The sequence below is a fragment of the Klebsiella sp. JN_Kp121 genome, from assembly GCF_040062145.1.
Classification (GTDB): Bacteria; Pseudomonadota; Gammaproteobacteria; order Enterobacterales; family Enterobacteriaceae; genus Klebsiella; species Klebsiella aerogenes.
The window spans coordinates 171,115-227,294 of the sequence record NZ_JBEAHX010000005.1 but is presented as its reverse complement, the minus strand read 5'-3'; the positions used below and the strand labels follow the sequence as shown (position 1 = coordinate 227,294).

Below are 56,180 nucleotides of genomic sequence, written 5' to 3'. Positions count from 1 at the left end.
TTAACGCAGCGTGCTGGCCGACCCGAAATAGCCGCTGTCAAAAATGTGACAACGTCACTATTTTGCGTGAGCGCCTGTCGATATCCACTATCTATAGCCGCTTCCGGGCACAATAAAAATGCGGTTCCCAGCTGAACGCCCGACGCGCCGAGCTGCATCAGGCTGACTATCGCCGCCCCATGCATAATGCCGCCGGCGGCGACAATGGGTAAATCGACAGCCTGCTTTAGAGCCTGAAGCAGAGTGAAGGTGCTCATTTGACGATCGTCGCCGTGTGGGTCAAAAATCCCCCGATGGCCACCGGCCTCATACCCTTGCGCAATAACGACATCAATACCCGCTTGCACAATTAATCGCGCTTCGTCGACGCAGGTGGCGGACGCCATCGTCACCGTTCCCTGTTGCTGGAAGCGGCGAATAACCTCTGACGACGGCACGCCAAAATGAAAACTCACCACCGCCGGCTTCTGTTCAAGCAGCATATCGAGCATGGATTGATGTTGATGGAAGGTCTGATAAATCTCGTTAAGCTGTTTCGGCGGCGTGCCGTGATAACGGGCAAACGCCGGAGCCAACCGCGCCAGCCACTGCGCTTCCTGAACGGCATCGCGGCGCGACGGCGTATGACAGAAAAGGTTGACGTTAAAGGGACGATCGGTGAGCTGCCGGGTTTGTTCAATAAGCGCCTGCGCCTGCGTAACCGTCGACGCGCCGAGCCCCAGCGAACCCAATCCTCCGGCGTTGCTTACCGCTGCAGCCAGGGACGGCGTCGACACCCCTGCCATCGGCGCCTGAATAATCGGATAACGAATATTAAGTAATCGCGGTAAATGCTGATTCATTGGCGATCCTGTGCAATTTGCGATGTGAGGCATTAACCATCTCTTTTTAAGATGTTAAGATCAACAATATTGTCATATTGAGAAGAAAAATATGAACCACACCACATTACTGATCTTTAAACTGGTGGCCGAAACCCAAAGCGTCACTCAGGCGGCGAAACAACTTGGTCGCGCGCAATCCAATATCACCACGCGCATTCAGCAGCTAGAAGAGGAGCTGGAGGCCGAGCTTTTCGTGCGCGGAAACAAGAAGATGCTGCTTTCTCCCGCCGGGCAAAACTTCCTCAGCTACGCGCGGCGAATTTTAAGCCTTGCCGAAGAAGCCAAACTGGCGCTGCACCCTGCACGGCCCGCGGGAACGTTAAAGCTCGGCGCGATGGAAGCCTGTGCCGCCAGCCGCCTGCCGGCCATATTGCCTTTGTTTCAGCAACGCTGCCCGGACGCCGACCTGACATTGCGTACCATGCCCACCCGTCAGCTGACTGAACTGGTCGAAAACGCAACGCTGGACTGCGCGCTGGTTTCACTGCCGGCCGGTCCAGACGGCAGCCTTCAATGCCCACAGACGCTTGAATATCTACCGCTTTTCATCGAACAGCTGGTCCTGATCTCCCCTGTTGATGGGCGCGACTACCGCTTTGCCGCCTTCCCGGCAGGATGTACCTACCGCCAGCGCGGCATCGAATATCTGCAGCAGACGGGAGCACACGTGGACATCGTCGATGTCAGCTCCTATCACGCGATGATGGCCAACGTCGCCACCGGTCGCTACGTCTGTTTGCTCCCGGAAAGCGTTCTGGCCCTGCTCACCCTACCCGCAGGCTGCCAGACGCAATACGTCACCCAGGCCGCCACCCAGCTTATCTGGCGCCGCGGGTATGTATCGCCGATTCTCGACGCCCTGCGCCAGTTATTGCTGGCGCCGGCCGCAGGCAACCAGCCCGGCGGCTCCCAGCAACACGCCGCTGGCCGTCAATAGTGAAGGGTTAAACGATCCCGTCAGGCTGTATAACCCATCGGCGACCAGCGGCCCGATTATCTGTCCGACGCCGTAAGTCGCCGTTAGCGCGGCGATCATATTAAATTTTACCGCCTGATTTAGCCGCTTGCCCTCTGACAAGGCAATGGTTACCGTCCCAAGGAAGGTCGCTCCAACCAGCAGCGCGCTCAACAGACAAAAGGTGAATGAGTGGCTCCATGCCGGTAAGGCCACGCCGAAGGCCTGAATAACGAGATTGCTACAAAATGCCCGCTGATAGCCAATTTTCAGCACGAGTTGATGCCAGATAAAACAGGAAGGTACCGCCGCGAGACCAAATACCGCCCACAGGTGCACCGGGTCGATACCCGAGAGCGCGCCGTGCAAAAACAGCGGCAAATAGGTCGCGGTGATGATGTAGCCAAAGCCCGCGAGGCCATAAATCAGCAGCAATTTTACCGCATCGCTCGTGCGCCCATTGTCGCTCGGCATCGTTGTTGCGGGCCCGCTGTTTAACGCCAGCAGCGAATCCGCCGGGCTTAATAATCCGCGCAAGGCGCATAAAAACAGCATCGTCGCCGTGATGGCGCACAGTAGCCAGATTTGCTGACTGCTAAACGCCAGCGCTTTACCGGCGGCAATAAACTCCGCCGACAAAAAGATCCCCATCCCGACACCGGCAAACAGTACCGGCGCGCCGTTATGATGTTTCATATGTTGCAGTAGCCATAACGAGGCGGAGATAAGCGTTACCGCGCTGAGCACCCCGGCCAACCCGCGCAGGATAATGATAGCCAGCGGCGAACGCAGCCAGGCCAGTAGCGCCAGACAAATTAGCGTCAGAATGACCGAGACAATATTCATTCTGCTCGCCTGCTCCGGCTTTGCCTTCGCCAGTAACAATGCCCCCAGCAGGTACCCGGCATAATTAGCGGAGGCGGCCAGATTCCCCTGACGCAGCGTCAGGATCTGATCGCTTAACATCACCGGCAGGATCCCGGTGAAGGCGAAGCGGCCGTAACCCATACCAATCATTAATACCGTCGCCCCTGCCAGCGCTAATAAGAAAGCGTTTATCTCCGGCCTGATTTGTCGCATCTGCGTTACCCCTTGCACAATTTAATCTCAAAAAGAGAATATTATTTAATTTTAATTCTCTTTTTATTATGTATTAGCATGATGCGACGAGCAAGCCGCCGCGCCAGGGCAAAGAGTAAAAGCACCAACCAGAGGATACTTCGGTTAGCGACGAAGGATGGTTGTCAAAAGCGCACGGTCGTTAAACGCCGTACTCGATAATAGGCCGCATTATCTTCAGCGCAGCGCTCAGTTTATCGAGGCTCGGTGACGCCAGCGCCAGACGCAAAGCATGCGGCACATCACGACTGACGCTGTAAGGTTCGGCGGTGGAAATAGCGATATTCATGGTTAGCAGCTGTTTCACGACGCGATCGGCGCGGATCTCCTCGCCCAACGGCAGCCAAAGGAACCAGGCATTTTCATTGCCAATCATTGGTAAGCCAGCCAGCGCCTGACGGGCGATGGCCTGCCGCCGCCGCGTATCTGCGCGCATTATGGTTTCGAGCCGGGCCAGCGTCCCATCCTGGATCCAGCCGCAGACCAGCGCCGTCGTTAAGGCCGGCGTATTCCAGCTGGTGGCGCGGATCGTCCGCTCTATCGCCGGCATTAACGCTTCGCGGCATACCACCATGCCAACCCGTAAACCGGTGGCGATGTTTTTTGAAAAACCGCACACATAGACCGTACGCTCAGGCGCCAGCGACATCAGCGGCGGCGGCGCGTTTTCAATCAACCACGCATAGGCGGCATCCTCAATGATGAACAAATCGAACTGGCGGGCAATATCAACCAGTTGACTACGCTGCGCCAGATTCATTACCCAGCCGAGAGGGTTATGCAGCGTCGGCATGGTGTAAATCGCTTTTACCCGCCGTTTTTCACACAGGCTGCGAAGCATGTCGAGATCCGGCCCTTGTGTTGTGTGCGGGATAGCAACCAGTTCAAGTTGATAGAGCCTGGCGAGAGCGCGAAATCCCGGATAGGTCAATGCATCTGCCGCAACCACATCGCCGGGACGCAGCAGGCCGCCGAGCGTGACCGCCAGCCCATGCTGAGCGCCGTTAACGATAGCGATCTGCCCGGCGCTGGCCGCCATACCCTGTCTGTTAAGATGCTGGGCCACTATTTCCCGTTCGCTCATGCGTCCGGCGTGCGGTTGATAGCGTAACAACGCCTCCAGATCGCCCGCGCCAGACAGTTTTTTTAATGCCTCGCGCAGGAGAACGGTTTGTTCCGGCAACGCCGGAGAGTTGAAATTAAGATCGATCATGTCCGGGGCAATGGCGTGCTGATCGACACCCAGCCCCGGCGGCAAGCTCAGTTCACGCACAAAAGTGCCGCGTCCCGTTTCGCCGCTGACCAGCCCCATTAACGCCAGTTCACGGTAGACCCGCGTCGCGGTAGCCAGCGAAATTCCGTGTTCAACGACCAATTGCCGATGGGTCGGCAGCTGGCAGCCAGCCGCCAGCGCACCGCTGCGGATAGCTGCCGCATAGCGATCAACCAGAGATTTATAGCGGTTTTTCATCGTCATTGTATCCATGACAATTATTTGATTGTCATGGATTGTGCGACCTACTATCGACCCGGTCAACCACATTAACTATCACTACAAAGAGGTCACACGTGCACAACCGTCGCGCTTCCACTTCTATATCCGGTTGGATAAACGGTTTTATCGGCGTCGCTATTTTTAGCGGCTCGCTACCCGCCACCCGCATCGCCGTGCAGGAGTTCGATCCTTTTTTCCTGACTTTCTGCCGTGGGGCGATTGCCGGGGGGCTTGCGCTGGGCCTGATCTGGCTTTTACGCCTGCCGCGCCCGCAAGCGGGACAATGGCGTTCACTGGCGCTGGTTGCCGGCGGCGTGGTCATCGGCTTTCCGCTGCTGACGGCACTGGCGTTGCAGCGGGTGACGTCTGCCCACTCAATTGTTTTTATTGGGTTATTGCCGCTAGCGACGGCGATTTTCGCGGTGATCCGCGGCGGTGAGAGACCGCGCCCTGCCTTTTGGGGATTCTCGCTGCTGGGCAGCGTGCTGGTGGCCAGTTTCGCGCTGGCCGGTAATGTCGGGATCTCCGTCGCGGGCGATCTGCTAATGTTGGCGGCGGTAGTGGTCTGCGGATTGGGTTATGCCGAGGGGGGGCGCCTCACCCGAGAGCTTGGCGGGCTGGCGGTCATCTGTTGGGCGCTGCTCCTCTCCCTGCCCCTGATGTTGATAGCCTGCGGGTTAACGCTTCCCGTCAGCCTCAAGGGTATCAGTGCGTCTGCATGGACGGCGCTGGCCTATGTCTCGTTATTCAGCATGCTGGTAGGCTTTATCTTCTGGTATCGGGGACTGGCAATCGGCGGTATTGCGGCGGTCGGTCAACTCCAGCTATTGCAGCCCTTTTTCGGCCTGGCGCTGGCGGCGCTGCTCCTTCATGAAGCAGTGAGCCCGTTGATGGTTGTCGTCACGCTTGGCATCATTTTCTGCGTGATCGGTTCGAAGCGCTTTGCCCGTTAAAATAGTCGGCAGCCTGATTTGAGGCGAGTTTCTCTCTCAGGCTGTCTTTATCATCAATTAAACTGTGGCGCGACCGAATGGCCGCAGGCGCTGTTAGCGTCAATGGTGTCGTTCATGCAGGTCTGCGAATCAAGGCCCTGACCCGGCGCCATCCCCGAGGATGATGAGGAACCTCCTGAACAGGCGGATACAGCAAAAACAATGAGCAATATAAGTAATTTTTTCATCGCGATGACCTCCGGGAAGCAAATAGGTTGCCGTGCTCCATCCTAAGACTGGCCACTCATCCATTTCCCTTTCAAACTCAGGTATCACTCTAAGAAATAATATGGGCGTTATTTATCATCTGTATAGCTATATTATCGGTCATTTTGCCAATAAATGAACCGAGCGTTGGCATAAAATGCTCGCCCGCTCGCCGGAGCCGCCGCGCTTGCGCTATGCTTAACCTCCCTTTCGTTTTAAACACTTAGCGTTATGACTACTTCTGTCAGCACCACTCAGCTTAACCTGCGAATTATTTCCATCGTTGTCTTCACCTGTATCTGCTATCTCTCCATCGGCCTGCCGCTGGCGGTGCTTCCCGGCTACATCCACTACCAGCTCGGGTACAGTACGCTAATCGCCGGAGTCGTTATCAGCCTGCAGTACATTTCAACGCTAGTAAGCCGCCCGCATGCTGGCCGCTATACCGATATCTGGGGGCCAAAAAAGGTCGTTAGCCTCGGCATCATCTGCTGCATGTTAAGCGGACTCTTCACCCTCGCGGCGGTGATGTTGCAAGCTATACCACTTCTCGCCGTCAGTGCCCTGTTGATTGGCCGGGTTTTCCTCGGCGTGGGAGAAAGCTTTACCGCCACCGGAGCAACGTTATGGGGCATTAAAACCGTTGGCGCGATTCACACCTCGCGGGTGATTTCATGGAATGGCGTCGCGACCTACGTGGCAATGGCCGTCGGCGCGCCGCTGGGGGTGATGCTCAATAGTTATTTTGGCATCAGCGGTTTTGCCGTAGTGGTAGTGCTGGTTGCGCTAATTGGCCTGCTCTTTGCCCGCACCCGCCAGGATGTCAGCGTAACCGCCGGAGTGAGAGCGCCGTTTCATGTGGTAGTGCGCAGGATCTGGCCCTACGGGCTGGGACTGGCGCTGGGTACCGTCGGTTTTGGCGTTATCGCCACCTTTATCACCCTCTATTTTTCGGCTCACCACTGGCAAGGCGCGGCCTTCACCCTCTCTCTCTTCAGCATCGGTTTTATTTGTATACGCCTGATCCTTGGCAACACCATCACCCGCTACGGCGGCGTGCCGGTGTCGCTTGTCTGCTTCGTAGTGGAGTGTCTTGGATTATTGATTATCTGGCAGGCGCCGTCGGCGTGGGTCGCCGGTATTGGCGCATTCCTCACCGGTTCTGGTTTCTCGCTGGTCTTTCCGGCGCTGGGCGTCGAGGCGGTGAAACAGGTAGAAGAACAAAACCAGGGCACGGCGCTGGGTACCTATTCAGCCTTTCTCGATTTGGCGCTGGGTTTGACCGGCCCGGTGGCCGGCTGGGTGGCGGGTTATTATGCGCTCGATACGCTGTACCTACTGGCGGCGGTGGTCGTCGCCATGGCGTTTATCCTGCTGCTTCGGGTTCGTCTGCAACAGACCAGGGCGAACGTATGATGTATGCCGATTAATCATGATACTGGTAACAATTTAATCAATAATTGACGACGCTTTAATATCCGTGCCACCATTCCGCGAGCATCCAGTCCTGGATGCCGGGCGGTACGGGTGCAGTGATAGAGGTCGTCAACAAAACGATCCCCCCGTGACCTGGCTCCATTCGACTCGTCGCCTGCCGCGGCGAGCGGCTTACCCTGGCGGGAAATACCGACATGCATCAAAGTTTCAACCAGCGCGTCCATTTTTACTACTGCATTCTGGTCGCGCTGAAAATCCACGTAAAAACGAAGAAATCGGGCGGAGCGAGAGGAAAAAATAATTTTCTTCTCAAATGGTTACGCAAGGCGCAGGACAACAACATTTTTCATCCGGATATCACCAGCGAAATCGAATGGCTGCGTGGCAAAATCATCCAGGCGGGACACGATACTGACCTTGAGCCGATGCTGGAATTCGTCTATGCCACCGCCCGGCGCGCCGAAATGCTCAAAGATGCCGACTGATCCTTATTAAGCTAGCTGCAAAATATCCCCTGTAGCCGGCGCCTGTGCGCCGGCGAGCCACAGTTTTCCCCAGGCGCCGGTACAGTGGCAGGCCAAAATTTTCTCCACCTGCAGCTGTTGTAAATAACTTCGGACCTGCCAGACCCTGGCGACGGATGCGGCGCGCAGGTGTAGCCCACCGATCAATGCGTGGACCCGCTCGATACCGGTGATATTCTGACAATGCCGCACAATGTTCTCTACGCCACGATGCCCGCAGCCGCAGATGATGACCAGACCGTGGTCAGAAAGATAGATAAGGACGCCTTCATCGACGATATAATCAGGCGTCAACGGCGAGCTGGCTAAAACGCCAAAGGATTGCGGACGGTTTACCACAATCTCGCCGGACCACAACAGACGTTCGCTGATGGCAAACGGCTGCCGGTAGCATTCCATGCGAAAGCGGGAATAGTCGAGCTCAAGCGAGAGTTTTTTGATTTTGCGTACGTGCCGGCCAAGGCTGATAGCGGCATAGCGCGGTTGGGTAAGCTGTGGATGACAAATAATTCGGCTCCCCTCCGGCAGCCAGGGGACGCCACCGCAGTGATCGTAATGGCCGTGTGATAATACCGTCGCGGTCAAGTTATCCAGTTTAATCCCCATCCGCTGCGCATTCTTAAGAAAACTGCCGTCAGGGCCGGTATCAAACAGCACTTTGCTGGTTTCATCCTCAAGGAGCAGGCTAAGTCCTGCTTTGGCTGTCAACGCCGGATCGGCGTGCGCCGCAAGGCGATTTTCCAGTAATACCCTGATGGTTAAGGCCATTATTTCATTCATCCCTGTTATATATGCACGACCAGTGTAACGAAGAAACCCTGCAATCTGTGTGATGAGCGCCGCACCCTTCACTCCGAATAAAGTGACACTGTCACTAAAAAACAGCTTCACAACCGCGCTACGTCCTCTATGCTGATAGACGCGGATCGTTAACTTGAGGTTATCTATGGCAGACTGGAATCCCTCGCTGTATCTGAAATTTGCTGATGAGCGCACCCGACCGGCGGCTGAGTTAACGGCGCGTATTGCGCAACAGCCGGTCAAGCTGGCTGTGGATCTGGGCTGCGGTCCAGGCAACAGCACGGCCTTACTGCGTGCAGCGTGGCCTGAAGCGCGAATTATTGGCGTTGATAATTCCGCCGCCATGCTGGCACAGGCGGCGCAAGCGCTTCCCGATTGTGAGTTTATCACCGCAAATATAGAAGACTGGCAGCCATCTGAGCCCGCAGACGTGATCTATGCGAATGCCTCTTTACAATGGCTCACAGACCATCAAACGCTGTTCCCGCGACTGGCCGGCCAGTTAAGCGATGGCGGCGTTCTGGCGGTTCAGATGCCGGATAACTGGCAAGAGCCCTCTCATACCCTGATGCGTCAGGTCGCTGAAGAGCTGGGATTTCCGGAAAGTGGCCGACAGCCGCTCCCCAGCGTCCAGCTGTATTACGACATGCTGAGCAACAGCGGTTGCGAGGTGGACATCTGGCGCACCACCTATTATCACCCTCTGGAATCGCACCAGGCGATCGTTGACTGGCTGCAGGCAACCGGTCTGCGCCCGTATCTGCAGAATCTTGATGAAGCAGAAAAGAACGTGTTTTTAGAGCGTTATCTGACGCTGTTACAACAACATTATCCGTTACAGTGTAACGGGAAAGTGCTGTTATTGTTCCCGCGACTGTTTATTGTCGCGCGACGCCGGGTTAACGCGTAGTCGCCAGTTCGACATCAACGTTAAGCGCATTCAGCTGATTTACCACACTGCCGCTCAGCCGGTCATCGCTGATGATGACATCAAGCTCGCTCAGCGGCAGGATCAGGTAATTCGCCATTTTTCCATATTTTGATGAGTCGCTTAGCAGGATACATTTTTCACTTACCTTCGCCACGGTCTGTTTCACGATGGCTTTATTTTCGTTGGGCGTCGACAGTCCGCGCAAATTCCATGATGACGCCGAAATAAACGCGACATCGATAAACAGGTTCTCCAGCATTTTTGCCGTCAGGTGGCCAACGGTCGACTGATTCTCACGGCATAAGCGTCCGCCGGTATGGATCAATTCACATTGCCCGCGTTCAATCATCAAATTGGCAATGGCGAAATCATTGGTGATGATCAGCAAGTCCTGACGCTCAACCAGGTTTTCGGCCAGTGCGAGCGTCGTGGTCCCGGCATCCAGATAGACGGTGCTGTTCGCGGGAATATGCTTAAGCGCCGCCAGACCAATAGCCTCCTTTTCCTGGGGAAACATAAGCGTTTTATCGCGATGCGAAGGTTCATTCAGCAGGCGGGTTCGTTGCGGAAGTGCCACACCACCCGATACGCTGGCCAGCACGTTAAGCTGCTCCAGGCGCTGAATATCGCGCCGGATTGTCATATGCGACACGCCCAGCGCCTCGACCAGTTCGACGACGCTGACCACCCCTTTGTCTTTAATGATTTCCAATATCTTCTCTTGTCTCTCCAATGGCAGCATCGATTTCTCCTGATGGTGTCTCGCTATCTCATATTTTCACATTTTATCACATCATCCAGGGCTGTACATCGGATTAACAGGGCCAGTTAATGTGAAAAATAGATAATAAATGTTATTTATTGTGATCGTCGTCGCTGTATTCATCACCTCAATCATTGATATTAACATTTAACAACAGATAATACCGTAAATTAACACTCGCTGTATGAGGGGACAGAATATGAGAGCAGGCATAATTGCCGATGATTTTACCGGCGCGACGGATATCGCCAGTTTTCTGGCTAATAACGGAATAGCGACCAGCCTGTTTAGCGGCGTCCCCGGTGAAGATTACCAGGGCGATGCTCGCGCATTAGTCGTGAGTCTGAAATCACGTTCTGTACCAGCCGAAGAATCTGTGACACGGTCACTTAGTGCGCTGCACTGGTTGCAACAACAGGGGTGCGATCGCTTTTATTTTAAATACTGCTCCACCTTCGATAGCACGAGAAAGGGGAATATCGGCCCGGTAACCGATGCCTTAATGGATTCGCTGGGCGTCGCAACCACGATTATCTCCCCGGCGTTGCCTATTAACGGTCGTACGGTGTATCAGGGACATTTATTCGTAGAAGACCGCCTGCTACAGGAGTCCGGTATGCGCAATCATCCGGTCAATCCCATGGATGATAGCGATCTGCGCCGTTTGATGGAGCGTCAGTCACGCGGCACATGCGCCCTTATCAATGCGCAGATTCTGGAGTCCGGCGAGGCAGCCGTGCGCGACGAGATCCAAACCCTATCCGCCGCGGGCTATCGCTATATCGCGCTGGACGCATTAAACGAGAAACATCTGCAAATTCAGGGGCAAGCGTTGCACGATATGAAGCTGGTTACCGGTGGTTCCGGCTTAGCCGCGGGTCTCGCGCGTTGCTGGGCCAACGCCACGGAGCCTTCCCTTCCCTTTAGCGTCACCACGCCAGCGGCCTGTACGGTAGTATTATCCGGGTCCTGCTCTATGAGAACTCAGTCACAGGTGGAAAAATACCGCCAACTGGCGCCAGCGCTGGCCGTGGACGTGGCAGGTTTGCTTGATAAACGCTGGACGCTTGATGAGTATTGCGGTCAGATCGTTGAATGGCTGCACCAGCAGTCCGACGCGGCCATGGCGCCAATGGTTTACGCCACGACTTCGGTCGCAGAGCTGCACAACATCCAACAGCGCTATGGCGCCGAGCCAAGTCGGTTGATCGTTGAGACGCTGTTTTCTCAATTAGCAAAACAACTTGCGCAGCAAGGCGTGAGCCGGTTCATCGTCGCGGGCGGAGAGACCTCCGGCGCGGTAACGCAAGCGCTTGATATTCGCCATTTCACTATTGGCGCCGCGGTCTCACCCGGCGTTCCATGGATCAAGGCAGATTCCCGGCCGCTTTTCCTGCTGCTCAAATCGGGTAATTTTGGCGATGACAATTTCTTTGCCCGCGCGCAGACCGCGGAGGCTTGCGCATGAACGAGTCATCCTTACGCCAACAGATGGTCTCTATCGCTCGCTCTTTCTTTAATCGCGGCTATGCAACCGGTTCGGCTGGCAATCTTTCCGTCCAGCTTGCTGACGGCACGATTCTGGCCACCCCGACAGGCTCCTGTCTTGGCGAGCTTAACGCCGAAGAATTGTCGCACGTGACTCTGAGCGGTGAATTGCTCTCGGGTTTAAAACCCTCAAAAGAGGTGAGTTTTCATCTCGCGCTGTACCGCAACAATCCGCAGTGTCGCGCCGTCGTCCATCTGCATTGCCATTACCTGACGGCCCTATCCTGCCTGCAGGACCTGGACCCGGCTAATACCCTGCCGGCCTGTACACCGTATGTGGTCATGCGGGTCGGCGAAATACCGCTGGTCCCCTATTTCCGCCCTGGCGATCCGCAGATTGGCCAATGGCTCGGCGAACGCGCCGCGAAGCATAAGGCTTTTTTGCTGGCTAATCATGGCCCGGTGGTGGTGGGCAAATCGCTACGCGATGCCGCCGACAATCTGGAAGAGATGGAAGCGTCCGCCCGCCTGTTCTTCACGTTGAAAAACAGCCCGGTGAACTATCTCGATCATCAACAAATGACTGTGCTTCGAGGAATGCAATAATGTTGAAACTTGCTGCCAATTTATCGATGTTATTCGGCGAAAATCCGCCTCTGGAGCGCTTCTCCCTGGCGGCCAGAGCCGGTTTTAATGCCGTTGAGATGTGGTTCCCTTACGAATATCCCGTAGAGACCGTCGCCCGCGAATTAGAGAAACATCACCTCAAGCTTATCGGCATTAATACTCCGGCAGGCAATACCGCACGCGGCGAATGGGGATTATCGGCTTTACCTGGCCGTGAAGAGGAAGCCCGCAAAGCCATTGATTTAGCCATTCACTATGCTGCGGCTCTGCAGTGCCCGGCGATACATGTTATGGCGGGCGTCACCGAAGGGTTCGATCGGCAGCACTGTGCGGACACGTTTATTGACAACGTACGCTACGCGGCGGATCTGGCCAAACCGCATAACATCACCATTTTGCTTGAAGGTTTATCGCCCGCCACCCGTCCGGGTTATTTATTTTCCAGCCAATATCAGGCGATGGAATATATTCGCCAGGCGGACCGCGACAATATTCGACTGCAGCTTGATATTTTCCATGCCCAGCAGGTCGATGGCAATCTAACGTATTTATTGAAAAACTATAAAGAGTATATCGGCCATATTCAGATTGCGTCGGTACCGGCGCGCCAGGAACCGATTGACGGCGAAGTGGATTATCAATGGATTTTCGCCGTACTCGAGCAGGAAAAATATGATGGTTACGTCGCCGCGGAATATAGTCCTCGCGCCGGAACGCAAGCCGGACTGGATTGGGCGCAAGTCTGGTTAAATAACTAAAACCTACATAATATCAATGCCTCAGTGAGCACCGGTGCGCGCTCATTTTTCGGAGATAGAACTATGTCAAACCACTCTGCGTTGAGCCTGGAGGGCGTTGCGCCTGCCATAAATGAAGAGTTAGTGTGGAAGAAAGTCGTCCGCCGCACGCTGCCCTTATTAATGATTTGCTATATTCTGGCCTATCTTGACCGGATCAACGTCAGTATCGCTAAATTACAAATGTCGAGCGATCTGGCATTTTCCGACACCGTTTACGGTATCGGTGCGGGAATATTTTTCATCGGTTTTTTCTTTTTTGAAATTCCCAGTAATATGATCCTTCATCGCTTTGGCGCCAGACGTTTACTTGGCGGTTTACTTATTTCCTGGGCGCTCATTGCGCCGCTGACGGCATTTGTGCGCACGCCGCTGGAGTTTTATACCGTGCGCTTCTTTTTAGGCGTGGCGGAATCTGGCTTTTATCCCGGGGTAATTCTGTATCTTTCGTTCTGGTTCCCCAGCTATCGCCGCGGGCGGATGTTCGCCCTCTTTGCTACCGCCGTACCGCTTTCCGGGATCCTCGGCGCTCCGCTCTCCGGGTGGATTATGGGCCATTTTCATGAGTACGGCGGTCTCGCTGGCTGGAAGTGGTTGTACATTATTGAAGGCGCGCCATCTCTGCTCATTGGCGTGCTGGTGATATTTCTGCTGACCGACCGCATTGCGCAGGCGAAATGGCTGTCAGATGACGAAAAAGCGTTGCTCGAGGCGCGACTGCGCAGCGATGGCAGCCATAAGACCGAACAGCATGGTTCGATGCTGGCTGTTTTGAAGAATCCGAAGGTGTGGTTACTGACTTTTATCTATTTCTGCCTGATTGCCGGGTTCTATACCGTCAGTTTTTGGATGCCAACGCTGATTCATAACGCCGGTGAAGGCGATGTGCTGAAAGTCGGATTGTTAACCGCTATTCCTTATGCCGCAGCGATAGTCACCATGATTGCCGCTTCGCGCAGCGCCGATAAACGTAGAGAACGTCGCTGGCATCTCGCCGCCATCGCCGTCATGAGCGGCCTGGGGATGATTATTGCGGCGCTGTTCAGCCACGATCTGGTGATTGCGATGATCGGTTTAACAATTGGCGCAGCGGGCGGATTGAGCACCCTACCACTCTTCTGGAGCCTGCCGACGGCCTTTCTTGGCGGCACTTCCGCCGCGGTCGGTATCGCGGTAATCAACTCCTTTGGCAATCTCGCCGGCTTTGTCGCCCCGTGGATTATGGGCCTGCTCACCGATATGACCCATTCGACGCTAACCGGCACCTTAATCATCTCCGCGACGCTGTTTATCGGCGCTGCGGCGATATTCCGTATTCCTGCCCGTATGGTTAACCATTAATAATATTGAGAAAAACACCATGAATAATAAATTAACGATTGCCGTCACCGGCGCCGCCGGATTTCTTGGCTCCCAACTGGTCAAGGCGTTACTCCAGCGTGGCTCATTGACCGGCCCGCAGGGTGAAACGCAGGAAATCGGTAGACTGATCGCTATCGACCGCGTGGCGTTACAGGGGATTGACGATAGTCGTTTACAGGTATTAACCGGCGACATCAGCGATAGCGAATGGTTACGTAGCGCGATTCCCACTCAGGTCGATAGCGTCTTTCATTTAGCCGCCGTCGTTTCAAGCCAGGCGGAACAGGACTTCGAGCTGGGGATGAAAATCAACGTTGATGCCTTCCGCCAACTGCTGGAGCACCTGCGTCAGTTGCCGCAGAGCGTCAAACTGGTGACCACCAGTTCGGTGGCGGTATTCGGCGGCGACTTGCCGGAAAAAGTGAGCGATTCACAAGTATGGTTGCCGCAGAGTTCTTACGGCACGCAAAAAGCCATTTGCGATCTGTTACTGGCGGATTACAGCCGTCGCGGTTGGCTTAATGGCAGAAGCCTGCGCATGCCCACCATCGTCGTGCGCCCGGGGAGGCCCAATCAGGCGGCATCGAGTTTTGCCAGCGGTATTATCCGCGAGCCACTTAATGGGGAATCCGCCGTTTGCCCGGTCGCGGCGGATACCCGTCTATGGCTATTGTCGCCCCGTAACGCGATTAAGGCTTTAATTCACGGGCATGAACTGGCTGAAGCACAGTTGACGGACGGTCGGGTGATTAATCTCTGCGGGCTGTCGGTCAGCGTCGAACAGATGATCGCGGCGTTGCGCCAGGTTGCCGGCAGTGAAGTCGCGCAGCGTATCACCTTCACGCACAATGCCGCCATTGAACGCATTGTCAATTCGTGGCCTGGCGATTTCGACACGCGCTATGCTCAACGTCTTGGGTTTATCGCCAACCACAGCTTCAGCGAAATGATCGAAGAGTATATGGCAGATTACCTCAAATAGGTTCGGTACCAGCGGCGCCCGACGGCGCCGCTGCATGTTACCAGGGGAAGTCGTGAACCAGCGAAAGATCCCAGGCGGTGGCCAGTAACGACAGAAACATAATCAGATTAACGGTAGTTTCGATTCGTTTTTCCATGCTGCTTCTCCTGTGTCGCACAGCTAGAGCTTCATCAGATACCGAACATAATCGTCCGCAGGGGTGAATTCATCATACAGTCGGCGTGCAGGATTATCGTGACGGGTGTGCCAGTACAGCCGCGACCATCCCTGAATTTTACCTTCAGCCTGCAGGGTTCGAATCAGCGTTCTCGCGACTCCCCGCCCGCGGGCTTTTGGTGCAACAAACAGGTCTTCCAGATAACAGACAGGCGTCGTTACCCAGGTGCCTTCGTGAAGTACGCAGATAGCAAACCCCAGCACCTCGCCCTCAACCACGGCTACCCGACCGATCACCGGAGACTGCGGATCCAGCAGACGTCGCCAGGTATGTTCGGTGACGGTTTCCGGCTGCGGGCTATTATAGAACTGCGTGTACCCCTCCCATAACACTCGCCAGGCGCTGTAATCCCGGTCAGTAGGTTCACGTATGTCTATATTCATTGATGGGATCTCCGCACGCTAAACATCATCGTTAAGTCATTATTTTGCTTTCTGAAAATGACTTCAAGCGCCGAGTGCACATTTCATCCCTTTCCCCGCTGCGAAGCGATGTCGGTACGATGTTACTGCAACGGTTTACTGCTAACAACAACCAGAATGTTGTAACTAATGAAAGAGATTAACCCGGCAGCATGCCGGGTCATTGCAGAGGAGCGTTTAGCACAGCGGTTTTACGGCGCTGCGCATGCCGTCACGTAAGATAGCATCCAGATTAGCCGTTACCTGCGCCGTCAGTCCTGGCACCTGCGTCAGATCCTGCTGCCAGTGCGATTCTACCGACAACACCGACGTTACCAGATCCTGCGTTGAAAGCTGGCCATCGCGATGCTGCGCCCACAGCGTCTGAAAGCGTGCGATCCATTCCGCGTCGTCCTGAACCGGGTAGACTTCACCGTTACGCTCGCCGCGGTAGAAGGCGATCAATGCCGCCAGCGCGAAAGTCAGGCGCGCTGGGAGCTTACCGCTCTGCTTCTGCCCTGCCAGCAGCTGCGGCAGGATACGTGTACGGAACTTGGTCATGCCATTGAGGGCGATGGATAACAGCTGGTGTTTGATATAGGGGTTGCGGAAGCGTCCTGTTACCGCGCTGGCGAATGATTCCAGCTCATCGCGCGGCAGATCGAGAACCGGGATAATCTCCTGATATATCGCTTTTTCGACAAATGAGCAGACTTCCGCGTCGTTCATCGCTTCACCGACAGTATCCAAGCCCGCCTGCCAGGCTACAGGCACCAGCGCGGTATGCGCGCCGTTAAGAATCGCTACCTTCCGTTCTTTATAGGGTTTGATATCGTCAACAATCAGCACATTGAGCGGTAATTTATCGAGGCGCAATTCGGCGGCCAGCGATTTCGGCCCCTGGATCACGAACAGGTAAAAGTGCTCGGCGGTATCAAGAAAGGCGTCTTTATAGCCAAGCTGCGTTTCAATCTGCTCCGCTTCATCGCGCGGATAGCCGGTAACGATGCGGTCCACCAGCGTCGAACAGAAGGTGTTCGCCTCTACAAGCCAGGCGGCAAAGGATTCCGGCAGCGACCATTCACGCGCATAGCGCAGCACCAGTTCACGCAGCGCCTCGCCGTTATAATCGATGAGCTCACAAGGGATGATGACCCAGCCTTTATCAGCGGCGCCGGCAAAATGGCTGAAACGCTCATATAGCAGCCGGGTCAGTTTCGCCGGATAACTTACCGCCGGGGCATCGTCAAAACGGTCCCCGGCATGGTAGCTGATACCGGCCTCGGTGGTGTTGGAGAAGATAAAGCGAATATCCGGATTGTGCGCCAGGCGCAGAAATTCGTCATAGTCGGCGTAGGCGCTAATTTCGCGGTTTACCGAACGAATAAGACGCGCATCGCTGACTGCTTCGCCCTTTTCATTCAGTCCGCGAATAATCGTGGTATAGAGGCCGTCCTGAGTGCTCAGCGACGGCGGGAAATCGCTGGCGATGGGTCGGACGATGACCACGCCAGCATTCAGGTCAGTATGCTCGTTAAGCAGGTCAATTTGCCAGTCAACAAACGCCCGCAGGAAGTTACCTTCGCCAAACTGGATGATACGTTCAGGGTACTGCGCGCCGGGGAAATCACGACGGTTTAAGGTTTTCACAATGGGTTCCCTCTTAGAGTAGTCATACAACCTGAGTAATTGGTCCAATAAGTTATCAGGTTTTATGCTTCGCAAAACCCCGTTTTGATCAAACCTCTTCGCATTATTCTGTCGTCGGGAGGATCTTATAGAACAGCGAGGTACCCGACATTTCCCCGTCAGGCATTAAGGCAAACTGCGGAATTTCTCCCGCTTTTTGCCAGCCGCACTGCTGATAGAAGCTCTCCGCGCCGCTGCCGGTGGCGGTATCCAGCACCAGCACGGTTTTCCCGTGCGCCAGTGCAATAGCCTCAAGCTCGCTCATCAGTAACCCGGCGATCCCCTGCCGGCGCGCATTTTGGTGAACCAAAAGCTTGGCGACATCGGCGCGGTGCGGCTGGTTTTCCGGCTGGTCGATAATCAACTGGACGGTCCCCACTATCTGCCGTTGTTGGTTTTCGGCCGCCAGAACAATCCGCTCGCCGGCAGCGACGCTTTGCGCCATCCGCTGCCAGAAGCGCTCCCCGGTGTCCGGTGAAAACGGCTGCATAAAACTGACCGAAGCCCCGCCGTTCACGCAGCTGGCGAGGATTTCATTTAATTGCGGAAGGGATTCAAGAATAGATTCACGCGTCAGCGTGCGAAGTGAAATAGGTGTGGCCATGGGTTGCTCCCTGATAATGACCACATCACTATGTTTTTAACTAATATTTAACTCAAGCAAAAAGACCATTGGATTTTCTTATCACACGCCGTCAGGCAACGCCTGCACGCAAACACGATTGCGCCCGGCCTGCTTGGCGTTGACTAACAGGTCATCCGCTTCCATCAGCAGCTGATTAAACAGCTCGGCGATCCGTCCTTCACCAACTTCGCGGCACTGCAAGCCGAGACTCACCGTCAGGCGAATACGCTGCTGCCCCCAGGTGAACGTTTCCGACTCAATCCCCTGGCGAATTTTTTCCGCCAGCAGATGGGATTGTTGAGCATTATCGAGCAGCGCCGCAACGGCAAACTCTTCCCCGCCGATACGCGCCACCATTCCCTCTTCGCCCGCCAGCTCGCGCACGCGCTGGGCAAACTGGGTTAGCACGCAGTCACCGCATTCGTGGCCCCAGGTATCATTCACCCGTTTAAAACCATCGATGTCCAGCACCATCACCGAGAGCTGTTTATCCGGGTGCGGCGCCTGGCGTTTCAGCGCCTCGCCCAAACCGGAACGAGAGTAAACCCGGGTCTGAAAATCGAAGTCAGCGCGGAGCGCCAGCTGTTTGACCAGGTTGTTGATAGCCTCGACGCTGGTCGCCACGATCACCGGGCTAATCAGCATCGCCGCCATGCCGAGACGGGTTGAAAACAGCTGCCACGGCTGCGGACGCGCATCCGGCGACAGATGGATAAGCGAGTTTGCCACCAGCAGAATCTCAGTGATACCGGTAATAAACGTCAGCAGGCAGGTCAGCGGCAAGGGATAGCGAATCGCGCACCAGATCAGCGCCGGCAGCGGGAAAGTCAGGCTTCCGGCGCCGCCTACCGCCACGCCGAGCGCCATCGATAGCACCAGCGCTATCACCGGCAGTAGTTGGCTAAAGCGAAAGCGGCCCAGCACCGATGGCAGCGTCAGGGTCAGAATAAACGGCAGGATGAGGACCGCGGTCGAGAACTGCTCGCTAAACCAGTCCGCCAGTTGCGGAATAAAAGTCGCCCGTTCAACATCAACAGAGCCCAACGCGCCAACCGCTGCGCACACCAGCGCCGCCAGCAGGCAATAACAGAAAAGATTCAGAGCGTTAATTGGCCCCGGCATCGAATCGGCACGCCGCTTATCCCACAGCACCAGTTGCGCCAGAATGACGATGAAGACGATATTGGAGAAGTTAATCAGCAGCGACGCAAAACCCATGCCCCAACGGGAAGTCAGGCCGTCATAAACCAGCATCGCGGCAAAACAAATAGCGTAAAAATAGCTGCGATTTAGCCAGACGTAGCGTGCGAAAATACCTGCCATAACGGCATTGAGCGGCCAAAAGAACGAGAGCTCCTGCACCAGACGTAACATAGCGCCCATAAAGTGCAGCAGGATCGTCAGCGTGAATAACACCAGCGCATCGCGCACCGGTTGATCCTCGCGAAATAGCGTGAATGACCGAATCGACAGTGAAGACATTCAGTAATTATCCGTCTAATTGTTTCAGGCAATTATTATGTAAATAATTAGTTAGCGGATTATCATAGCATGAGAATATTTGTTAGGCATACTGCCATGCCTGAGCGTTATCGGTTAACGGTTGGTAATCGCGTTCATTTCCATCACCAGCCAGTGGTGAATCACCTGTACCACGTAACGCTGCTCCTCGCCGCTCAGTTCACGCCCGCGCGGGATCGCATGCCACTTTTCCAGACATCCGCGGCAGCAGGTCGCCGTAGCGTGCTGGGCGATAAATACCGGGTGCCCGCGCATCGGCGTCTGCTTACCGTCATTAGCAATCTGCGCCGGAGCCAGCCGTTTAGCGATAAAATCCGCCGCGTGGCTGTCGATAATCTCCGGCCCTTTATCATAACAATACTGCCGCTCTTTCACCCCAAGGTGGAAGCGAGAGCGGAACGTTGAACGCCCAAGCCGGGCGAACAGATTTTCCATTGCAGACATCAGAACACCGATCTTCCTAAACGTTGGGTGAGTTTTTCCAGTAAGGCGATCCCCGCCAGCGAGTTACCCGCTTCATCAAGTTCAGGACTCCACACTGCAATCGCCATCTCCTGCGGCACAATCGCCACAATGCCGCCGCCGACGCCGGATTTTGCCGGCAGCCCGACACGCCAGGCAAACTCGCCGGCGTTCTGGTACATGCCGCTGGTCATCATCAGCGCGTTAACCTGCCGTGACTGAATCGGCGCGATGACCGGGTTCGCCAGATGCGGGGCAATCCCCCGATCGGCGAGAAACAGGAAGGTCCGCGCTAGCTCAACGCAGCTCATCTCCAGCGAACAGTAGTGGAAATAGTTTTGTAGCACCGTGGCGACATCATTATGGAAATTGCCGAAGGATTTCATCAGCCAGGCGATGGCGGCGTTACGCGCGGAGTGTTCGAACTCGGAGCGCGCGACCACCGAATCATAGGCGATATCGTCCACCCCGCTCAGCCGACGCACGATCTCCAGCATTCTCTGACGCGGCGCGCTCAGGCGGCTTTGCAACATGTCGCAGACCACCAACGCCCCAGCGTTGATAAAAGGATTACGCGGTTTGCCCTGCTCGATCTCCAGCTGCAGTAAGGAGTTAAAGGGCTGGCCGGAGGGATCTTTACCGACGCGCTGCCAGATCTCCTCTTCCTGATAATGGTTCATCGCCACCACCAGACTGAGCACCTTCGAGATAGATTGAATCGAGAAACGTTCGTGGGCATCGCCGGCGCTATAGTGCTGGCCGTCAACCGTACAGATGGCGACGCCCAGTTTATTGCCGCTGACCCGCGCCAGGGCTGGAATGTAGTCCGCTACCTTGCCGCGCCCTATCAGCGGCCTGATTTCTGCCAGAACGGCATCCAGCATTGCATTATTAATAACCGTCGCCACACTCGGCTCCTTGCCCACCATCGAAATTCGGGTGGCGAGTATAGCAGAGCGCGACGACGGACGTCAGGCGCTAACGTCGATTAGCGGCGGTCTTTCCATACGGTTTGAATATTGCAGAACTCATGCAAACCGAAATGCGACAGTTCCCGACCAAAGCCGCTCTTCTTCACGCCGCCAAAAGCCACGCGAGCATCGCTGGCGCTATAGCCATTGATAAACACCCCGCCGCACTCCAGACCACGCGCAAAACGCTCCGCTTCCGCGTTGCTTGACGTAAAGACGGTTGCCGAAAGGCCAAACTCGCTATCGTTAGCCAGTTCAAGGGCATGGGCCGCGTCGCGGGCTTCGCTGATGGTAGCCACCGGGCCGAAAAGCTCCTGACGGAAACCGGTCATCTCCGGGGTCACGTTGGCCAGCACCGTTGGCGCGTAGTAGTTGCCGGCGCCGGCGATTTTCTCGCCGCCAAGCAATAACGTCGCCCCTTCCTTCAGCGTGGCTTCAACCTGTTGATGCAGTTCATCGCGCAAATCAAAACGCGCCATCGGGCCGATGTAATTTTGCTCGTCGCGCGGGTCGCCCATTTTCAGCGCCGCCACCGCGGCCACGAATTTTTTAGTAAAAGCGTCGGCGATACCCGCCTCAACGATAAAGCGTTTCGACGCCGCGCAGACCTGCCCACTATTCTGATAACGGCCGATGACGGCGGCTTTTACCGCTTCATCCAGATCGGCATCGTTGAGTACGATAAAGGGATCGGAACCACCGAGTTCCAGCACGCATTTTTTCAGCGCTGCGCCGGCCTGAGCGCCGATTGCCCGCCCGGCGCGTACGCTACCGGTCACCGTGACCGCCGCGATACGATCATCATTGATAATTTGCGAGACGCCTTCATTGGTGGCGTTGATCCAGCCAAAGACGCCAGCCGGCAGACCCGCTTTGGCAAACAGTTCGCCCAGCAGCTGCGCGCAGCCCATCACGTTCGGTGCGTGTTTCAGCAGATAACTATTCCCTGCCAACAGAATCGGTACCGCGCCGCGCAGAACCTGCCAGACCGGGAAGTTCCACGGCATCACCGCCAGAATCGGCCCCAGCGGCCGGTATTCAATCACCGCCTTATTATCTTCTACCTGGGTGGCTTCGGTCGCCAGCATCGCCGGGCCATGTTCGGCATACCAGTCGCAGAGATTAGCCGATTTGCTCACTTCGCCGCGCGCCTGGGCGATGGGCTTACCCATTTCAAGGCTGATCATTTGCGCCAGCTCTTCGCAGCGGGCGCGCATTGCGCCGCCGACTTTACGCAGCGCGGCGGCGCGATCGGCGACCGTTACCTGGCGCCACTGGCGAAAACCCTGTTGCGCCAGGGCAATGGCTGAATCCACTTGTTGTTCGGTTGACCACGGCAGAGACGACACGACTTCACCAGTGGTCGGGTTCACGGAAACCGCGTGGGTGGCAGATAAATTCATGGTTATTCTCTCTGTAGGGATTGCGAAGTGTGGATAGTGTGGCCTACTCTTCCTTTCATTGAAAATGAATAATATTAAGCAACACATTCACAAAAGAAGAATGCTATGGACCTTACCCAACTTGAGATGTTTAACGCCGTCGCCAGTACCGGCAGTATTACCCAGGCCGCGCAGAAGGTGCATCGCGTCCCGTCGAATCTGACCACCCGCATTCGCCAGTTGGAGGCCGACCTCGGCGTCGAGCTATTTATTCGCGAGAACCAACGGCTGCGTCTGTCGCCCGCCGGGCACAGTTTTTTACGCTACAGCCAGCAAATCCTGGCGTTAGTCGATGAAGCGCGGATGGTGGTCGCCGGCGATGAGCCGCAGGGGCTGTTTTCCCTCGGCTCGCTGGAAAGCACCGCTGCGGTGCGCATCCCCACCACGTTAGCCCTTTTCAACCAGCGTTACCCGAAGATCCACCTGGCGTTGTCCACCGGCCCTTCCGGCACCATGATTGACGGCGTACTGGAAGGCGCGCTCAGCGCGGCGTTTGTCGACGGTCCGCTGGTTCATCCTGGTCTGGAGGGGCTACCGGTGTTCCCGGAAGAGATGATGATCGTCGCCCCTTATGGCCATGCGCCGGTAACCCGCGCCAGCGAGGTCAACGGCGCGAATGTCTACGCATTTCGCGCCAACTGCTCCTACCGCCGTCATTTTGAGAGTTGGTTTCACGCCGACCGCGCGACGCCCGGAAGGATCCATGAGATGGAGTCCTACCACGGTATGTTAGCCTGCGTAATCGCCGGCGCTGGGCTGGCGCTGATCCCACGCAGTATGCTGGAGAGTATGCCAGGCCATCAGCAGGTTTCCGCCTGGCCGCTCGCCGAAGAGTGGCGCTGGCTGACGACCTGGCTTGTGTGGCGACGCGGCGCGAAGACGCGCCAGCTGGAGGCATTTATTGAATTGCTGAACGAGGACCGTCAGGCGGCAAGCGAGACATGATGGCCGGACGTTAATCGGCGATAATCAGCCGCGGCGAGAGTTCCTGGAGCGCATCACGGGTCTCCCCTGGCAAATGCGCATCGGTGATGATGTCCGTGAGTAAGTCGAGGTGCGCGATATTGAACAGCGACCAGGCGCCGTATTTCGAACTGTCGGCCAGCAGGATCCGCCGCCGGGCGTTGGCGATCAGATCGCGCTTCAGCGCCGCCTTCTCTTCCGTCGGCGCGGTAATGCCCTTTTGCAAATCCCAACCGTTACAGCTGACGAATGCCAGATCCGGCCACACATTCTGCAGCAAGCGTCGCCCATGCTCGCCAATACACGACTGGCTGCTGTCATCGATGCGCCCGCCGATAATCGTCACCTCAATCTGTTTGAATTCAGCCAGAAACAGCGCGATATGCAGATCGCTGGTGATGACCCGCAGCGGCAGATGCGTAATCTGTCGCGCCAGTTCAATCATGGTGGTACCGGCGTCCAGCACAATGGCATCGCCGGCCTTGATAAGCGACGCCGCCGCCCTGGCGATGGCGTATTTCTCCTGAGGGCTACGCTGCGCTTTTTCCAGCGTCGTCGGCTGTGTGGGAATAAATCGGTTGAGCGTCACGCCGCCGTGGGTACGGCTAATGACCCCTTCCTGATCGAGTTTAATCAGATCGCGACGGATGGTCGCCGGCGAGGCGTTAGTTACCGCAACCAGTTGGTCGACCGTTACCAGATTATGGCTTTTCAGGAAGTCCATAATCTGCTCTAACCGATTATATCCCTTCATGTTATTCCTGTGCGATTTGCATGGCGAGCTCAATGGAGGTTGCCATGCTCTCAGACTTCGCTTTACCTGTCCAGGCAATATCAAAGGCGGTGCCGTGGTCCGCGGAAGTGCGGATAAACGGCAACCCGGCGGTGATATTCACCCCATCATAAAATCCAAGCAGCTTGAGCGGAATATGCCCCTGATCGTGATACATCGCCACCACCATATCGTACATGCCTTCGTGGCACTGCATGAAGACGGTGTCCGGCGGGCACGGTCCGACAACATGGATACCCTGCGCCTCCATGGCGGCAACCGCTGGGGCGACGATACGGATTTCTTCATCGCCGAACAGACCGTTTTCACCGGCGTGCGGGTTCACTCCGGCTACCGCGATGCGCGGCTGCGAATACCCCACGCGGCGTAAAAAATCATCGGCAACCCGGATAACCGTCTCCACCCGCGACTGGCTTAGGGTATCGAGGAAACGCCGCAGCGCGATATGGGTGGTAACGTGGATCACCTTGAGCTTATCGGTGTACAGCACCATAGCGTAATCTTTGGTCTGCGTCAGATGAGCCAGCAGTTCGGTGTGTCCAGGGAAATGGTGCCCGGCCAGATGTAGCGCCTCTTTATTCAACGGCGCGGTGGCGATAGCTTTGACTTCGCCAGCCAGCGCCAGCGCGGTGGCGCGCTTGATGCAGCGATACGCCAAATCGCCGGCCTGAGCCTGGACTTCGCCGGGCCGCAGGGCCTGAGGGTCGCTTAACGGTTCATCAATCACGTTAATCGTCGCGGGTGAAAACTGCGCTTCACGCGGGTGTTCAATAATTCGCAACTCCGCACGCGGAGTAATGTTCAGCGCCAGGATTCGCCGCAGCGTCTGCGCGCAGCCCACGACCACCACCGGCGCACCGCTCAGTTCCCCTTCGCTCAGCGATTTAATAATAATTTCCGGACCAATGCCCGCCGGGTCGCCCATCGTTACCGCAATCATGTTAGACACTCAGTTTCTCCTCAATAAAATTCACGACATCCCGCAGCGTGGTCTCCGTACCGAATCCCCCTGCTTTGGTCATCACCGGACGCGGCCAGCGACTTCCGAGAAAATGGCCGTACGGCACGCATTGCGCCACCCGGCCGGTTATATGAAACCCCTGCGCGCCGAGCGCATGAGCGACGGCGATAGCGACATCGCCGCCGGACAGATAAAGCGCCCCGGGCGCACGTAACTCAACGGCAAGTTGGGTGACCTGCGCGAGATAAGCACAGATCCGTTCTCCCAGCGCAGCGCGGCTCACCCCGCGTTCACGGCACTGCGCCTCAATACCGTGCCGGGCAGCGCTGTCCGCACAGGTGCTAACCACGCAATGATGATTTGCCGCCAGCACCGCGGCGATTCGCCGGGCATCGGCCAGGGCGTCGCCGTTAAAGGCGCGGGCGGTATCAATCCCGATCCGCTCGACCCGCGGATGGCCGGCCAAAGCGGCGACCTGAGCCTGTGCTATTTCGCTCATGGACCCGACCACCGCCAGCAACGGCCCGGCCGCATCCCGGCGCAGATAGCGCGCCAGCGCCTCGCAGATCCCCGCAGAGCCCACCAGCAGCGTTTGCCGCGCGCGGCTGGCTACCGCGGCGATAACCTCATCCAGCTGCTCGTCTTCTTCGGCATCAATAATCAACACTCGTGGTTGGTCGCTCTCTTCCGCGAGGGCGGCTGCCAGCTGTCGCACGTCAAGCGAACGGCACGGCAGCTGGCTCTGCATGGCGAGCAATTGCCCAATATCGGCGCTAGTGACCGGGGTTTTGGGGTCGCTGGCGAATTCTGTTTCATTAAGCGCTACGCCGTGGACATAACAGCGCCCCCCGCGGGTTATACGCCCTGCCCCCGGAAAGGCAGGCGCGACGACAGCGGTTACGCAGCCCCGCGCACGCATCATCGCCTCCAGTTCCGCGCCGGGATTGCCGCGCAGGGTGGAGTCGATTTTCTTCACCTGCCAGACGGCGGCGAAATTTGCCGCATCACGGAGTACTGCGTTCACTTTCTCTGCAGCCTGCGCCCAGGAAAGCGCCCGACTATCGCTATTGAGGACCAACGCCCGGGTGGTGGACTGATGGCCGGCGTTAAAGGCCACCTCAACCGCCAGGCCCGCTTCCGCCAGACTGACACCAGCATCATTGGCCCCGGTAAAGTCATCTGCCAGCACCAGAACAGGGTTTTCGCCGCAGCTCATTCTCTTTCCTTCATCGCTTATTTGAATCGTTAATGATTATATTCAATCATATTTGATTAAATGTGAGCAAGCTCAAGTTATTAAACGTCCGTATAAATTATAACTTTTGCTCATTGAAATGAGTGAACACTAAGCATTTTGATTGAATTCAATCATAACAATAGAGGAGTAAGACGTGGCGACGATTAACAGCACGATTATCAGCGGCGCGGGCGCCATATCAGCCCTGAAGCCAGTGCTGGCAGGTAAAAAGCGCATTTTATTGGTCACCGATGCGAACGTCGGTAAGTTGGCAGCGACCAAACAGATCCAACACCTGATGGGCGAGAATAACGTTGAGGTGAGGACCGTGGATTCCGTACCGGCAGAGCCCAGCCAACATGACGTGGCGCAAATTGTTGCCCAACTCGCGGGAGCGCAACCGGAGATGGTCGTCGGTATCGGCGGCGGCAGCGTCCTCGACGTGGCGAAGCTGCTCTCAGTATTACTTCATCCCGCCTCCCCTGCGCTCAACGCGCTGATCGACGGCGAGAAACCGCGTCTGCGTCTGGCATCGCTGCTGATACCCGCCACCGCAGGCACCGGCTCGGAAGCGACACCAAACGCCATCCTGGCTATTCCCGAGCGTAATACCAAAGTGGGGATTATCTCCCCGCTACTGCTGCCGGATTTCGTGGCTCTGTTGCCGGAACTAACCACCAGTATGCCTGCGGCCATTGCCGCCTCCACCGGCATCGATGCGCTGTGTCATCTACTGGAGTGCTTTACTTCAACCGTCGCGAACCCGGTGAGCGATAACGCCGCCTTAATCGGCCTGCATAAGCTGGTGCGGCATATTGAGCGTTCCGTGACCCACCCGCAGGATCTTACGGCGAAACTGGAGATGCTGTGGGCCTCGTACTATGGCGGCGTGGCTATCAATCATGCCGGCACGCATCTGGTGCACGCGCTCTCCTACCCGCTTGGCGGCACCTGGCATCTGCCGCACGGCGTCGCGAACGCCATTCTGCTGGCCCCCTGTATGCAGGTCGTACGCCCGCACGCGGTGGATAAATTCGCTCAGGTCTGGGATCTGATCCCGGACGCCGATCTGACCTTGAATAACGAAGAGAAATCTCATGCGCTGGTCCGCTGGCTGGCGCAACTGGTGAAACGCCTGGCGCTGCCGGACAACCTCGCCGCGCTGGGTGTACCACCAGAGAGTATTGAAACGCTAAGCGCCGCGGCGCTGGAAGTAAAACGATTAATGAATAATGCCCCATGCAGCGTGAACCAGGACGAAGTCCAGGCGATTTACCAGACGCTGTTTCCACAGTCATCTCATCAGGGAGAAGAGAAATAAATGCATCATTCCATTCGCGGCGTGTTAACCGCCATTGTTACCCCCTTTACCGCCAGCGGTGAACTTAATTTGACGGCGCTGCGCCAACAGGTAGAACGACAGCTGGCCGCCGGTAATGGCATTTTTTGCGGCGGAACCAACGGCGAGTTTTTCGTCCTCAATGAAGCGGAAAAAATAGCTATTGCCGAAACCTGCGTCGAGGCGGTTGCCGGACGCGCGCCGGTGGTGGCGCATATTGGCGAAGTGTCGACGCGGGAAACCATTCGTCTTGGCCAGCAGGTAGCAAAGTCAGGCGTCGACGCGGTGTCGGTCATCACCCCGTGGTTCGTGCCGCTAAAACAAGATGAGCTGGTAAGCCACTACACGGCGATCGCCGATGCGCTAAGCGTACCGGTATTCCTCTATAACATCCCGGCGCGCACCGGTAACACCATTGAACCGCAAACCGCACGTCAGCTGGCTGCGCATGGCAACATCATTGGCATCAAAGATAGCGCCGGTAGTTATGAGAGTCTTAAGGGCTTTCTTGATGCGGTGAAAGATATCGACGGTTTTAATGTTCTGAACGGGCCGGATTCGCTGATTCATCAGGGTTTCGTTGACGGTTGTTCAGCGTGCATTTCCGGGTTGGCTAACGTTGCGCCACGAGAGATTAACGCGATTTGGTCAACCTTCCAGGCAGGCGATATTGAAGCCTCCAGGCTGGCGCAGGAAAACGTCACCGGCCTGCGTACCGATCTCTACAAAGTCGCCTTTTCCCCCGCCGCGGTGAAAAAAGCATTGCAGCTGATGGGCCATGAGGTCGGCGATAGCCGCTACGCGGTGCAGTTTAGCGCATCTCAACAGCAGCAAATACGTGGAATCATCGCGCAGTATCTTAATTAAGCGCTGCGCTTCTTCAACAAAATAGACCGGGCACCTGCGTGCCCAGGATTCGTACGCCCAAAGAGAGGCTAAGATGAATCATTTTACCACTGAAGATACCTTTATTATTGTTGGCATTGTCATCGCCTATATCTTATTTACCACCTGGCTGACGTTCCGTATTAGAAGTAAAAACTCCGGGGATTTTATGGAGGGCTCGCGCGCGATGCCGGCCTTTATTGTCGGTATCCTGCTGATGTCGGAATATATCGGCGCCAAGTCCACTATCGGAACCGCACAGGCCGCCTTTGAGAGCGGGATTGCCGCCTCCTGGTCAGTGTTGGGCGCCGCCATTGGCTTTCCGTTGTTTGGCCTGATACTGGTTAAGCGCATCTATAACACTGGCAAAATTACTATTTCCGGGGCGATTGCCGAGAAATACGGCACCAGCACCAAGAATATTATTTCCATTATTATGATTTACGCCCTGTTGCTGGTGAACGTCGGTAACTACGTCAGCGGCGCGGCGGCCATTTCTACGGTCTTAAAAATCAATTTACCCCTCGCGGCGTTTATTACCGCCATTGTTAGTACTTTCTATTTTGCCTTTGGCGGTATGAAAGGCGTGGCCTGGGTCACCATGCTGCACAGCGCATTAAAATATGCCGGTCTACTCATTATTATGGGCTTCGCGCTGGCAAAAACCGGCGGTTTCACGCCGATGATTGAGAAGATGCCTGATTACTACTGGACCTGGGATGGCAATTTTGGCGCCGGCACGATCTGCGCCTGGCTTATCGGCACCATCGGCTCCATCTTCTGTACTCAGTTTGTCATTCAGGCTATCAGCTCGACAAAAAACGTAAAATCGGCGAAACGCTCTACCTGGATTGCCTTTTTCTTCTGCCTGCCTATCGCCTTCGCGATCGCCATTATCGGCGTGGCGGCGAAGTTTTTACACCCGGAAATCAATAGCCTGTACGCCCTGCCGGTGTTTCTGCAAGATATGAACCCGTGGCTTGCCGGGTTAGTGACAACGTCACTTGTTGCTTCAATTTTCGTTAGCGTCAGTACCGTTGCCCTGGCGATTGCCTCGCTGGTGGTAAAAGATTTTTACGTGCCGTGGCGCAATCCAACGCCGGAGCAGGAGTTTAAAGCCACCCGTTGGGCCTCGCTGATCATCGGTTTTCTGCCGCTTATTTTTGTGCTGCTGGTACCGGAAGTGCTGAAGCTCTCCTTCTTTACCCGCGCCATCAGGCTCTCTATCACCGTCGTCGCGGTCATCGCCTTCTATGTGCCGTTCTTTAAGAGCGCCCGCGGCGCGAACGCTGGCCTCATCGGCGCCTGCGTGGTGACTTCGGCGTGGTATTTGCTCGGCGATCCGTTCGGCATCAATAACATGTACATCGCGCTGATCACCCCGGCCCTGATTATGGTGATCGACCGCCTAATCCCCAATAAAGCGCAACAATCATCCCCGGCCCCCATTGAACAACGTGGAGTGTAAAAATGACCACCACCCCAACTTTTGACGGCGTAATTCGCCAACACCAACAGGATCCTCATCTGGCATGGGCAATGTTGCCCTCCGGCTGCCCGCAAAACCATGCCGCCAATCTTTTGCCGCTGCCCGATGGCACACTGCTGTGCGTATGGTTCGGGGGTTCACAGGAAGGAAAAGCGGATATTTCAGTCTGGGGGGCGCGTTTAGCGCCGGGCGCCACAACGTGGAGCGAAGCAGTAAAGTTATCCGACGATCCGCAGCGTTCGGAACAGAACCCGGTGCTGTTTCAGGCTCCAGATGGCGTGCTGTGGCTGTTATGGACCGCGCAGCACGCCGGCAATCAGGACACCGCTATTGTGCGTTATCGCCAGTCGCGCGATGGAGGAAAGCACTGGGGCGCAATCGCCACCCTGCTCGATGAACCCGGCACCTTTATTCGGCAACCCATCAGCGTGATGCCCAACGGCAACTGGTTGCTGCCGGTTTTCTATTGTCGTACCCGTCCGGGAGAGAAATGGGTCGGTAACGATGATGTGAGTGCGGTAAAAATCTCAGCCGATGGCGGCAAGAGCTGGCGCGACGTGGCGGTACCGCAGAGCCTCGGCTGCGTGCATATGAATATCACCCTGCTGGCCGATGGCTCGCTGGTCGCCTTCTTCCGCAGCCGCTGGGCCGATCATATCTGGTACAGCCGGTCGACAGATTTTGGCGAAAGCTGGTCAGCGCCGATCCCCACCACGCTGCCAAACAATAACTCGTCCATTCAGGTTACCACGTTGAGCAACGGCGATCTGGCACTGGTGTTCAATAACATGAGCGCAGCAGGCGCCAGCGAGCGTCGGGCATCGTTATACGATGAAATAGAAGATGATGACGGTCGTAAAGAGCCTGAACGCACTGGCAAAACCGCCTTCTGGGGCGCGCCGCGTGCGCCAATGACCGTGGCGATTTCCGCTGACGGCGGTAAAAGCTGGCCATGGATGCGCAACCTTGATGAGGGCGACGGCTACTGTATGACCAACAATTCCGAACAAAAACTGAACCGCGAATTCTCCTACCCCAGTATTAAACAGGGTGAAGACGGTAATTTACACATTGCCTATACCTGGTACCGACAGGCCATCAAGTATATCCGCGTATCGCCGCAGTGGGTGAAAGGAGAAATCGCATGATCATCGGTAATCTGAACGCCCTGCCTCAGGCGGGGTTGCCACTGGCGTTACGGCAAATCCTCAGCCGTCCTGAATGTTCTCTTGCCGCCCTGGCAGCCTGTGAAGATGGTCGCTTTCAGCCTGCTGATCGCGACTGGTACTGCACCATCGGCACCGCGCAAACCCAGGCGGCAGAACAGCGACATACCGAATACCACCACCAGTGGGCCGATATTCAGGTCATTTTAAGCGGAAAGGAGACTATTCATGCCGGTACGCTGTACAGCGGCCAACCCGACGATGAACAACGCAAACCAGATCTCTTTATCAGCAAGCATACGCCGCAAAGCGTCACGCTGCATTTGCATGCCGGCGACTTCGCGGTCTTTCTGCCCGGCGAACCACACCAGGCGCTATGCGCCTTTGCAACACCCGCCCCGGTGAGGAAAGCGGTGTTTAAAGTACCGCGCAGCATGCTGGAGGCGCCATGAAGCAGGCACTGGTCACAGGCGCCAGCTCGGGGATCGGCGCCGCGATTGTGGGGCAACTGCTGGCCGAGGGCTGGCAGGTGCTCGGGCTAAGCCGCTCCGCGCCGCCATTCGCTCATGAAGCCTTCAGACATCTGGCAGTCGATGTGAGCGACCGCCAGGCGCTGGTTGATGCTCTGTCGTCGGTACCGACGCCGCAGGCGATTATCCATGCCGCTGGTATGATGGCGGCGGCGCCGCTAGGAGAACTTGACGCACTGCGTGGCGAGACGTTGTGGCGTCTACATGTAGATGCGGCGCAGACCTTAGCCAACCGCTTTGCGCCCGTTATGAGCCGCGGCGGTCGGATTATCCTTTTGGGTAGCCGAACCTCTCGCGGAGCGGCAGGCCGTTCTCAGTATACGGCAACCAAAGCGGCGCTGGTGGCGCTGGCGAGAAGCTGGGCGGCGGAACTTGCCGCGGCGGGCATTACCGTTAACGTGGTCGCCCCCGGCGCCACCGATACGCCAATGCTGCGCCAGCCAGGGCGGGAGAGTTCGCCGCCGAAGACGCCGCCGCTCGGTAGATTGATTAAGCCACAGGAAGTGGTGTCGCTGGTGAGCTGGCTTCTTAGCGAAGAGGCCGCGGCCATGACCGGACAAGAGCTGGTAATGTGCGGCGGCGCCTCGCTTAGTTAGGATTGCCCGGCTAAGCGCTGCGTCAGCCGGGGAAACTATCGTTAACTTTCGCGCAAATAGACCGTGCCGCGCAGATAGGTGGTCGCCTGGCCGCTAATCAATACGCGGTCATCGCGCCACTGGCAGCGCAGCTCTCCGCTGCGCGCCGACACCTGGCGCGCCAGCAGGTCTGTTTTATTGAGCTTCGCTCCCCAGTAGGGGATCAACATACTGTGGGTTGAACCGGTTACCGGATCCTCCGGCACCCCATCACCGGGACAGAAAAAGCGGCTGACAAAATCGTACTCCTCGTCGGCGGCGCTGATGCAAATCCGCTTATCCAGCGTCTCCAGCAGCGCCATATTCGGACGTACCGCTTCAACCTGCGCCCGGTCGCGTAGCACCACCAGGTAATCACGCCCTTCCCGCACCTCCAGCGCATCATCGATACCCAACCCGGCGAACAGTGCCGGCGGTACGTCATGCACCGGCGTCGTTTGCCAGGCTGGGAAATCCAGCGTCAGCCAATCGCCGCTGCGCGTCACCCGCAGTTCACCGACAAAACGGGTGCTGAATACGATGGTTGCCGAAGGGTGATCGAGATATTCAAAAATCACGTGCGATGCTGCGAGGGTGGCGTGACCGCAGAGATTAATCTCATCAAGGGTCGTGAACCAGCGCAGCTCATAGCCGCTGTCGGTACGAACAAAAAACGCCGTTTCGGATTGATTATGCTGCTGCGCCATTTTTAAAAGCGTTTCATCAGGCAGCCATTCGCTGAGCGGGCACACCGCCGCGGCGTTGCCGCCAAAATTGCGATCGCTGAAGGCATCGACCAGGTAAAAACTAATTTCTTTCATCGTGCTCCCCTTTTTTATCGTCTATCAACATGACACAGAAAGCGCGGGTGCACACTATTAGCTGAAAAATTAAGTTGTTAGCAGGCACAGGTGTCAGCATAAAATGAGACACAGATCACAAAGTGATTGTAATTTCAGCAGCATTCGTTTTAAGATCGCCTTCTCTTCTTCTCATTACTACCAGCCCGGAATTTATGCTTACAAATACGGTCTCACGCAAAGTCGCGTGGCTGCGGGTCGTCACGCTGGCAATTGCCGCCTTTATCTTTAATACCACGGAATTTGCTCCGGTCGGTTTGCTGTCTGATATCGCCGACAGCTTCGGCATGGAAACGGCCCAGGTCGGGATCATGCTGACCATTTATGCCTGGGTAGTGGCATTGATGTCGCTGCCGTTCATGCTGCTGACAAGCCAAATGGAGCGCCGTCGCCTGCTCATTGGCCTGTTCGTGTTATTTATCGCCAGCCACGTCTTGTCGTTTTTCGCGTGGAACTTCACGGTGCTGGTAGTAAGCCGCATTGGTATCGCCTTCGCCCATGCGGTGTTCTGGTCGATCACCTCGGCGCTGGCTATCCGTATGGCCCCGCCCGGCAAGCGCGCCCAGGCGCTAAGCCTAATCGCCACCGGTACCGCGCTGGCCATGGTGTTCGGCATCCCTATTGGCCGTATCGTCGGGCAATATTTCGGCTGGCGCACCACTTTCCTGGCCATTGGTCTTGGCGCTTTAGCGACGCTGGTGTGCCTGGCGAAACTATTGCCGGCGCTGCCAAGCGAACATTCCGGTTCGCTGAAGAGCCTGCCGGTGCTGTTCCGCCGCCCGGCGCTGCTCGGCATTTATCTGCTGACGGTTATCGTGGTGACCGCGCACTACACGGCATACAGCTATATTGAACCCTTCGTTCAAACCGTCGCTGGCCTTAGCGGTAACTTCGCCACCCTACTGCTGTTAGTGCTCGGCGGCGCAGGTATTATCGGCAGTATTGTCTTCGGCAAGCTGGGCAATCAACATGCTTCAGGGCTGATTACCACCGCTATCGGCCTGTTGCTAATATGCCTGCTGTTACTGCTACCCGCCTCACGGAACGCCAACCAGCTGATGCTGCTCAGCGTGTTTTGGGGGATCGCGATAATGGTCATCGGCCTCGGCATGCAGGTGAAAGTGCTGGCACTGGCTTCGGATGCTACCGATGTCGCGATGTCGCTGTTTTCGGGTATTTTCAATATTGGTATTGGCGCCGGCGCGCTGGTCGGCAGTCAGGTGAGTACGCAGCTGTCGATGTCGGCGATAGGCTACGTTGGCGCAGTGCCGGCGCTGGTGGCGCTGGTCTGGGCAGTGATGATTTTTCGCCGCTGGCCAACGCCGCTTGATGAACAGCAAGCGCATCACTCATGATAACGACGCGGGCGGTCAATGCCGCCCGCGGCGCCGACATCCTATCCCCAAAAGGCCCGAAACAGACACGTCGCCGGGCCTTTCAGAAAGTTATCGCGATCAGGCGTGATAGTTGGTGATAATCTCCAGCACGCCGTTAATGATGAACTGAACCCCCATACAGACCAGCAGGAAACCCATCAGGCGGGAAATCGCTTCTATGCCGCCTTTCCCCACCAGCCGCATGATTGCCCCGGAACTTCGCAGGCAGCCCCACAGAATGACCCCCACCAGCGCGAAGATAATCGGCGGCGCCGCCAATACTACCCAATCAGGGAAATCGACGCCGTGCTTCACCGTCGAAGCGGAGCTGATAATCATCGCAATGGTGCCCGGCCCGGCGGTGCTGGGCATCGCCAACGGCACGAAGGCGATATTCGCCGTGGGTTCATCCTGCAGTTCTTCCGATTTGATCTTCGCTTCCATCGAATCATGGGCTTTCTGCTGCGGAAACAGCATACGAAAACCGATAAAAGCCACGATCAGCCCGCCGGCGATACGCAGACCGGGAATGGAAATACCGAAGGTATTCATGACCACCTGGCCGGCATACCACGCCACCATCAGGATCGCGAAGACATACACCGATGCCATCAACGATTGCCGGTTACGCTCGGCGTTGTTCATATTGCCCGCCAGGCCGAGGAACAGCGCCACGGTGGTGAGCGGGTTCGCCAGCGGTAAAATCACCGCCAGACCGATCCCTATTGCTTTAAAGAGTTCCAGCATAGTGAGTCAACATCCCGTTAAGTATCATTTTTTCAGTACAGTTTCACCCCGTGAGTATATCGACAGCAGCAGCGCAGATGCCACACCCCATGAAAAAATCACGCTTATAAAAAATAACAAGCGTTAGTAAAATGGAAAAAAGTGACCACCATCAAATTATCGTTCTTTAGCAAATCGTGGCATCGGCGAATTCATAATGTTGACTTATGATTGCCACGGCAATAATATCCATCGCAACTAAATAATTGCCTGGGCAACTATCATGGAAAACACCAACAATCTGTTCAACGAGATGATCCCTCTCGGCCGATTGATCCAGATGGTTAACCAGAAAAAAGATCGACTGCTCAACGACTACCTTTCACCCATGGATATCACCGCTACCCAATTTCGGGTGCTCTGTTCCATTCGCTGCGAGGTATGTACGACACCCGTTGAGCTGAAGACCGTTCTGTCGGTCGATCCAGGCGCAATGACGCGCATGCTCGACAGACTCGTCTGCAAAGGCTGGATAGAACGGTTGCCCAACCCCAATGACAAGCGCGGTATTCTGGTGCAACTGACTCCAGAAGGCGCAGCCCTTTGTGAGCACTGTCATCAGGTTGTGGGTCAAAAATTGCACCAGGAACTAACAAAAAATCTAACGGCAGACGAAGTGGTCATGCTTGAGCAACTGCTCAAGAAAGTCCTGCCGTAATAAGAAGAGGTAAGATGATGTCCAGACGCAATAACGACGCCATCACTATCCATAGTATTTTGTCGTGGATCGAAGAGAACCTGGAATCTCCATTGTCGCTGGAGAAAGTTTCGGAGCGCTCAGGTTACTCCAAATGGCACCTGCAAAGAATGTTCAAGAAAGAGACCGGCCACTCGCTGGGCCAGTACATCCGCAGTCGTAAGCTGACGGAGATTGCGCAAAAACTCAAGCAGAGCAACGAGCCAATTTTGTATCTGGCTGAACGTTACGGTTTTGAATCGCAACAGACGCTGACGCGAACGTTTAAAAACTACTTCGATGTTCCGCCGCACAAATATCGCATCACCAACGTTCCGGGAGAATCCCGCTACCTGATGCCACTAAATAATTATTGTTGTTAATCGCCTGCATAAAGACGTATCGAGGAAATCATGAAATTATTCGCTACCGCCGCCATCGTGCTAATGGCGCTGGCTGCAAGCCAGAGTTACGCGGAGCAAACCACCACTCCGGTTCGCCACAATAACCGGGATGCGATGATTATTCCTTCGGAACATAACGACTCGCCGTTTGATTTTAATCACATGGCTGCCGGCAATGATAAATCGGATGAGCTGGGCGTACCGTATTACAACTAATGCTCCACTTGTTCTGATATCTCCTGGGCCCCGCTAACGCGGGGCTTTTTTATCCCGCGCCGCGCCCGGGCGCACCAGCCGCAGACCAAACACGTTAATGTAGAGCCCGCCCATAATCAGCGCCGCCCCCAACAGCTGCAGGCCATTGAGCCGTTCACCGAGTAGCAGAGCCGCGCTGGCCATCCCGACCACCGGCACCAACAGCGACAACGGCGCCACCCGCCAGGTTTCATAACGTCCCAGCAGCACTCCCCAGATACCGTAACCAACAATAGTGGCGACAAACGCCAGATACATGAGCGATAGCACGGTCGTGGCGTCGATATTCACCAGGCTCTCCGCCATCGCCTGCGGCCCATCAACAATACCCGACGCCAGCATAAACGGTAAAACCGGAATCAACGCGCTCCACACCACCAGCGACATAATCGGCGGCCTGTGCTGCTGAGACATAATCTTCTTGTTGAAAATGTTACCGCAGGCCCAGCTAAACGCCGCCGCCAGAGTCAGCATAAAACCGACCAGCGGCACGTGCTGGCCACCGAGGCTGGCCTCAACCAGTACCAGGACGCCAAAAATCGCCAGCGCGATACCGGCAACCTGCTTTCCCTGTAACCGCTCGCCAAAGACAAAAGCGCCCAGCACGATTGTGAAAAAGGCCTGCGCCTGCAGCACCAGAGAAGCCAGCCCGGCCGGCATACCGAGGTTGATCGCGCAGAATAAAAAGGCGAACTGGCCGAAACTGATGGTCAGGCCGTAGCCCAGCAGCAGACGCAGCGGTATTTTGGGCCGCGCAACGAACAGCAGCGCCGGAAACGCCACCAATAAAAAACGTAACCCCGCCAGCATCAGCGGCGGCATATTGTGTAACCCGAGCTTAATCACCACAAAATTAAGCCCCCACACCACCACTACCAGCATTGCCAGCAGTCCATCTCTGCGCGTCATACGAAGCCCCTGTCTTCCTGGTCAACGATGACCACCGTCAAAGTAACCAAATTCCCGCCGCTCGAACAGATCATTATTTTTAGCAGGTGCTGAAGGCACTTTCCGACACGGAGCCCGCTATACAAGGCTCAGTTAGCATGCTATTTGTGATCGGGCACAACAAAAATAAAACACTTCATCGGGCAAGGAAAAAATGACAACCACCATCAGGCGCTCAACGGTAGCGCTGTTGGCGTCGTCGTTGCTGTTAACCATCGGCCGCGGCGCAACGCTTCCTTTTATGACGATTTATCTCACCCGTCGGTTCCAGCTGGAAGTCGATGTCATTGGCTATGCGCTCTCCGTCGCGCTGGTCGTCGGCGTTATCTTCAGCATGGGCTTCGGTATTCTTGCCGATAAATTCGACAAAAAACGCTATATGCTGATCGCCATCGTGGCGTTTATCGTGGGCTTTATCGCCATCCCCGCGGTCAATAGCGTGGCGCTGGTGGTGTTCTTTTTCTCATTGATCAACTGCGCCTATTCGGTTTTCTCCACGGTACTGAAAGCCTGGTTTGCCGACGTGCTGACGCCGGAGAAAAAAGCGCGCATCTTTTCGCTCAACTATACCTTCCTCAATATCGGCTGGACCGTTGGGCCGCCAATCGGCACCCTGCTGGTAATGCAGAGTATTAACCTGCCTTTCTGGCTGGCTGCGCTGTGCGCCGCCTTCCCGCTGGTGTTTATTCAGCTCTTCGTCGAGCGCACCTCTGCCGCCAGTGCGGAAGGCATCACGCCGCAGTGGACGCCGTCGGTGCTTTTGCGCGACCGCGCCTTGCTGTGGTTTACCTTTTCCGGCTTGCTGGCGTCATTTGTCGGCGGCTCTTTCGCCTCCTGCATTTCGCAGTATGTGCTGGCCGCAGGCACCAGCGACTTCGCGGAAAAAGTGGTCGCGGTAGTGCTGCCGGTCAACGCCGCGGTGGTCGTCGCGTTGCAATATGCCGTCGGGCGACGGCTTTCGGCGCGAAACATCCGCCCGCTAATGACCTTCGGCACCCTGTGCTATGTGTTGGGTCTCGGCGGGTTTATCCTCTCCGGTAATAATCTGCTGATGTGGGGCATTTCGGCCGCTATCTTTACCCTTGGCGAAATTATTTATGCGCCGGGCGAATATATGCTGATCGATCAGATTGCCCCACCCGGTATGAAAGCCAGCTACTTTTCCGCCCAGTCGTTAGGCTGGTTAGGCGCGGCGTTCAATCCGATGCTAACCGGGATAATCCTCACCCATCTGCCGCACTGGTCGCTATTCTTCATTTTAATGCTGGCGATAGTCGCCGCCTGGCTGATGATTTTCCGCGGCATGAACGTGCGTCCGTGGCAAACCGTACAGGCGTAAGCCGCGCGTCATGCGGCTGTCGGGTTGCTGTCGTCTGTCTGTCGGGTGCCTGTCGTGGCGCCCGGCAGGCTAAAAAACCACACTGGTCTCAGGTTCTCATCCGGAGATTAACATCATGAACAGCAGTACCCGAGTCAAACAATTACGTCTGCAGCGCGCCTGGTCCCAGGAACAGCTTGCCGAACTGGCTGGCGTCAGCGTTCGCACTATCCAGAGGATCGAAAACGGCGATCGCCCGGGGTTAGAAACCCTGAGCGCCCTGGCGGCAGTGTTTGAGATAAATGTGGCCGAACTCAGCGACGATGCGCCTGTCGGTCACGAAGCGTCGCTCGATTTACGGATCGAAGAAGCGAAAAGCCGTCTGCATCAGGAGAGCCGTTTTTTCCGCTCGCTAAGCGTGGCGGTCACGGTTTGCGTTTTGTTGCTGGTGATTAATTATTTCACCCAACCGGATGTCTACTGGTCAGTATGGGTGGCGATCGTCTGGGGTGCATTATTGCTACTACGGGGATTACGTCTGTTTGTCTTTGCCGGGTGGATCCGCCACTGGCGACAGGCACGCCTACAGCGCCTGCTGCGCAAATAGAAAAAGCCCGCTTAATGCGGGCTATCTCCTTACCAGACCTGGGCGGCGATCCCTGTGACCAGCCGCACTTTATCCCACTGCTGGGCTTCGCTTAACGAATTGCCCTCTTCGGTGGAGGCAAAGCCGCACTGCGGGCTCAGGCAAATCTGCTCCAGCGGCACATACTGCGCCGCCTCCTGCAGGCGCGCCTTCACGCCTTCCGGGTTTTCCAGTTCGCCATTCTTGGTGGTAATCAGCCCCAGTACCACCTGCTGATGGCCTGGTCGGATAAAGCGCAGCGGGGCAAAATCACCGGAACGGTCATTATCATATTCGAGGAAGAACGCGTCGATGTTGACGCCGCCGAAGAGAATTTCCGCCACGGGCTCGTAGCCGCCTTCTGAAATCCAGGTCGAACGGAAGTTACCGCGACAGACGTGCAGACCAACGGTCAGATCCTGCGGTTTCCCTTCCAGCGCTTTATTCAGCACCCGGGCATAGGTACGCGCCAGTTCGTCCGGATCGTCACCGCGCTCGCGTACCTGCTGGCGTTGTTCGTCTGAACATAAATAGGCCCAGACGGTGTCATCGAGTTGCAGATAACGGCAGCCAGCGTCATAGAAAGCGCGGATCGCGTCACGCCAGGTGGTTGCTAAATCGTCAAAGTATTCGGCCAGGTCCGGGTATACCGTGCTATCGATATCTTTACGCCCGCCGCGGAAGTGCAGCACGCTGGGGCTGGGGATGGTCATTTTCGGCTGCGCATTGCCGCTGACGCTTTTCAAAAAGCGGAAATCTTCCAGCATTGGATGGTTGCCGAAGCCCAGTTTACCGGTCACGCGCACGCCGTGCGCTTTGGTCTGTACGCCGTTGAACTGAATACCTTTCTCTGAATCGTAACGTTCCACGCCTTCCAGACCGTCGAAGAAGTCGAAGTGCCACCACGCGCGCCGGAACTCACCGTCGGTCACCACGTGCAGGCCGCAATCGCACTGCTGCTGAACCAGTTGGCCGATGGCTTCATTCTCAATTTCACGCAGATGGCCGGCATCAATATTGCCTTCCGCCAGTTGCAGGCGCGCCTGCTTAATAGCGTCAGGACGTAAAAAACTGCCGACAATATCTGCGCGGAACGGGGCCTGGTGACGTTGCATGTTCTCTCCTTAACGGCAGGCAGGTAGTTGCCCGCCGTGATAATTCATTATTTGAATTTTTAGACTTCTGGATGTCTATATGTCCAGATACTGTCATGCGGAGAGAGCATCGGCAAACGAGAAAAATTCATGGCTGTTGAATTTATTTCATGTTGCTGGCTTCGCTGAGGCTAAATGCGAACCCCTCATCCGCCCAACCAGTCAGGCCGCCGAGCATCATTTTTACCGGTCTGCCAAGCTGTGCCAGCTTTAAGGCGGCAATATCCGCGCCGTTGCAGTGCGGCCCGGCGCAATAGACAACAAACAGCGTTTCCGCGGGCCACTGCGCCATTCGCGCGGCATTGATCTCGCGATGCGGCAGATGCAGCGCGCCAGGCAGGTGGCGACGGGCAAACACATCATGACTGCCAATCACGTGCAGTAGCACAAAGTCCTGTTCGCCGTGCTGCATGGCGTGATGGACATCCGCGCAGTCGGTTTCGAAACTCAATTTATGGGCAAACCAGGCAGCGGCATCGACCGGGGCGGCTGGTGTAAATTGGCTTACAACACTCATGGCGTATTCTCCTTGTCTGTGGTAACACTACTTTAACCACCACCGTACCCGGACCACCGCCCCCATTGATGACAGAAAACGCTGAAATCCTGACAACCCGCAATGTGACACTGTCACCACCAAAAGTCGTCGTTCTGGCCTATGACGGCCTGTGTACCTTTGAATTCGGCGTGGCGGTGGAGATTTTTGGCCTCCCGCGCCCGGAAATGGGGGAAAGCTGGTATCGGTTCGCGGTCGCCGCCGTCGATGATGGCGAGCTTCGCGCCACCGGCGGTATCCGTATCGTCAGCGATGGCGGGCTGGCGCTGCTTGATGAAGCGGACACCATCGTGGTGCCCGGCTGGCGTGGCATAGAAAGCGATGTTCCTCAAGCGTTGTGCCAGGCGCTGGCGGCTGCGTACGCGCGCGGCTGCAGAATCGTTTCTATCTGTTCCGGGGTGTTTGTGCTCGCCGCCGCCGGATTGCTCAATGGGCGGCAGGCCACCACCCATTGGCGTTATACTGCCCGGCTGCAGCAGCGTTTTCCGTTGATTGAGGTGGTGGAAGACGTGCTGTACGTTGGCGATGCGCGGCTGATGACCTCCGCCGGCAGCGCCGCGGGCATTGATCTCTGTCTGCATCTGGTGCGCGAAGATTTCGGCCATGAAGCGGCGAATATCGTCGCACGGCGGCTGGTGGTGTCTCCGCACCGCGACGGTGGGCAGGCGCAGCAGGTGATTCGCCCGGTGGCTACAGCGCGTGAAAGCCAGCGCCTCGGCCAGCTGTTTGATTACCTGTATCAGCATCTCGCTGAGAGCCATACCCTCGCCTCGCTGGCGCAACGGATGGATATGAGCCCGCGCACTTTCTTGCGCCGTTTTCAGCAGGCGACCGGCAAATCACCGGCCCGCTGGCTGCTCGATGAGCGGTTGCTTCGCGCCCGCCAGCAGCTCACCGACAGCCGCCTCAGCATCGACAGAATCGCCGAAATCTGCGGTTTCGCTAATGCCAGTACGCTACGTCATCACTTTCGCCAGCATTTCGCCGTGAGCCCGCTGCAATATCGAAAAAAGTTTTCCACCCGTCAGTGATAATATTAATATGGCCAGCGACAATTATTCGCGTCGTTGATTTACACCTGCAAGGATTAAGCTGATGAAAAAAGAGTGTCGCGTCGTTATCTATAAAGAGGGGCTGCTGGGCAGTATGTTTTTTGGCGAAGCGAAAGCCGATCCCGATAAAATGAGCCGGTTCCTCACTGAGTACACGCAGCAGGGCTGGGAAGTCAAAACCATGGCGGTCGAGCGCCGCCGCAGCGCCCTGTTCTGGTCGCGCGAAGCCTATTTATTTGTGCTCGAACGCGCCATCTGATGCGTTAATTTATTTCATATACCCTAACGCCATTCTGGTTAATCGTTTGTTTAGATTGACCAGGATATTATCTCTTCAACAACCGTAAACCCTGTTCAATGAGGACAACATTAGCGCATAAATAAGATGGAGGTAGACCATGCTGGGAAACATGCATGTTTTTATGGCCGTACTGGGAACAATCCTGTTCTTTGGTTTTCTGGCCGCGTATCTAAGCCACAAATGGGATGACTGATGAACGACGATAATCCCCACCCGTAAGCGCCCCCTGCTGCTGTTGCACCAGGGGGCGTTCTGTTTTTAAAGACCGTTATTGCCGTTGTTGCTGCCAGATAGTGATTTCGTCAAAAAGCCAGCCGATAAACAGCGCTGCCTCCTCCTTTTCCTCCGCCAACGGAGAGACCGCCAACCAGTAGTGCCAGGGATAAGGCGCAGTAATTGCCGTTATCTGCACCAACTCTCCTCTATCCAGCGCCCCCTGAACCAGAGATCTACGCTCCAGAGCGATACCTTCGCCCAGCCGTACCGCATCAAGAACCAGATTTGAATCATTAACCCGTAGTCCGCCTGGCTCGATCTCTTTCTCCAGCCCAGCGTTCAGGCACCAGCTTTTCCATGATTCCATCGAATAAATAATGTTGCTCGCAGCCACCTCCTCCGGCGTCGCTGGCAGCTTGCCGCCGTTATAATTTGGCGCGGCGACAACCATTAATTCATCCGCAAAGAGAAAATGACTTTTAACCCCTTCCCATTCACCACGCCCCATACGGATAGCAATATCAATCCCTTCCTGTTCCAGATCGCTCACCGTCAAGCTGGCCTGAAGCCGCAATAAGATATGAGGATATTTCTCGCGAAATCTCATTAGCCGCGGCAATAGCCAGTGACACCCAAATGAAGGTAGTGTTGACAACGTAAGTTCCAACGTCCGAGGTTTAATTTGTACCAGCTTTGTCGCCTCTGCGATATGCTGCAGAGCCTCGCGAATTTGCAGCGCGTACAGCCGCCCTTCTTCATTGATTTGTACGCCACGCCCCTGGCGGATAAAGAGTTTTACCCCAACAAGCTCCTCGAGGATTTTGATTTGCTGGCTAATCGCCGAATGTGTCACATTCAGTTCCTTCGCCGCTAGCGTCACGCTGCCAAGACGGGCGACGGCCTCGAAACTGCGCAAACTTGCAATAGGTGGATAATTCGACATCTGTTGCTCTCTGCACCCTGCCGGTTAATGTCAGAAATACTTACGCTCTGTATAAGAAAACCATGATATTCGTCGCTATCGGTTTACGCTAATCTGCGGTGGTCTGCTTATCGGCAGCGCCTGAACACATGATTTCCCGATAATAGAATGATGTTAATCTGGAATAAAAAAATGACGATGAAACTTATTGGTATGATGGATTCGCCTTACGTTAGGCGTGTTGCAATCTCGCTGGAACTATACGGCATACAATTTGTGAGCGTTCCTTTATCAGTATTCAACACCTTTGATGCGTTTTCACAAATTAACCCGGTTGTTAAAGCGCCAACGGCGGTACTGGATAACGGTTTGTTATTAATGGACTCGACACTGATTCTACAATATTTCGAAATGCAGGCCGAACCCAGGTGTAAACTGTTAGCGAAAAATCCGCATCGGTTAGCGGAGGATCTGCAACTGTTGGGGTTTATTCTCGCTGCCAGCGAAAAGGCGGTACAAAATATTTATGAACATCGCCTCCGTCCGGCGGAAAAACAGCATCAGCCATGGATTGAGCGTGTAACACAGCAACTGCTGGCAGCTTGTCATGAATGGGATGCAAGATTGGCCGGCCGCACTACCGCCCAACAGCTGGATCAGGTCATGATAACCAGTACTGTCGTCTGGTCATTTATTCAGGCTATGATCCCAACGACAATCCCGCCCCACGATTTTAAACATATACATGGTTTAGCCGAAGCATGTGAGGCTTTAGCCGTTTTTAAAAAATATCCTCTGGCGGAATAATCGCGTTTATAAGGTTTTCCTACGCTTGCGCGAATACATCACTTCATCGCTTTGTTTTAGCATATCCCCGAGCGTCGGATAACGGCTGACATCGCTCTGTAGCTCGCCGTAAGAGTAATTAATGTTATAGGGTTTTCCTGACGTCTGGTTGTAATGATCGACACTCTCACGCAGCTTTTGCAAGAATGTGTCGGCACGCCCGTTGCGGGTAATGATGGCGGCGAACTCATCGCCGCCTAAACGGCCGACAACCTCGCCTGGCAGCAGATGTTGCGCCAGAAACGCCGCGAAGGTTTTTAGCACCTCGTCACCTTCCGCATGCCCCCACAGATCGTTAATGGGTTTGAATTTATCGAGATCAAAAAAGACCAGGCTAAACGGCGTTGCATTGCTGGTAAGCGTACGGAAGCGTTTATCGCCGATGCGGTAAAAGCCGCGCCGGTTAGCGATGCCGGTCAGACTGTCGGTCATCGCCATGCCAATCACCTGGAACTCATCCTCGACGATATACGCCAGATCCTTGAGTACGGCGATCTCTTCATCGTTAAACTCGCGCGGCGTGGTATGAATCAGGCATAGCGTACCGGCCACGGCGCCATCGGGCAGATGGACAGGATAGCCCGCGTAGAAGCGGATATAGGGTTCGCCCGTCACCAGCGGGTTATCATAAAAACGATCGTCATTGACCGCATCGTTAACGATGAAGGCGCCGTCCTGCAAGATGGCGTGGGCGCAAAAAGAGATATCGCGCCGGGTCTGGCGAATTCCCAGCCCCTGACAGGCGAGCAGCCACTGCCGTTCCCGGTCGAGCAGGCTGATAAGTACCACCGGCACCTGAAAAATTTTTTTAGCCAGCCGGGTGAGGCGTTCGAAACGCTCATCATCACGGGTATCGAGCAGGTCCGCCAGATACAGCGATTTTAGTCTTTCTTCTTCATTTTCCGGTACGCCAGGGAATTTCATAAAGCCTCATTGCACTAAAGCGAAAAATCAGGTGGCGGGATTAATGAGCAGCCGATGAAAAGCGCGTCAGCGCCCCATACCAGTCATAGCTGCCCTGGGTGCCAATTTCGCGTTCCCCCTCTTCCAGCTTCAGCAGAAAACGTCGTTTGTTAAGCTGATCGAGGTTGTGGAAGTAAGTTGCCAGCGTCGGGCTAAATCTTCATACATGGCAAAAGCCACCGCGGTCCCTTGCACCGCATCGGCATACTTCGCAAATTCGTTCTTAATCGCCTGAAAATCATCGTTCATTGAAAGCACCACCTCCTGTCACAATGTCATCAGTATGGTTAGCCCTGGCCGTTTTTTCCATCCCGATAGCTATCAGCATGTTATGCTGCCTTAAAAAATACAGCCCTGGGAATGTCCGAGACCCTCGCTATGAAAAACAACGTATTTACGCTGCCATCAGCGCAAATTATCAACAACCAGCAGAGGATAATAAAATCGACAAGCGACGAGACCGGGGGAATGGGCAAAAAAAAACCGCCATGTGACTGGCGGTGAATAAATGCTTGCATGGATAGATCGTAGATTGTATTTAGCGTTTTCGTAGAAAAGCGTCGTGAGTTCCTACGTCTGACTCGCAGGCTAGCACGCCCTTGTTCAATAAATCTTAAACCGCAGACGTACTCATAGCTTCTCTACCAGCGCTTTGAGTTCAGCGATCAGCGGCGCGGTATTGTCCTGCGCCGCGAGCGGCCACGTCGACTGGCGTACCACCAGCCGCGCCGGCAGCAGTTCGCGCAGGCTACCGGTCGGCGCCGCCATCTGCTGCATCAGTAATTCCACCGCCCGGCGGCCTAACAGATCAAAATCCTGGGCGACGGTGGTAAGCGGCGGCTGAAAGTAAAGGCTATCGGCCGTATCGTCATAGCCGGTCACCGAAATCGCCTGGCTGCCGCGCCGATTAAGCTGCGCCAGCGCGCTTAACACCCCGAGCGCCATCTGATCGTTGGCGACCACGATCGCGCTTAATTTCGGGTTTTTATGCAGCAACTCAAAGGTTTTTTGCCAGCCGCTGGCGGCGCTCCAGTCGCCGAACACCGTAATCGATTGACTGACCCCCAACCGGTGCAGCGTCTCGCGCCAGCTGCCAAGGCGCATCCGCGCCGATACCGAGCTTTCCGGCCCGGCCAACAGGCCAAACTCGCGATGCCCTAATTCCCAAAGATGGCGCACGCAGGCGCCGCAGCCATCACGATGATCGAAACGCACGCAGGAGACATCCGTCTCCGGCGAGACATCGAGAAACAGGCAGGCGATATCCGTATTTTCCGCCGCCAGCCGTTCGGCGACGCTGCTCTCCAGCGGCAGGCTGATAATGGCGCCTCGAATATGCTGGGCGCGAAACTCATCCAGCCGCGCCTGCAGTGCCGGGTAATCACTTTGCGCCGGCATGGCGATGGCGACCTCCAGCCCCTGCTCACCGGCATACCGTTTCACCGCCGCGGCAATTTGCGACGGCGCGTGTAAGGTTAACGACGCCGTGATAAGCCCTATCGACGCTGCCGCTTTGCCCGCCAATAGCTGTGCTGACCGGTTAGGTACATAGTGAAGCGTCTGCATCGCGCGCAGCACCTTTTCACGGGTGCGCTGCGCCACTATCTGTGGGTTATTCACCACCCGCGACACCGTCTGCTGCGAAACGCCCGCCTCGCGGGCGACATCTTCTAAAGTGGCTGAACGGCGCTGCATCGCGTACTCCTGTCAGTGAAAATGACTTAATGTCTTACGCTAACATTTTATGTCTTCCTTACGACAGAAATCTGCTATTTGCGCCGTGATTCGTGATCGTGAATGGGTTTCATTTTCGCCAACGTTGCGGGCCTGCAAAAAATACCCGATAACCCGATGAGATTGTTTAGCGAATAACATTTATTACCATTATCCGTCAGGTATGCGTATGCAACGATATGATTCAGGCGCCGCTCGCGGCCCCGCTTTTCACGAAGTCCTGGCCCGCGAGGACTGGCAGAACCAGACTATCACCCACCTCAACCGACTGCCCGCTCATCCCTCTTTTGCCAGCTGGCGCGATGCCGATGCGGCGCGCGACAACCGTCCTTCCGACCGCCGCCGTCAGCTGGACGGCAAATGGCAATTTTCCTATGCCCGCAGTCCATTTCAGGTGGATGCCAGCTGGCTACTGCATGACCTGCCTGACAGTCGCCCGACGCCGGTGCCTTCAAACTGGCAAATGGAGGGCTATGACGCGCCGATATACAGCAACGTCCGCTATCCGATTGATACCGTGCCGCCGCGGGTGCCCGAAGACAACCCTACCGGCTGCTATTCGCTACAGTTGACCGTCGATGAGGGGTGGCGGGCCGAAGGGCAAACGCAAATTATCTTTGATGGCGTCAACTCCGCCTTTCATCTGTGGTGCAACGGCGAATGGGTCGGCTACTCACAGGATAGCCGCCTGCCCGCCGCCTTTGATTTAAGCCCGTATCTGCAGCCAGGCGCCAACCGCCTGTGCGTGCTGGTGATGCGCTGGAGCGCGGGCAGTTGGCTTGAAGATCAGGATATGTGGCGCATGAGCGGTATCTTCCGTTCGGTCTGGTTGTTGCATAAACCGCAGGCCCGCCTCAGCGATGTGCAATTAACCCCGCAGCTCGATGCGCGCTATCGCGATGCGCAATTGCAGGTCAAGCTTAGCGTCGAGGCCGCGTCGGAAGCGCTGGCGGCGCTGGAAGTGGAGGTTGCGCTGTGGGATGGCAAAACGCGCCTTGCCAGCCAGCGCCAGCCGCTGGGTACGCCGATTATTGATGAACGCGGCAGCTACGGCGAGCGGGCAATCATCAATCTCGACGTCGATCGCCCGCGGCTGTGGAGCGCCGAGCAGCCTCATTGCTACCGCGCGGTGGTATCGCTATGGCGCGGCGAGACGTTGCTTGAAGCGGAAGGCTGGGATATTGGTTTTCGCCAGGTAGAAATCCGTGACGGGCTACTGTTGCTCAACGGCAAGCCGCTATTGATCCGCGGCGTCAACCGCCACGAACATCATCATCAGCGCGGCCAGGTGGTCAACGAAGAGGATATGGTGCAGGACATTCTGCTGATGAAGCAGAACAATTTCAATGCCGTGCGCTGTTCGCACTACCCCAACGCGCCGCGCTGGTACGAGCTATGCAACCGCTACGGCCTGTACGTGGTGGACGAAGCCAATATCGAAACTCACGGCATGGTGCCGATGAATCGGCTGTCTGACGATCCGGCCTGGCTTGCCGCTTACAGCGCGCGCGTCACCCGTATGGTCCAGAGCAACCGCAACCATCCCTCGATCATTATCTGGTCGCTGGGTAATGAGTCCGGCTGCGGCGACAACCATCAGGCCATGTACCAATGGTTGAAGCACAACGATCCTTCGCGTCCGGTACAGTATGAAGGCGGCGGCGCCGACAGCAGCGCCACCGATATTATCTGCCCGATGTACGCCCGCGTCGAGCGCGACCAGCCCTTCCCGGCGGTGCCCAAATGGTCGATCAAAAAGTGGATCGGTATGCCTGGCGAACAACGCCCGCTAATCCTCTGCGAATACGCCCACGCGATGGGCAATAGCCTGGGCAATTTCGCCGATTACTGGCAAGCCTTCCGCGACTATCCTCGCCTGCAGGGCGGTTTTATCTGGGATTGGGCCGACCAGGCAATCGAAAAAACATTCCCGGATGGTAGCGTCGGCTGGGCCTATGGCGGCGATTTCGGCGATAAGCCTAACGACCGGCAGTTCTGCATGAATGGCCTGGTATTCCCCGACCGGCGCGCTCATCCTTCGCTTATCGAGGCCAAACATGCGCAACAGTATTTCCAGTTCGCCTTGCTGGAACAAAATCCGCTGCGCATTGCTATCACCAGCGAATACCTGTTCCGCGCCACCGACAACGAAACGCTGCGCTGGCGAGTAGAGTGCGCCGGAGAAACGATAGCCAGCGGCGACTTAGCGCTGGCGCTGCCGCCGCAAGGGCGGGCGGAATTGATTCTTAGCGACAGCCTGGCCCTGCCGCGCGGCGCCCGCGATGTCTGGCTGCTACTCGAGGTGATCCAGCCGCAGGCGACGTCATGGTCTGAGCCCGGTCACCGCGTCGCCTGGCAGCAGCTAATGCTTACCGCGCCTCTGGCGCTAGCTGAGACCTCCGCCGAAGGCCCGGCGCCGGTCCTGACCATCAAACCCGCGATCTACGAGGTTAGCGTCGGATCCCAGCGCTGGGTTATCGATCGCCAGAGCGGGCGTTTAAGCGAATGGTATTGCGCGGGAGAACAGCAGCTGCTGACGCCGCTGGAGGATCAGTTTGTCCGTGCGCCGCTGGACAATGATATCGGCGTCAGCGAAGTCGAACGTATCGATCCGAACGCCTGGGTCGAACGCTGGAAGAGCGCCGGTCTGTATTCGTTGACGACCCGCTGCGTGAAATGCGAGGCGCAACAGCTGGCACGGGAGGTGATCGTTGATAGCCACTGGCACTATCTGCGCGACGAGGAGACGGTCATTGCCAGCCACTGGCGTATGACCTTCACCGCCGACGGCAAGCTCCAGCTCACCGTTGATGGCGAACGTGCCGCCACGTTACCGCCGCTGGCGCGCGTCGGGCTGCGCTTTCAGGTCGCCGAACAACACGCTGAGGTCAGTTGGTTGGGATTAGGGCCGCACGAAAACTATCCGGATCGCAAAAGTAGCGCCTGTTTTTCACGCTGGCAACAGCCGCTGCGCGAGATGAGCACTCCCTATATCTTCCCCAGCGAAAACGGTCTGCGCTGCGATTGCAAAGCGCTGGACTGGGGATGCTGGCACGTCGCAGGCCAGTTCCACTTTTCGGTGCAGCCGTACAGCACGGAACAGCTGATGAGGACCGATCACTGGCATCGCATGACGCCGGAAAAAGGCGTCTGGATCACCCTCGACGGCCAGCATATGGGCGTTGGCGGCGATGATTCCTGGACACCAAGCGTTCTGCCACAGTGGCTGCTGCTCGAGACCCACTGGCACTATCAGGTTACGCTTCATTGTCAATAATAACGGGGGCCTCGGCCCCCACCGCACAGGTATAATAAGATATGAAACTCTCTGAACTCACGCCCCGCGAACGGCACAATTTTATCTATTTCATGCTGTTCTTTTTCTTTTACTATTTCATTATGTCGGCTTACTTTCCCTTTTTCCCGGTATGGCTGGCGGAAGTAAACCATTTAACGAAAACCGAAACAGGGATTGTTTTCTCCTCCATTTCGCTGTTCGCGATTATTTTCCAACCGGTGTTTGGCCTGATTTCGGATAAGCTCGGGCTGCGTAAACATCTGCTGTGGACCATTACCGTACTGCTTATTTTATTCGCACCGTTCTTTATTTTTGTCTTCTCGCCGCTGTTGCAAATGAACATTATCGCCGGCGCGCTGGTGGGGGGAATTTATTTAGGCGTGGTATTTTCCAGCGGTTCCGGCGCGGTCGAGGCCTATATTGAACGCGTCAGCCGCGCTAACCGTTTTGAATACGGCAAAGTGCGCGTCTCGGGCTGCGTCGGCTGGGCCCTGTGCGCGTCAATTACCGGCATCTTGTTCGGTATTGATCCTAATATAACCTTCTGGATAGCCTCCGGTTTTGCGCTGGTGCTTGGCGTGTTGTTATGGCTATCGCGCCCGGAAGTCAGCAGCAGCGCGCAGGTTATTGACGCCATCGGCGCCAACCGCCAGGCCTTTTCTCTGCGTACGGCGGCCGAACTGCTGCGAATGCCGCGTTTCTGGGGATTTATTATTTATGTTGTGGGCGTCGCCAGCGTATATGACGTTTTTGACCAGCAGTTCGCAAACTTTTTTAAAGGCTTTTTCGCCACGCCGCAGCGCGGGACCGAAGTTTTTGGCTTTGTCACCACCGGCGGTGAATTACTCAACGCGATGATTATGTTCTGCGCCCCGGCAATTATTAACCGCATCGGCGCGAAAAACGCCCTGCTGATCGCCGGTATAATTATGTCGATGCGCATTCTCGGATCTTCATTTGCGACTTCGGCGGTGGAAGTGGTCATTTTAAAAATGCTGCACATGTTTGAATTACCGTTCCTGCTGGTCGGGACCTTCAAATATATTTCTTCCGCATTTAACCCTAAGCTTTCCGCCACCCTATTTTTAATCGGCTTTAACCTGTCGAAACAGCTTTCCGGCGTAGTGCTTTCGGCCTGGGTCGGGCGGATGTACGACACCGTGGGTTTTCACCAGGCCTACCTGATCCTCGGCTCAATCACCCTGAGCTTTACCCTGGTATCGCTATTTACCTTAAAAGGCGGTAAGACGCTGCTGCCCACGGCAGAGTATAACAACGCGGCCTGAGAGATTAACGTTCCGTCAGGGATGACGGCAACGCCGCTCTAATTTGCGTTTGCCCACCGTTATTTTCCAGTTCGTAGATGCGGCTCTGCGCACGCGCCGAGATCAATTGCGCCAGTTCCGCCGAGTGGCTGGTGAGCCAGATCTGGCTATAGCGTGATGCTTCGACAATCAGTCGCGCCAGCGCCGGGAACATCTGACGATGCAGGCTGTTTTCCGGCTCATTAATGGCGAGAAAGGCCGGTGGCCGTGGGCTGAGCAAGGCAACCGCCAGACATAAAAAACGCAGGGTACCGTCAGACATCTCCGCCGCCAGCAGCGGCCGATAAATTCCCTCCCGGCGCATCTTCATCACGAACCGCGAGTTGTCGTTCTCACAGAAAAAGGTACAGTCGGGGAACGCTTCGCCGAGGATTTCATGCAGCAACTCCTCAGCGCCAATTTCGACGATAGTCTGAAATGCCGCCGCCAGATTGCCGCCATCGCTATCGAGCACCGGCGAACGGTAGCCGACCGTCGGCTGGCGCAGCGGTGAAAGCCTGCCGATGGCAAACTCATGGTAAAAACGCCAACGGCGCATGGTCTCCCTCACGCGCGACACTTCCGGAAAACGATGCGGCTCGCCAAGCTGGCCGAAAATAGACTCGTTTTCGTAAATGGTATCGGTGAAGGTACTTTTTTCACCATTGACGTCGACCAGGAACGCCGCCTGGTTTTTCCGCTGCAGTACACGCGATGATGGCCGGCGGTTAAAGCCCGACAGCCAGATATTCTCTTCTTTAACGATCGGGTCGAGCATGAATTGCGTCGGATACGGCAGTTTTTCCGGAAACCCGACCTGCAGTTCATATTCAAATTCATCGGTCAGGCAGGCGATTTGCAGACGCCGTGGGTGGCGGTCGGTCGGCGCCTGCTTGCCTGACCACATGATGTTCTCCAGCCCGCCCTCCTCGCTGAGATAGCTGGAGAACTGGCCGTTAGCCGAAGCGGTTAACAGATGAATTGCTTTGTAGATATTCGATTTTCCGCAACCGTTAGGGCCAAACACAATATTCAGCGGCCCCAGTTCCAGTTCAATCTCTCTGACTGAACGGAAATTATTGATACGAATACGGTTAATCATGCCATTCCTCAGGCGTGCCGACGCTCAACTGAGCGATTTTTTCATCCCGCGCGTCAGCGCGACTCTGGCGAGCTTATCGGCATCCAGGTGTGTATCACTAAACACGCCGAAAAACAGGCGTTCATTATCAATAACCTGCGACACCACCCGGTAGTTCAGCGGAAGCCCGGATGGCGCGCCGTACTGCGCAGGCGTGACGGAAACTTCCGTCGCGGTGTCGGCGACGCTGACCAGCAGACCATCTGCTTTGCCGCCCACCAGCATGACCTTAATTAACGGGTGCACTGTGTTCCTCCCGAGTGGGGTCAAAAATATCATTGAACAAGTCCCTGGCCACGCCCAAGCGCTGCAGGAAAAAACATCATCGTAAGTACTTTTTTATAGTTCATAGCGGCCAGGAATATAAAAAAAAACAAATTGCACTTTGTAAGTACGCATTATTAGTAGTAAAGGCCGACAAATGATGAAGGAAAAAAGTGGAATTGTGAATCTTAACAACTCTTATTTGTTGTTCCGGGCGTTGAGAATGGTCGCAAAATGTACATTGGTGACAGTAGCATGCCGTGCGTTTTGGTAGCCCGAACAAGGCGCAATGCGCCGCCGCCGGGAAAAACCCTGGCGGCGGCGGGTAGCACAGTATCTACAAACCGCGATTTTTCAACATCGGCTCGATCAGCGGATCGTGCCCGCGCCAGTCGCGATACAGCGCTTCGAGATCGCAGCTGTTACCGCGAGACAAGATCGCCTCGCGGAAACGTTGACCGTTTTCCCGGGTTAATCCCCCCTGCTCAACAAACCACTGATAACCGTCGTCGGCAAGCATTTGCGTCCACAGATAGGCATAGTAGCCCGCCGCATAACCGCCGCCGAAAATATGTGAGAAATAGCTGCTGCGATAACGCGGCGGAACCGCCGCCAGATCCATCTGCTCCTCGCGCAGCGATTGCTGTTCAAAAGCATCGACATCCTGCGGCAGCGCCTGCGGGGTGACGCTGTGCCAGCGCATGTCCAGCAGCGCCGCCGCCAGCAGTTCGCTCATGTCATATCCCTTATTGAACGTTGAGGCGCGGAACATGCTGTCTCGCAGATCGTCCGGCATGGCTTCGCCGGTCTGGTAGTGCTTCGCATAATGGGCGAAGACCTGCGGCTCGCGGGCCCAATGTTCGTAAATCTGCGACGGAAATTCGACGAAATCGCTCGGCGTATTGGTGCCTGAAAGGCTCGCATAACGCTGGTTAGCGAACAGGCCGTGCAGCGCATGGCCAAACTCGTGGAACAGCGTGATGACGTCATCCCATGATAGCAGCGCGCAGCCGCCGGCTTTTGGTTTCTGGTAGTTGCAAACGTTGTAAATCACCGGACGCTGGCCACGCAGCGTCGATTGCTCGACAAATACGTCCATCCAGGCGCCGCCGCTTTTGCTATCACGCGAGAAATAATCGCCGTAAAACAGCGCCATGCCTTCGCCGTTGGCATCAAAGATTTCCCAGACCCGCACATCGGGATGGTAAAGCGGAATATCAAAACGTTCGACAAAACGGATGCCAAACAGTTGGGAGGCGGTCCAGAAAACGCCATCTTCCAGCACCCGGTCCAGAGCGAAATAGGGTTTTAGCTGCGCTTCATCGATGGCGAATTTAGCGCGCCGCACCTGCTCGCCGTAATATAACCAGTCCCAGGCCGCGGCCTGAAAATCACCGCCCTCTTCATCAATAACCTGCTGGATGTCGGCAAGCTCCTGTTCGGCGCGTCGGCGGGCCGCAGGCGCGATGCGGCGCATAAAGGCAAGCGCCTCAGACGGCGTTTTCGCCATCTGGTCGGCCATCGACCAGCTCGCGTAATCGGCGACGCCCAGCAATTCGGCCTTACGCGCGCGGATTTCCGCCAGCCGCAAAACCAGTTCACGGGTGTCGTTGGCATCGCCCTTCTGGTTACGCGTCCAGCCCGCGGCGAACAAATTGTGCCGGGTCTGGCGATCGGCAAGTGCCTGCAGCGCCGGTTGCTGAGTAGTATTTGTCAGCGCCAGCAGCCAACGGTCATGCAGGCCTTTGTCGCGCGCGGCATCGGCGGCGGCGGCAATCTCATCCGCGGCCAGTCCATCAAGCTGGTGTTGATAATCAACAACCAGACCGCCGGACTTCACCGCCGCCAGCAGACGCTGCTGGAACTGACTTTGCAGCAACGCTTCCTCGGTATTCAATGCTTTTAGCGCGGTTTTCTGCTCTTGCGCCAACGCGGCTCCCGCCAGCTGAAAACGCTGCCAGCTCACCTCGAGCAGACGACGCGACTCCGGATCCAGACTCAGGGCGTCGCGCTGCTGCCAAACCTGTTTGACTCGCTGGTACAGCGCATCGTTGAGCCAGATATCGTTGCCAAGCTCGGCGAGCTCAGCGGAAAACTGTTCGTCCAGTTGCTGTATCAGCGGATTGGTATTCGCCCCGGCCATCGCGAAAAAGACCCGGGTCACCCGCCCCAGCAACTGACCGCTCTGCTCCAGCGCGACCAGGGTATTGTCAAAATCCGCCGGCGCCGGGTTATTGATTATCGCCGCGATCTCCTCGCGCTGGCGCCGTACGCCCTCATCAAAAGCCGGGCGATAATGACTATCTTCAATCAAATCAAAATGCGGCGCTTGGTACGGCAGTAGGCTGACGTGTAAAAAGGGATTATTGTCCGTCATCATTCTCTCCTGAACGCGGGTATCCACTAAGATTAGGCAACTCGTTGATTGGTCGCAATGATTTATCCTGCCAGCGCGTTATACCAACAGATGACGATACGATTTTCCTTTACCGCGCGGCGTTATCGCGTGCTA

At 56.0% G+C, this 56,180-nt stretch carries 57 protein-coding genes (1 of these 57 running past the window's edge); 29 read left to right on the top strand and 28 right to left on the bottom strand.

From position 1 onward, the window contains the following. Positions 1-842, bottom strand: partial view of a nitronate monooxygenase gene (locus tag ABLU86_RS10080; RefSeq protein WP_348796070.1) — the 5' portion only. Its footprint begins 205 nt before the window's first position; only the first 842 of its 1,047 coding nucleotides appear in the window; it begins with the start codon at positions 840-842; the stop codon falls past the left edge of the window. Positions 843-933: 91 nt separating this feature from the next. Between ABLU86_RS10080 and ABLU86_RS10075 the strand changes: the two genes are divergently transcribed. Further along, the gene (locus ABLU86_RS10075; RefSeq protein WP_047077509.1) at positions 934-1,821 is read left to right on the top strand and encodes a LysR family transcriptional regulator; all 888 of its coding nucleotides are present in this window, start codon (positions 934-936) and stop codon (positions 1,819-1,821) included. On the opposite strand, the gene ABLU86_RS10070 is transcribed toward ABLU86_RS10075, so the two are convergent. Then, a complete protein-coding gene (locus ABLU86_RS10070; RefSeq protein WP_047077508.1) occupies positions 1,753-2,919 on the bottom strand; it encodes a YbfB/YjiJ family MFS transporter in 1,167 nt (388 codons plus the stop codon). The genes ABLU86_RS10075 and ABLU86_RS10070 overlap by 69 nt on opposite strands. Positions 2,920-3,100: 181 nt before the next feature. Next, positions 3,101-4,429: a PLP-dependent aminotransferase family protein gene (locus ABLU86_RS10065; protein ID WP_047077507.1), complete on the bottom strand. Its 1,329-nt coding sequence runs from the start codon at positions 4,427-4,429 to the stop codon at positions 3,101-3,103. A gap of 98 nt (positions 4,430-4,527) precedes the next feature. On the opposite strand from ABLU86_RS10065, the gene ABLU86_RS10060 reads away from it, so the two are divergent. Continuing rightward, positions 4,528-5,406, top strand: a complete 879-nt coding sequence (locus ABLU86_RS10060) for a DMT family transporter (protein ID WP_348796071.1) — start codon at positions 4,528-4,530, stop codon at positions 5,404-5,406. Between the two features lie 53 nt (positions 5,407-5,459). On the opposite strand, the gene ABLU86_RS10055 is transcribed toward ABLU86_RS10060, so the two are convergent. Continuing rightward, a complete protein-coding gene (locus ABLU86_RS10055; RefSeq protein WP_015366699.1) occupies positions 5,460-5,633 on the bottom strand; it encodes a hypothetical protein in 174 nt (57 codons plus the stop codon). A gap of 250 nt (positions 5,634-5,883) precedes the next feature. On the opposite strand from ABLU86_RS10055, the gene ABLU86_RS10050 reads away from it, so the two are divergent. Beyond that, positions 5,884-7,068, top strand: coding sequence for an MFS transporter (locus tag ABLU86_RS10050; RefSeq protein ID WP_042897552.1), 1,185 nt, complete (start codon positions 5,884-5,886; stop codon positions 7,066-7,068). Positions 7,069-7,283: 215 nt separating this feature from the next. Then, positions 7,284-7,574, top strand: a complete 291-nt coding sequence (locus tag ABLU86_RS10045) for a hypothetical protein (RefSeq protein ID WP_015366702.1) — start codon at positions 7,284-7,286, stop codon at positions 7,572-7,574. Positions 7,575-7,580: 6 nt separating this feature from the next. On the opposite strand, the gene ABLU86_RS10040 is transcribed toward ABLU86_RS10045, so the two are convergent. After that, the gene (locus ABLU86_RS10040; RefSeq protein ID WP_015705337.1) at positions 7,581-8,381 is read right to left on the bottom strand and encodes an MBL fold metallo-hydrolase; all 801 of its coding nucleotides are present in this window, start codon (positions 8,379-8,381) and stop codon (positions 7,581-7,583) included. 178 nt (positions 8,382-8,559) lie between these two features. Between ABLU86_RS10040 and tam the strand changes: the two genes are divergently transcribed. Beyond that, positions 8,560-9,324, top strand: coding sequence for a trans-aconitate 2-methyltransferase (gene tam, locus ABLU86_RS10035; RefSeq protein ID WP_049034036.1), 765 nt, complete (start codon positions 8,560-8,562; stop codon positions 9,322-9,324). Here the strand turns inward: tam and ABLU86_RS10030 are convergent. Beyond that, positions 9,314-10,087, bottom strand: coding sequence for a DeoR/GlpR family DNA-binding transcription regulator (locus ABLU86_RS10030; RefSeq protein ID WP_015705335.1), 774 nt, complete (start codon positions 10,085-10,087; stop codon positions 9,314-9,316). The two genes, tam and ABLU86_RS10030, sit on opposite strands and share 11 nt — an antisense overlap. 220 nt (positions 10,088-10,307) lie before the next feature. Between ABLU86_RS10030 and otnK the strand changes: the two genes are divergently transcribed. The 5 genes from otnK to denD all read left to right on the top strand — a co-directional run bounded on the left by otnK (position 10,308) and on the right by denD (position 15,364). After that, positions 10,308-11,576 (top strand): 3-oxo-tetronate kinase, encoded by a 1,269-nt coding sequence (otnK, locus tag ABLU86_RS10025; protein ID WP_348796072.1) that lies wholly within the window; start codon positions 10,308-10,310, stop codon positions 11,574-11,576. After that, positions 11,573-12,202: an aldolase gene (locus tag ABLU86_RS10020; protein ID WP_020078909.1), complete on the top strand. Its 630-nt coding sequence runs from the start codon at positions 11,573-11,575 to the stop codon at positions 12,200-12,202. The genes otnK and ABLU86_RS10020 overlap by 4 nt, the downstream gene beginning before the upstream one ends. Continuing rightward, positions 12,202-12,981 carry a 2-oxo-tetronate isomerase gene (gene otnI / locus ABLU86_RS10015; RefSeq protein ID WP_047042769.1) on the top strand — a complete coding sequence of 260 codons (780 nt, stop codon included), beginning with the start codon at positions 12,202-12,204 and terminating at the stop codon, positions 12,979-12,981. Before ABLU86_RS10020 ends, otnI begins: the two co-directional genes overlap by 1 nt. A gap of 63 nt (positions 12,982-13,044) precedes the next feature. Then, positions 13,045-14,361, top strand: coding sequence for an MFS transporter (locus ABLU86_RS10010; RefSeq protein ID WP_059476306.1), 1,317 nt, complete (start codon positions 13,045-13,047; stop codon positions 14,359-14,361). A gap of 19 nt (positions 14,362-14,380) precedes the next feature. After that, positions 14,381-15,364, top strand: coding sequence for a D-erythronate dehydrogenase (gene denD, locus ABLU86_RS10005; RefSeq protein WP_348796073.1), 984 nt, complete (start codon positions 14,381-14,383; stop codon positions 15,362-15,364). Positions 15,365-15,523: 159 nt separating this feature from the next. Here the strand turns inward: denD and ABLU86_RS10000 are convergent, their stop codons facing one another. The 7 genes from ABLU86_RS10000 to sad form a co-directional block, all read right to left on the bottom strand. Further along, complete coding sequence (locus ABLU86_RS10000; RefSeq protein WP_032711589.1) at positions 15,524-15,964, bottom strand: GNAT family N-acetyltransferase; 441 nt, start codon at positions 15,962-15,964, stop codon at positions 15,524-15,526. Between the two features lie 216 nt (positions 15,965-16,180). Continuing rightward, a complete protein-coding gene (locus ABLU86_RS09995) occupies positions 16,181-17,632 on the bottom strand; it encodes a tagaturonate reductase (protein ID WP_348796074.1) in 1,452 nt (483 codons plus the stop codon). Positions 17,633-17,735: 103 nt separating this feature from the next. Beyond that, the gene (locus tag ABLU86_RS09990) at positions 17,736-18,275 is read right to left on the bottom strand and encodes a GNAT family N-acetyltransferase (protein ID WP_015705327.1); all 540 of its coding nucleotides are present in this window, start codon (positions 18,273-18,275) and stop codon (positions 17,736-17,738) included. Between the two features lie 81 nt (positions 18,276-18,356). Beyond that, positions 18,357-19,778, bottom strand: coding sequence for a GGDEF domain-containing protein (locus tag ABLU86_RS09985; protein WP_015366715.1), 1,422 nt, complete (start codon positions 19,776-19,778; stop codon positions 18,357-18,359). Positions 19,779-19,892: 114 nt separating this feature from the next. Beyond that, positions 19,893-20,261: a DUF4186 domain-containing protein gene (locus tag ABLU86_RS09980; RefSeq protein WP_015366716.1), complete on the bottom strand. Its 369-nt coding sequence runs from the start codon at positions 20,259-20,261 to the stop codon at positions 19,893-19,895. Continuing rightward, a complete protein-coding gene (glsB, locus tag ABLU86_RS09975; RefSeq protein WP_032707989.1) occupies positions 20,261-21,187 on the bottom strand; it encodes a glutaminase B in 927 nt (308 codons plus the stop codon). Before glsB ends, ABLU86_RS09980 begins: the two co-directional genes overlap by 1 nt. Positions 21,188-21,267: 80 nt before the next feature. Then, the gene (sad, locus tag ABLU86_RS09970; RefSeq protein WP_348796075.1) at positions 21,268-22,653 is read right to left on the bottom strand and encodes a succinate-semialdehyde dehydrogenase; all 1,386 of its coding nucleotides are present in this window, start codon (positions 22,651-22,653) and stop codon (positions 21,268-21,270) included. A gap of 105 nt (positions 22,654-22,758) precedes the next feature. Between sad and ABLU86_RS09965 the strand changes: the two genes are divergently transcribed. Then, entirely contained in the window at positions 22,759-23,637 is an 879-nt protein-coding gene (locus ABLU86_RS09965) for a LysR family transcriptional regulator (protein WP_042897565.1), read from the top strand. A gap of 10 nt (positions 23,638-23,647) precedes the next feature. Here ABLU86_RS09965 and ABLU86_RS09960 read toward each other — a convergent pair whose 3' ends face one another. From ABLU86_RS09960 to ABLU86_RS09950, 3 genes are read right to left on the bottom strand one after another with little or no spacing between them, the layout of a single operon-like run. Then, positions 23,648-24,409: a DeoR/GlpR family DNA-binding transcription regulator gene (locus ABLU86_RS09960; RefSeq protein WP_042897568.1), complete on the bottom strand. Its 762-nt coding sequence runs from the start codon at positions 24,407-24,409 to the stop codon at positions 23,648-23,650. Between the two features lies 1 nt (position 24,410). Next, complete coding sequence (locus ABLU86_RS09955; protein ID WP_042897571.1) at positions 24,411-25,397, bottom strand: D-threonate 4-phosphate dehydrogenase; 987 nt, start codon at positions 25,395-25,397, stop codon at positions 24,411-24,413. Then, positions 25,390-26,625 (bottom strand): four-carbon acid sugar kinase family protein, encoded by a 1,236-nt coding sequence (locus tag ABLU86_RS09950; protein WP_042897573.1) that lies wholly within the window; start codon positions 26,623-26,625, stop codon positions 25,390-25,392. Before ABLU86_RS09950 ends, ABLU86_RS09955 begins: the two co-directional genes overlap by 8 nt. Before the next feature lie 175 nt (positions 26,626-26,800). Here ABLU86_RS09950 and ABLU86_RS09945 point away from each other — a divergent pair, with 175 nt between their 5' ends. The 6 genes from ABLU86_RS09945 to ABLU86_RS09920 all read left to right on the top strand — a co-directional run bounded on the left by ABLU86_RS09945 (position 26,801) and on the right by ABLU86_RS09920 (position 32,651). Continuing rightward, positions 26,801-27,967 (top strand): iron-containing alcohol dehydrogenase, encoded by a 1,167-nt coding sequence (locus ABLU86_RS09945; protein WP_348796076.1) that lies wholly within the window; start codon positions 26,801-26,803, stop codon positions 27,965-27,967. Continuing rightward, a complete protein-coding gene (locus ABLU86_RS09940) occupies positions 27,968-28,852 on the top strand; it encodes a dihydrodipicolinate synthase family protein (RefSeq protein WP_160184014.1) in 885 nt (294 codons plus the stop codon). A gap of 73 nt (positions 28,853-28,925) precedes the next feature. Then, positions 28,926-30,338 carry a sodium:solute symporter family protein gene (locus ABLU86_RS09935; protein ID WP_032714439.1) on the top strand — a complete coding sequence of 471 codons (1,413 nt, stop codon included), beginning with the start codon at positions 28,926-28,928 and terminating at the stop codon, positions 30,336-30,338. 2 nt (positions 30,339-30,340) lie between these two features. Next, positions 30,341-31,507 (top strand): exo-alpha-sialidase, encoded by a 1,167-nt coding sequence (locus tag ABLU86_RS09930; RefSeq protein WP_142689216.1) that lies wholly within the window; start codon positions 30,341-30,343, stop codon positions 31,505-31,507. After that, complete coding sequence (locus tag ABLU86_RS09925; RefSeq protein ID WP_348796077.1) at positions 31,504-31,977, top strand: YhcH/YjgK/YiaL family protein; 474 nt, start codon at positions 31,504-31,506, stop codon at positions 31,975-31,977. Before ABLU86_RS09930 ends, ABLU86_RS09925 begins: the two co-directional genes overlap by 4 nt. Next, complete coding sequence (locus tag ABLU86_RS09920; protein WP_348796078.1) at positions 31,974-32,651, top strand: SDR family oxidoreductase; 678 nt, start codon at positions 31,974-31,976, stop codon at positions 32,649-32,651. Before ABLU86_RS09925 ends, ABLU86_RS09920 begins: the two co-directional genes overlap by 4 nt. Before the next feature lie 41 nt (positions 32,652-32,692). Here ABLU86_RS09920 and ABLU86_RS09915 read toward each other — a convergent pair whose 3' ends face one another. Continuing rightward, entirely contained in the window at positions 32,693-33,490 is a 798-nt protein-coding gene (locus ABLU86_RS09915) for a PhzF family phenazine biosynthesis protein (RefSeq protein ID WP_015366729.1), read from the bottom strand. Positions 33,491-33,684: 194 nt separating this feature from the next. Between ABLU86_RS09915 and ABLU86_RS09910 the strand changes: the two genes are divergently transcribed. Further along, positions 33,685-34,884 (top strand): sugar transporter, encoded by a 1,200-nt coding sequence (locus tag ABLU86_RS09910; RefSeq protein ID WP_047047153.1) that lies wholly within the window; start codon positions 33,685-33,687, stop codon positions 34,882-34,884. A 99-nt stretch (positions 34,885-34,983) separates the two neighbouring features. Here ABLU86_RS09910 and ABLU86_RS09905 read toward each other — a convergent pair whose 3' ends face one another. Then, positions 34,984-35,652, bottom strand: a complete 669-nt coding sequence (locus tag ABLU86_RS09905; protein WP_021463167.1) for a MarC family NAAT transporter — start codon at positions 35,650-35,652, stop codon at positions 34,984-34,986. 262 nt (positions 35,653-35,914) lie between these two features. Here ABLU86_RS09905 and marR point away from each other — a divergent pair, with 262 nt between their 5' ends. Genes marR through marB form a run of 3 tightly spaced genes read left to right on the top strand, consistent with a single transcriptional unit; the run spans position 35,915 to position 36,987 of the window. Beyond that, the gene (gene marR / locus ABLU86_RS09900; RefSeq protein WP_015366732.1) at positions 35,915-36,349 is read left to right on the top strand and encodes a multiple antibiotic resistance transcriptional regulator MarR; all 435 of its coding nucleotides are present in this window, start codon (positions 35,915-35,917) and stop codon (positions 36,347-36,349) included. A 17-nt stretch (positions 36,350-36,366) separates the two neighbouring features. Continuing rightward, positions 36,367-36,750 carry an MDR efflux pump AcrAB transcriptional activator MarA gene (marA, locus tag ABLU86_RS09895; RefSeq protein WP_015366733.1) on the top strand — a complete coding sequence of 128 codons (384 nt, stop codon included), beginning with the start codon at positions 36,367-36,369 and terminating at the stop codon, positions 36,748-36,750. A gap of 30 nt (positions 36,751-36,780) precedes the next feature. Next, a complete protein-coding gene (gene marB / locus ABLU86_RS09890) occupies positions 36,781-36,987 on the top strand; it encodes a multiple antibiotic resistance protein MarB (protein ID WP_020078926.1) in 207 nt (68 codons plus the stop codon). Positions 36,988-37,020: 33 nt separating this feature from the next. On the opposite strand, the gene eamA is transcribed toward marB, so the two are convergent. Beyond that, complete coding sequence (gene eamA / locus ABLU86_RS09885; protein WP_047058811.1) at positions 37,021-37,935, bottom strand: O-acetylserine/cysteine exporter; 915 nt, start codon at positions 37,933-37,935, stop codon at positions 37,021-37,023. A gap of 193 nt (positions 37,936-38,128) precedes the next feature. Between eamA and ydeE the strand changes: the two genes are divergently transcribed. After that, a complete protein-coding gene (gene ydeE, locus ABLU86_RS09880; protein ID WP_015705311.1) occupies positions 38,129-39,313 on the top strand; it encodes an efflux MFS transporter YdeE in 1,185 nt (394 codons plus the stop codon). 115 nt (positions 39,314-39,428) lie between these two features. Further along, the gene (locus ABLU86_RS09875) at positions 39,429-39,899 is read left to right on the top strand and encodes a helix-turn-helix domain-containing protein (protein WP_032707969.1); all 471 of its coding nucleotides are present in this window, start codon (positions 39,429-39,431) and stop codon (positions 39,897-39,899) included. A gap of 29 nt (positions 39,900-39,928) precedes the next feature. Here the strand turns inward: ABLU86_RS09875 and ABLU86_RS09870 are convergent, their stop codons facing one another. Both ABLU86_RS09870 and ABLU86_RS09865 read right to left on the bottom strand, forming a co-directional pair. Next, positions 39,929-41,032 carry a cobalamin-independent methionine synthase II family protein gene (locus ABLU86_RS09870; protein ID WP_348796079.1) on the bottom strand — a complete coding sequence of 368 codons (1,104 nt, stop codon included), beginning with the start codon at positions 41,030-41,032 and terminating at the stop codon, positions 39,929-39,931. Positions 41,033-41,174: 142 nt separating this feature from the next. Beyond that, positions 41,175-41,588, bottom strand: coding sequence for a rhodanese-like domain-containing protein (locus ABLU86_RS09865; protein WP_045387751.1), 414 nt, complete (start codon positions 41,586-41,588; stop codon positions 41,175-41,177). 68 nt (positions 41,589-41,656) lie between these two features. On the opposite strand from ABLU86_RS09865, the gene ftrA reads away from it, so the two are divergent. From ftrA to mgtS, 3 genes are all read left to right on the top strand, one after another. Beyond that, positions 41,657-42,658, top strand: a complete 1,002-nt coding sequence (gene ftrA / locus ABLU86_RS09860) for a transcriptional regulator FtrA (RefSeq protein WP_045387748.1) — start codon at positions 41,657-41,659, stop codon at positions 42,656-42,658. Between the two features lie 64 nt (positions 42,659-42,722). Continuing rightward, entirely contained in the window at positions 42,723-42,938 is a 216-nt protein-coding gene (locus tag ABLU86_RS09855) for a DUF4177 domain-containing protein (RefSeq protein ID WP_015366741.1), read from the top strand. Between the two features lie 139 nt (positions 42,939-43,077). After that, positions 43,078-43,173: a protein MgtS gene (mgtS, locus tag ABLU86_RS09850; protein WP_004102377.1), complete on the top strand. Its 96-nt coding sequence runs from the start codon at positions 43,078-43,080 to the stop codon at positions 43,171-43,173. A gap of 75 nt (positions 43,174-43,248) precedes the next feature. Here the strand turns inward: mgtS and ABLU86_RS09845 are convergent, their stop codons facing one another. Continuing rightward, positions 43,249-44,139: a LysR substrate-binding domain-containing protein gene (locus ABLU86_RS09845; RefSeq protein ID WP_020078931.1), complete on the bottom strand. Its 891-nt coding sequence runs from the start codon at positions 44,137-44,139 to the stop codon at positions 43,249-43,251. A 177-nt stretch (positions 44,140-44,316) separates the two neighbouring features. Here ABLU86_RS09845 and ABLU86_RS09840 point away from each other — a divergent pair, with 177 nt between their 5' ends. Continuing rightward, complete coding sequence (locus tag ABLU86_RS09840; RefSeq protein WP_348796110.1) at positions 44,317-44,925, top strand: glutathione S-transferase family protein; 609 nt, start codon at positions 44,317-44,319, stop codon at positions 44,923-44,925. Between the two features lie 6 nt (positions 44,926-44,931). On the opposite strand, the gene ABLU86_RS09835 is transcribed toward ABLU86_RS09840, so the two are convergent. The 3 genes from ABLU86_RS09835 to ABLU86_RS09825 all read right to left on the bottom strand — a co-directional run bounded on the left by ABLU86_RS09835 (position 44,932) and on the right by ABLU86_RS09825 (position 47,622). Beyond that, complete coding sequence (locus tag ABLU86_RS09835; RefSeq protein WP_015705307.1) at positions 44,932-45,888, bottom strand: sensor domain-containing diguanylate cyclase; 957 nt, start codon at positions 45,886-45,888, stop codon at positions 44,932-44,934. Between the two features lie 129 nt (positions 45,889-46,017). Continuing rightward, positions 46,018-46,176 (bottom strand): hypothetical protein, encoded by a 159-nt coding sequence (locus ABLU86_RS09830; RefSeq protein ID WP_348796080.1) that lies wholly within the window; start codon positions 46,174-46,176, stop codon positions 46,018-46,020. A 381-nt stretch (positions 46,177-46,557) separates the two neighbouring features. Further along, the gene (locus tag ABLU86_RS09825) at positions 46,558-47,622 is read right to left on the bottom strand and encodes a LacI family DNA-binding transcriptional regulator (protein WP_015705304.1); all 1,065 of its coding nucleotides are present in this window, start codon (positions 47,620-47,622) and stop codon (positions 46,558-46,560) included. A gap of 208 nt (positions 47,623-47,830) precedes the next feature. On the opposite strand from ABLU86_RS09825, the gene ABLU86_RS09820 reads away from it, so the two are divergent. Together ABLU86_RS09820 and ABLU86_RS09815 are read left to right on the top strand one after the other, a co-directional pair. Beyond that, positions 47,831-50,938 (top strand): beta-galactosidase, encoded by a 3,108-nt coding sequence (locus tag ABLU86_RS09820; protein WP_151084991.1) that lies wholly within the window; start codon positions 47,831-47,833, stop codon positions 50,936-50,938. 41 nt (positions 50,939-50,979) lie between these two features. Next, a complete protein-coding gene (locus ABLU86_RS09815) occupies positions 50,980-52,245 on the top strand; it encodes an MFS transporter (RefSeq protein WP_126026482.1) in 1,266 nt (421 codons plus the stop codon). A gap of 4 nt (positions 52,246-52,249) precedes the next feature. On the opposite strand, the gene ABLU86_RS09810 is transcribed toward ABLU86_RS09815, so the two are convergent. The 3 genes from ABLU86_RS09810 to dcp form a co-directional block, all read right to left on the bottom strand. Continuing rightward, on the bottom strand, positions 52,250-53,365 hold the full coding sequence (locus tag ABLU86_RS09810; protein ID WP_042897591.1) for an AAA family ATPase: 1,116 nt from the start codon (positions 53,363-53,365) through the stop codon (positions 52,250-52,252). Positions 53,366-53,389: 24 nt separating this feature from the next. After that, the gene (locus ABLU86_RS09805) at positions 53,390-53,650 is read right to left on the bottom strand and encodes a hypothetical protein (RefSeq protein WP_015705301.1); all 261 of its coding nucleotides are present in this window, start codon (positions 53,648-53,650) and stop codon (positions 53,390-53,392) included. Between the two features lie 355 nt (positions 53,651-54,005). Continuing rightward, complete coding sequence (dcp, locus tag ABLU86_RS09800; protein WP_348796111.1) at positions 54,006-56,045, bottom strand: peptidyl-dipeptidase Dcp; 2,040 nt, start codon at positions 56,043-56,045, stop codon at positions 54,006-54,008. Between the last annotated feature and the right edge of the window lie 135 nt (positions 56,046-56,180).

Coding starts and splice junctions, on each gene's coding strand:
- ABLU86_RS10075 (WP_047077509.1), top strand. CDS start 934: ATGAACCACACCACATTACTGATCTTTAAACTGGTGGCCGAAACCCAA.
- ABLU86_RS10070 (WP_047077508.1), bottom strand. CDS start 2,919: ATGCGACAAATCAGGCCGGAGATAAACGCTTTCTTATTAGCGCTGGCA.
- ABLU86_RS10065 (WP_047077507.1), bottom strand. CDS start 4,429: ATGAAAAACCGCTATAAATCTCTGGTTGATCGCTATGCGGCAGCTATC.
- ABLU86_RS10055 (WP_015366699.1), bottom strand. CDS start 5,633: ATGAAAAAATTACTTATATTGCTCATTGTTTTTGCTGTATCCGCCTGT.
- ABLU86_RS10050 (WP_042897552.1), top strand. CDS start 5,884: ATGACTACTTCTGTCAGCACCACTCAGCTTAACCTGCGAATTATTTCC.
- ABLU86_RS10045 (WP_015366702.1), top strand. CDS start 7,284: ATGCATCAAAGTTTCAACCAGCGCGTCCATTTTTACTACTGCATTCTG.
- ABLU86_RS10040 (WP_015705337.1), bottom strand. CDS start 8,381: ATGGCCTTAACCATCAGGGTATTACTGGAAAATCGCCTTGCGGCGCAC.
- tam (WP_049034036.1), top strand. CDS start 8,560: ATGGCAGACTGGAATCCCTCGCTGTATCTGAAATTTGCTGATGAGCGC.
- ABLU86_RS10030 (WP_015705335.1), bottom strand. CDS start 10,087: ATGCTGCCATTGGAGAGACAAGAGAAGATATTGGAAATCATTAAAGAC.
- otnK (WP_348796072.1), top strand. CDS start 10,308: ATGAGAGCAGGCATAATTGCCGATGATTTTACCGGCGCGACGGATATC.
- ABLU86_RS10020 (WP_020078909.1), top strand. CDS start 11,573: ATGAACGAGTCATCCTTACGCCAACAGATGGTCTCTATCGCTCGCTCT.
- otnI (WP_047042769.1), top strand. CDS start 12,202: ATGTTGAAACTTGCTGCCAATTTATCGATGTTATTCGGCGAAAATCCG.
- ABLU86_RS10010 (WP_059476306.1), top strand. CDS start 13,045: ATGTCAAACCACTCTGCGTTGAGCCTGGAGGGCGTTGCGCCTGCCATA.
- denD (WP_348796073.1), top strand. CDS start 14,381: ATGAATAATAAATTAACGATTGCCGTCACCGGCGCCGCCGGATTTCTT.
- ABLU86_RS10000 (WP_032711589.1), bottom strand. CDS start 15,964: ATGAATATAGACATACGTGAACCTACTGACCGGGATTACAGCGCCTGG.
- ABLU86_RS09990 (WP_015705327.1), bottom strand. CDS start 18,275: ATGGCCACACCTATTTCACTTCGCACGCTGACGCGTGAATCTATTCTT.
- ABLU86_RS09985 (WP_015366715.1), bottom strand. CDS start 19,778: ATGTCTTCACTGTCGATTCGGTCATTCACGCTATTTCGCGAGGATCAA.
- ABLU86_RS09980 (WP_015366716.1), bottom strand. CDS start 20,261: ATGTCTGCAATGGAAAATCTGTTCGCCCGGCTTGGGCGTTCAACGTTC.
- sad (WP_348796075.1), bottom strand. CDS start 22,653: ATGAATTTATCTGCCACCCACGCGGTTTCCGTGAACCCGACCACTGGT.
- ABLU86_RS09965 (WP_042897565.1), top strand. CDS start 22,759: ATGGACCTTACCCAACTTGAGATGTTTAACGCCGTCGCCAGTACCGGC.
- ABLU86_RS09960 (WP_042897568.1), bottom strand. CDS start 24,409: ATGAAGGGATATAATCGGTTAGAGCAGATTATGGACTTCCTGAAAAGC.
- ABLU86_RS09950 (WP_042897573.1), bottom strand. CDS start 26,625: ATGAGCTGCGGCGAAAACCCTGTTCTGGTGCTGGCAGATGACTTTACC.
- ABLU86_RS09940 (WP_160184014.1), top strand. CDS start 27,968: ATGCATCATTCCATTCGCGGCGTGTTAACCGCCATTGTTACCCCCTTT.
- ABLU86_RS09935 (WP_032714439.1), top strand. CDS start 28,926: ATGAATCATTTTACCACTGAAGATACCTTTATTATTGTTGGCATTGTC.
- ABLU86_RS09930 (WP_142689216.1), top strand. CDS start 30,341: ATGACCACCACCCCAACTTTTGACGGCGTAATTCGCCAACACCAACAG.
- ABLU86_RS09925 (WP_348796077.1), top strand. CDS start 31,504: ATGATCATCGGTAATCTGAACGCCCTGCCTCAGGCGGGGTTGCCACTG.
- ABLU86_RS09920 (WP_348796078.1), top strand. CDS start 31,974: ATGAAGCAGGCACTGGTCACAGGCGCCAGCTCGGGGATCGGCGCCGCG.
- ABLU86_RS09915 (WP_015366729.1), bottom strand. CDS start 33,490: ATGAAAGAAATTAGTTTTTACCTGGTCGATGCCTTCAGCGATCGCAAT.
- ABLU86_RS09910 (WP_047047153.1), top strand. CDS start 33,685: ATGCTTACAAATACGGTCTCACGCAAAGTCGCGTGGCTGCGGGTCGTC.
- ABLU86_RS09905 (WP_021463167.1), bottom strand. CDS start 35,652: ATGCTGGAACTCTTTAAAGCAATAGGGATCGGTCTGGCGGTGATTTTA.
- marR (WP_015366732.1), top strand. CDS start 35,915: ATGGAAAACACCAACAATCTGTTCAACGAGATGATCCCTCTCGGCCGA.
- marA (WP_015366733.1), top strand. CDS start 36,367: ATGTCCAGACGCAATAACGACGCCATCACTATCCATAGTATTTTGTCG.
- marB (WP_020078926.1), top strand. CDS start 36,781: ATGAAATTATTCGCTACCGCCGCCATCGTGCTAATGGCGCTGGCTGCA.
- eamA (WP_047058811.1), bottom strand. CDS start 37,935: ATGACGCGCAGAGATGGACTGCTGGCAATGCTGGTAGTGGTGGTGTGG.
- ydeE (WP_015705311.1), top strand. CDS start 38,129: ATGACAACCACCATCAGGCGCTCAACGGTAGCGCTGTTGGCGTCGTCG.
- ABLU86_RS09875 (WP_032707969.1), top strand. CDS start 39,429: ATGAACAGCAGTACCCGAGTCAAACAATTACGTCTGCAGCGCGCCTGG.
- ABLU86_RS09870 (WP_348796079.1), bottom strand. CDS start 41,032: ATGCAACGTCACCAGGCCCCGTTCCGCGCAGATATTGTCGGCAGTTTT.
- ABLU86_RS09865 (WP_045387751.1), bottom strand. CDS start 41,588: ATGAGTGTTGTAAGCCAATTTACACCAGCCGCCCCGGTCGATGCCGCT.
- ftrA (WP_045387748.1), top strand. CDS start 41,657: ATGACAGAAAACGCTGAAATCCTGACAACCCGCAATGTGACACTGTCA.
- ABLU86_RS09855 (WP_015366741.1), top strand. CDS start 42,723: ATGAAAAAAGAGTGTCGCGTCGTTATCTATAAAGAGGGGCTGCTGGGC.
- mgtS (WP_004102377.1), top strand. CDS start 43,078: ATGCTGGGAAACATGCATGTTTTTATGGCCGTACTGGGAACAATCCTG.
- ABLU86_RS09845 (WP_020078931.1), bottom strand. CDS start 44,139: ATGTCGAATTATCCACCTATTGCAAGTTTGCGCAGTTTCGAGGCCGTC.
- ABLU86_RS09840 (WP_348796110.1), top strand. CDS start 44,317: ATGAAACTTATTGGTATGATGGATTCGCCTTACGTTAGGCGTGTTGCA.
- ABLU86_RS09835 (WP_015705307.1), bottom strand. CDS start 45,888: ATGAAATTCCCTGGCGTACCGGAAAATGAAGAAGAAAGACTAAAATCG.
- ABLU86_RS09830 (WP_348796080.1), bottom strand. CDS start 46,176: ATGAACGATGATTTTCAGGCGATTAAGAACGAATTTGCGAAGTATGCC.
- ABLU86_RS09825 (WP_015705304.1), bottom strand. CDS start 47,622: ATGCAGCGCCGTTCAGCCACTTTAGAAGATGTCGCCCGCGAGGCGGGC.
- ABLU86_RS09820 (WP_151084991.1), top strand. CDS start 47,831: ATGCAACGATATGATTCAGGCGCCGCTCGCGGCCCCGCTTTTCACGAA.
- ABLU86_RS09815 (WP_126026482.1), top strand. CDS start 50,980: ATGAAACTCTCTGAACTCACGCCCCGCGAACGGCACAATTTTATCTAT.
- ABLU86_RS09810 (WP_042897591.1), bottom strand. CDS start 53,365: ATGATTAACCGTATTCGTATCAATAATTTCCGTTCAGTCAGAGAGATT.
- dcp (WP_348796111.1), bottom strand. CDS start 56,045: ATGACGGACAATAATCCCTTTTTACACGTCAGCCTACTGCCGTACCAA.